We start from the raw sequence: 57,671 nt of genomic DNA on the forward strand, positions 1-57,671 counted from the left end.
CCGCGCCGTTTTCCAGGCTCTGGGTAAAGACATCAATCCGGTTGTGATAACGGTGAGCAGAAACGCCGATATCGCTCAGGGTGAACAGCGTCGCCGCGTTACTGTAGCTGTATTTTCCGGCCTGATTCATCACCGCGATATAGACCCCGGCCTCCTGCAGCGGTTTGATATCGCGCAGCGGCAGCAGCAGTTTTTCACGGGTGTTTCGCTGCGGGTTCAGGTCAAAACGACCGGTGTAGACCAGGGTGGCCATTTTCAACAGCTCATCAGATTCCCAGTTGCTCATCGCATTGCGGTACTCCCACTGGCTGACGAAGGCCGCAAGCGATTCCGGTTTAATGCGGAAGAAATTGACGTCGACGTTATCAACATTAAGCGCCATAACCGGCAGCCCTTCCACCACCTTGCCCGGCAGCAGCGAGCCACGGCTGGCAAAACCGACGCTTGGCTGAATATCACGGGTATCGATAGTTTTTTCGATACTCTGACCGAGCGTGGCTTTATTGAGAGCCTGCAGTTCGGGGTCAACGGTGAGCACCAGATTACGCTTTGGCTCAAGGTGGCGCAGGCGCAGCTCTTTCAGATTCGGCGCCAGTTCCCAGGCACCATCGACCTTGCCGCTTTTCTTATCCACCAGATGGACGGTACGCGAGAAATCCTGATCCGGCTGCAGCGGAATAGAGAAGGTCAGCACCAGGGTTGCGGCACCATCGAGCTGCACTTCGGAAGCATCAAGCAGGGTCAGCGCCTTCCCTTCGCTCTGCGTCGCCAGTTTAGCCAGCGTCGCGCCGTCAGGTTTGGCGGAAGTTTTGGCGTCAGTTGCAGCGGCCGGGACGGTGGACGCCGATGTGTCGGGTTTATCGCACCCGGTGAGCGAAAATGCGGCAATCAGCGCCAGCGAGAGCGCTGCCAAACGTAACGGTTTCATCCTTTAACCTCTGGCCAGTGGGTCGTTTGTTTTCGTCAACTCAGTATTATGCGCTTAACGCACTTTTACCAGTAGCTGACAATTTCCTAATTTTTCTCGGGTTATTCCTCAGGTTTATGTAACCTGGCTAACAATTCACGGGAAGTGCGCTTGTCGCCTCCGGTAAAAACGCCGACAATCTGGGGAGTGATATTTGCGGGAGGCAACCATGAGTACGTCATTCTTTGTCGCAGCCGACTGGCTCGCCGAGCATATTAACGACCCCGATGTGCAGATCCTCGACGCCCGAATGGCGCCGGCCGGGCAGGAGCACCTGCGCGACATGGCCGCCGAATATCGGGCCGGCCATCTTCCTGGCGCGGTGTATTTCGATATTGAAGCCCTTTCTGACCACAATAGTCCGTTGCCGCACATGATGCCGCGCCCGGAGGCGTTTGCCGTGGCAATGCGCGAGCTGGGTGTTAGCAGTGATAAACATCTGGTGGTGTATGACGAAGGCAATCTCTTTTCTGCGCCCCGCGCCTGGTGGATGCTGCGCACGTTTGGCGTAGAGCGCGTTTCCATTCTCGCAGGTGGTCTCGCCGGATGGACGCGCGACGACCTGCTGCTTCAGCAAGGTAATGTCGTGCCACCGGAAGGTGAATTTGACGCCACAATGACCGAAGGTGCCGTCAAACGCCTGACCGACGTCCTGCTCGCCAGCCACGAAGGCTCCGCGCAGATTGTCGATGCGCGCCCGGCTCCTCGCTTCAATGCACAGGCCGATGAACCGCGTCCTGGCCTGCGTCGCGGCCATATTCCCGGCGCCCGCAACGTGCCGTGGGGCGATTTAGTCATCAACGGTGAGCTGAAAACCACCGACGAACTGGAAGCGATTTTTGCGGGCCAGGATATCGATTTGAGTCAGCCGATTATTGCCAGCTGTGGGTCCGGCGTCACCGCCGCGGTCGTGGTACTGGCGCTCGCCACGCTCGACGCCAAAGACGTTACGCTGTATGACGGGGCCTGGAGCGAATGGGGTGCTCGTAGTGATTTACCGGTTGAGCCGGCGAAGTAATCCCCAACAAAAAGGCGGCTAAAAAGCCGCCTTTTTCAATCAGATAATACGATTGGTTTTAAAATCGCGCAGGAAACCGCCCCAGCGTCGTTCATAGAACGGCGTGATGTGCTCAGTAAGGAAGTGGCTGACGCCCTTCTCACCCTTCACCACCTGACAAATATCAATCGGCTCGTCGCCCGGTAAGGTATCCGTCGCCACGCTTCCGGCGGCGTGAATGATCTCTTCGATATCCCCGTCCGCTTCAATCCCAATCAGCAGGTTCGGCTGCTCGTCGCTGCGCTCTTTAATGGAGCACAGGAACGCACGCTTCACTGATTTGTGGGTTTTAAACAGCGTGGTCAGCGAGTCAATCATCTGCGCTGGCGGCTCGGCTACTTCAGACAATAGTAGCGAAGAACCACCTTCCAGCACTTCCTGAGTGCTGAGCGGATTGCCCTCTTCGCCAATCAGCAGGCTGATTTCACGCGGGGTAAACTCTTTGCCGGTTGCCAGTTTAGCGTTGAGGAACAGCGTTTCGCCGAGCGTCATTTCGAACAGGGTACGCACCGGCATCACGACAAATGCCTGCTCCTCTTCCACCGCCTGCTGCAGCGCTTCCAGCGAAGAGAAAAACGGGATAACCGTCGTACCGTCTTCTTTTTCCCAGTGCTGCAGATCCAGCGCACTGTCTTCGACAATTTGCTCACCTTCCGCTGCGGTTCCCGGCACCCACACCGTGGACTCGAGCAGCGTACGGAAAAATGCCGGACGATGCGCCGCTTCAGTGGCGGCTTTCTCCAGCAGGGTTTCTAATTCGTTTTTGGTTTCGGACATAAGACCACAAATTCAGTAGTGACTCTATGGCGGGGAAACGAAGCGCCCCCGCCAATATTTTTGCCGGATGGCGCTACGCTTATCCGGCCTACGCGGTCAGCAGGTTCGCGATAGTGCGCACACCAAGGCCCGTTGCCCCGGCTGCCCACTGCTCTACGGCTGCTTTGCGATAGGTTGCGGAGCAGTCGATGTGCAGCCAGCCTTCGTGATAATTTTCCACAAAATGCGACAGGAAACCGGCTGCGGTGCTGGCACCCGCCGGGAAGGCTGCGCTGGCGGTGTTGTTCAGCTCTGCAAAGTTAGACGGCAGCTGGTTACGGTGGAATTCCGCCAGCGGCAGACGCCAGAACGGCTCGTTCTCCGCCGCCGCGCTCGCCATCAGGCGATTCACCAGCTTGTCATCGAAGCTGAACAACGCATGGTAGTCGTTACCCAGCGCGGTTTTTGCCGCACCGGTCAGCGTTGCGGCGTCGATCAACAGCTCCGGCTTCTGCGCAGAAGCGTCAATCAGGCCATCAGCCAGCACCAGACGGCCTTCGGCGTCGGTGTTCATCACTTCTACATTTTTACCGTTGCGGTAATGAATGACATCGCCAAGCTTAAAGGCGTTGCCGCTTACCATGTTATCCGCACAGCACAGGTACAGCTTCACGCGCTTGTTAAGGCCACGGGTAATGGCAAATGCCAGTGCCCCGGTCACCAGCGCCGCGCCGCCCATATCAGACTTCATCGAGTCCATGAACGCGCTCTGCTTCAGGCTATAACCGCCGGAATCAAAGGTAATGCCTTTGCCCACGAGGCAGGCGAATACCGGTGCGTTCTCATCGCCGGTCGGGTTGTAGTCGAGCGCCAGCAGTACCGGAGCACGCTCAGAGCCACGGCCCACGGTGTGGATCCCCATGTAGTTCTGCTCGCGCAGATCTTCACCCTTGGTGATACGGTAGCGAACGTTGTCGCAACCAACGCTGCACAGCAGATCAACTGCACGCTGCGCCAGCTGGGACGGGCCCACGTCTTCCGCAGACGCGTTGATGATGTCACGCACCCAGTCGATAATCTGCAGGCGGCTTTCCAGCTCTTTCTGCTGGCTTTCGCTGAGGTTGGCCCACTCGATTTGACGGCTGCCTTTCGGCCCTTTGTAGCCTGCCCAGAAGGCCCAGCTACGATCGATATCCCAGCCCTCACCCGCAAGTGCGACATGCTTAATACCCATGCCGTCAACTTTACGCGCCGCGCGCTGGATAAGACCTAAATCATCTTTGCCGTTCAGGTGTAGGGTAATGCCATCATTGTTGATGCTGTAGCTGGCTTTCTCACCCCAACGTGCATCAGCGGGTTGAGTCGTCAACGTAATCTTCATCGCAGTAGTCATTATTTTTATCCTTATTAGCAAACGGGCCGCCAGAAGGCAGCCCGCAATATGAATCATTCTGCTTCATCTAACCAGACTAACAGAATCGCCTCCAGAATTTTTTCATTGGATGCGTTCGGTTCATCATCAAAATCTTCCAGGTCGCAGATCCACTGATGCATATCCGTGAAGCGAACGGTCTTCGGATCGAGATCCGGATATGCGTCGTACAACGCCTCGCCGATTTCGCGGCTGTCGGTCCATTTCAGTCCCATAGATCAATGCTCGCGTGCGTGGTTGATAGTGTAGCGTGGGAATTCCACGACCAGATCTTCATCGGTCACCAGCGCCTGGCAGCTTAAGCGACTGTCCGGCTCCAGACCCCATGCTTTATCCAGCATGTCGTCTTCGTCTTCCGAGCTTTCCGCCAGGGAGTCAAAACCTTCACGCACAACGCAGTGGCAGGTGGTGCAGGCACAAGATTTTTCGCAGGCGTGTTCCACTTCGATACCGTTACGCAGGGCAACGTCGAGAATGGTTTCACCGGTATTCGCTTCCAGGACAGCGCCATCCGGACAGAGGTCCGCATGAGGCAAAATTACAATCTTTGGCATATTAAACCTCGTCCACGGAATGGCCTTTCAGCGCGGTACGAACAGATTTGTCCATCCGGCGAGCAGCAAATTCCTGGGTTTGCTTGTCTACGTTTTTAATGGCTTGTTCAATAGCATCGGCGTCATCGTCCTGGGCAACCACGCTAAGGTGCGCGGCGGCTTCGTCGATAAGCTGACGCTCTGCGGCGCTTAACAGCGCGGCATCAGCGGCCAGAGCACCATTGAGGCTCTCCAGCACGCGGGCGGCTTCCACTTTCTGCTCGGCAAGCATACGCGCTTTCACGTCCTGCTCGGCGAAGCTCATGGAGTCCTGAATCATTGACGCAATTTCGGTGTCGGTAAGACCGTAAGACGGTTTCACCTGAATAGCAGCCTCCACGCCGGTGGATTTCTCCATCGCCGTGACGCTCAGCAGACCGTCGGCATCGACCTGGAAAGTAACGCGAATATGCGCCCCACCGGCCGGCAGGGCCGGGATCCCACGCAGCGCAAAGCGCGCCAGCGAGCGGCAATCCTGCACCAGCTCACGCTCACCCTGCATGACGTGGATAGCCATCGCGGTCTGACCGTCTTTGAAGGTGGTGAACTCCTGCGCGCGGGCCACCGGAATGGTGGTGTTACGCGGGATAACCTTCTCGACCAGGCCACCCATGGTTTCGAGACCCAGAGAGAGCGGGATAACGTCGAGCAGCAGCATTTCGCTGTCCGGCTTGTTACCCACCAGAATGTCGGCCTGAATCGCCGCGCCGATGGCCACGACTTTATCCGGATCGATGGCGGTCAGCGGAGTGCGACCAAAGAACTCGCCCACGCGCTCACGCACCAGCGGGACACGGGTGGAGCCGCCAACCATCACGACTTCCAGTACCTCTTCGGCTTCAACACCCGCATCTTTCAGCGCGCGGCGACAAGAAAGCAGCGTGCGCTTCACAAGCGTAGCGATGAGGTCATTAAACTGTTCGCGGGTAACGGTGCCTTCCCAGCCAGCAACGGCAACGCGAGTCTCTTCGGCGTCGCTCAGCGCAATTTTAGCGGACGTCGCGGCATCGAGGAACTGGCGCTCAATGCGCGCATCGCTGCGATCGCTGATACCCGCCTGCTCGCGCAGGAGTGAGGCCAGCAGGTGGTCGAAATCGTCGCCGCCGAGGGCGGAATCACCGCCGGTTGCCAGCACTTCGAACACACCGCGGCTTAAGCGAAGAATCGAAATATCAAAGGTGCCGCCACCGAGATCGTAAACCGCAATCACCCCTTCCTGACCGGAGTCGAGGCCGTAGGCAATCGCGGCCGCCGTCGGCTCGTTCAGCAGGCGCAGAACGTGCAGCCCGGCGAGACGGGCCGCGTCTTTGGTGCCCTGACGCTGTGCATCGTCAAAATAGGCTGGAACGGTAATGACCACGCCATCCAGCTCGCCTTCCAGCGTTTCGGTGGCACGTGCCGCCAGCGCTTTCAGGATATCGGCGGAAACGCGAATCGGGTTAACCACGCCGGAAGCTGTATCGATCATCGGCAGGCCGTTTTCACTTGCCTTAAGCTGATACGGCAGGTGCGGGTAACGCGCCTCAATATCGGCAAGCGAGCGACCCATCATGCGTTTGACGGAGCTTACGGTATTCGCCGGATCCTGTGCCGCGGTCTCGCGAGCCTTATAGCCCACGATATGACCATCCGCGTGGTACTGCACCACGGACGGCAGGAGATGGCGACCTTCACCGTCGGCGAGGGTTTCCGCCTGGCCGCTGCGTACGGTCGCGACCAGGGAGTTGGTGGTGCCTAAGTCAATGCCCGCCGCCAGACGACGCTGGTGCGGCGCGGCGCTCAGACCCGGCTCACTAATCTGTAATAAGGCCATAATTGCTTCCGAAATTAAAAATCGAGCAGCTTTTCTTCGAGTTGTTCAGCGCTGCTTTGCAGTTTATCGAGAAAACGAAGCTTACGCACAGTGTCCGCCGCTACGTCCCACGTCTCGTTATCCAATTGCTCCACCATCAGCTGATGGCGGTCGTTATACATGCCTTTGACTCGCTTCATGAAGGCGGTAAGACGGGCTTCGTCTTTTGCCTGTTCAATCTCGTCGAGCTCTTCGCGAAGCTCCAGCTGCTCCATCAGGAACGCGGTATCGCGAACGGTGTGCTGCTCGCTCGCTAAATCAAAACCGTGCAGCGAGAGCATATACTCCGCGCGGGCAAGCGGGTGGCGCAGCGTCTGCCAGGCCTGGTTGATGGTCGCCGACTGCTGAACGGCAGCCAGTTGCTCAGACTGCGGGCGGCTGGCGAATTTATCCGGATGGAACTGGCGCTGCAGATCCTGGAATCGCGTCGCGAGAAGTTGCGTGTCGAGCTGATAGCGGGTCGGCAACCCAAAGAGGGTGAAGTAATCCATAACAATCTCAGGGTTAACGTGGTAAAGCAAACCCCACACGAGGTGGGGTTATCGGGAGATGCACTTAAACGTGGAAACTTTCGCCGCAACCGCACTCATCTTTCACGTTCGGGTTAGTAAACTTAAACCCTTCGTTGAGGCCTTCTTTAACGAAGTCCAGCTGAGTGCCGTTGAGGAATTGCAGGCTTTTACCATCGACAACCACCTTCACGCCCTTGTCTTCGAACACGGTATCTTCAGCAGAAGGTTCGTCAACAAACTCCAGTACGTAAGCCATGCCTGAACAGCCCGAAGTACGTACGCCTAAGCGCAGGCCGAAGCCTTTACCACGGTTAGCCAGGAAGGAATTTACTCGTGCTGCAGCACTGTCGCTAAGGGTAATCGACATAAAAGACCTCAACTATTTATTATTTTGCTTCACGTTTGCTTTTGTAATCCGCAATCGCGGCTTTGATCGCATCTTCTGCCAGGATAGAGCAGTGAATTTTCACCGGCGGCAGTTCGAGTTCGTCTGCGATATCGGTGTTTTTAATCGCCTGCGCTTCGTCCAGGGATTTGCCCTTCACCCACTCGGTAACCAGCGAGCTGGAAGCAATCGCTGAACCGCAGCCGTAGGTTTTGAAACGCGCGTCTTCAATGATACCTTCATTGTTGACTTTAATCTGCAACTTCATCACGTCGCCACAAGCCGGTGCACCGACCATGCCGCTACCCACGCTCTCATCGCTGTTGTCGAAAGAACCGACGTTGCGCGGATTCTCGTAATGATCGATAACTTTTTCGCTGTAAGCCATGATTGAATTCTCCTTATATACCGATTAGTGATGTGACCATTCAATGGTGTTCAGATCCACGCCCTGCTTGAACATTTCCCACAGCGGAGAAAGGTCACGCAGACGGCCGATGGAGTTGCGAACCAGCTTGATGGTGTAGTCAATCTCTTCTTCGGTAGTGAAACGACCTAAAGAGAAACGGATAGAACTGTGCGCCAGCTCATCGGTCATACCCAGCGCGCGCAGCACGTAGGATGGCTCGAGGCTTGCAGAAGTACAGGCAGAACCAGAGGACACGGCCAGGTCTTTCAGGGCCATGATCAGCGACTCGCCTTCAACATAGTTGAAGCTGACGTTCAGGATGTTCGGAGCGCCCTGCTGCAGGTCGCCGTTGAGGTAAACCTCTTCCATATCCTTCACGCCGTTCCACAGACGGTCACGCAGAGTGCGCAGGCGAGCCATCTCGGTGTCCATCTCTTCTTTCGCAATGCGGTAGGCTTCGCCCATGCCCACGATCTGGTGAACAGGCAGAGTACCAGAACGCATGCCGCGCTCATGACCACCGCCGTGCATTTGCGCTTCGATACGGATACGCGGTTTACGACGAACGTACAGCGCGCCGATACCTTTCGGTCCGTAGATTTTGTGGCCAGAGAAGGACATCAGGTCAACTTTCAGCTGGCTCAGATCGATAGGCAGTTTGCCCACGCTCTGGGTCGCATCAACGTGGTAGATGATACCGCGCGCACGGCACATTTCGCCGATAGTCGCGATGTCCTGTACCACGCCGATTTCGTTGTTCACGTGCATGATGGAAACGAGGATGGTGTCGTCACGCATCGCCGCTTCGAGTTCTTTCAGGTCAATGATCCCGTTGCTTTGCGGCGCCAGGTAGGTCACTTCAAACCCTTCACGCTCGAGCTGACGGCAGGTGTCCAGCACGGCTTTGTGTTCGGTTTTGCAGGTGATGATGTGCTTGCCTTTTTTCTGATAGAAGTTGGCAGCACCTTTGATCGCCAGGTTGTCAGATTCGGTCGCACCGGAGGTGAAGACGATTTCACGCGGGTCGGCACCCACCAGTTCAGCAATCTGGTTACGGGCAATATCTACCGCCTCTTCGGCCTGCCAGCCAAAGCGGTGAGAACGAGAGGCCGGGTTACCAAAGGTTCCGTCCAGGGTCAGAAACTGCATCATTTTCTCGGCAACACGCGGGTCCACCGGCGTGGTTGCGGAGTAGTCGAGATAGATAGGTAATTTCATTGCTCTTAAACTCCGTACATCACTCAATGCAAGGAACCAGGCAACCGACCTGATGTACGGCCGTGTTAACGGGGCACGGATGCCCCGGCCTGGCTCTAAATCTTTATAATTTTTACCCGAAGGTCATTACGCACGCAGTTTGACGTTGATCGCGTCCTGGGTGCGGTTGCTGCGATGGGATTCGTGGCTATGCTGACGACCGGAAACATCAAGGATTTCCTGGTTATTGACCAGTTCACCCAACGTGATGTTGTTCAGGAAGCTGGTCAGGCGATCGCTCAGATCGCGCCACAGCGCGTGCGTCAGGCACTTATCGCCGCCCTGACAGCCGCCTTTACCCTGACAACGGGTAGCATCAACGGATTCGTCAACAGCGCTAATCACTTCGCCAACAGCAATGCTGCCCGCATCTTTACCTAACAGATAACCGCCGCCTGGACCACGTACGCTGGAAACCAGGCCATTTTTACGCAAACGGGAGAACAGCTGCTCCAGGTAGGAAAGCGAAATTCCCTGACGTTCTGAAATATCTGCCAACGGAACCGGGCCCGATTCGGAGTTGAGCGCAACGTCCAGCATCGCGGTCACGGCATAACGCCCTTTAGATGTCAGTCTCATGTCTTACTTAACCTCAAACTCGCCCCTGCCCGGGGTTTTTTATAGTAAAATGGGGGTATTGCATAGCAGGGCCAAGTCTGACATTCCTGACTAAATTGGTCAACTATTTACTTGACTAAATTAGTCAGGTATTTAGCGATCCGTGCGCTCTTTATTCATCTGTTCAATCGATGCCAGCATCCCGCGCAGGATGTTCAATTCCTGGCTTTCCGGACGCGCGCGGGTGAACAGACGGCGCAGTTTGTTCATCACCTGCCCCGGGTGACTTTCGCGAATAAAGCCGGTCGTCAGCAGGGTTTTCTCAAGGTGTCCGTAGAAACGTTCGAGATCGTCAACCAACGGATACGGCGTCTCTTCATGCTCAGCGCTTTCACCTTTCTCCTGCGTCGCCAGCCAGGCCATACGCACTTCATAGGAGATCACCTGCACCGCCATCGCCAGGTTCAGCGAGCTGTACTCCGGGTTCGCGGCAATCGCCACATGATAGTGGCACTTCTGCAGCTCATCGTTGGTTAAGCCCACGCGTTCACGACCGAACACCAGCGCCACCGGCGCATGTGCGCCTTCCGCGACACTTTTCAGCCCGCATTCACGCGGATCCAGCATCGGCCACGGCAGCGTGCGGGAACGCGCACTGGTACCGACCACCAGGCTACAGCCTGCCAGCGCTTCGTCAAGTGTATCGACGATTTGTGCGTTACCAATCACATCGCTGGCTCCGGCGGCCAGGGCGATAGCCTGAGAATCTGGTTTCACCAGCGGATTCACCAGCCACAGATTCGTTAAACCCATGGTTTTCATAGCGCGGGCGACAGAGCCCATGTTGCCGGTGTGAGAGGTTTCCACCAGCACGATTCGAATATTTTGCAGCATAGTTTTTCAGCGTCTGAAGATTATTCGCCGATATTACCATAAGTGTGAGACATATTCCGAACTCGCTGCTATACTCTGCGCCGTTTTAGTTTCCCCGTTCTTTAACATCCAGTGAGAGTGACCGATGCAACATCCAATGTTGACCATCGCCGTGCGCGCAGCGCGCAAGGCGGGTAATGTAATTGCCAAACACTACGAAATGCCGGACAGCGTAGAAACCAGCCAGAAAGGCAGCAATGATTTTGTGACCAACGTCGATAAAGCCGCAGAAGCGATTATTATCGAAACTATTCGCAAATCTTACCCGCAGCACACCATCATCACCGAAGAAAGCGGTGAGCATGAAGGCGAAGATCAGGATGTTCAATGGGTTATCGATCCACTGGATGGCACCACCAACTTCGTAAAACACCTGCCTCATTTCGCCGTATCTATCGCTGTACGCATAAAAGGCCGTACTGAAGTCGCGGTTGTTTACGATCCGATGCGTAACGAACTGTTCACCGCAACCCGCGGTCAGGGCGCTCAGCTGAACGGCTACCGTCTGCGTAACAGCACCGCTCGCGATCTGGACGGCACCATTCTGGCGACCGGTTTCCCGTTCAAAGCCAAACAGCACGCTACCGCGTATATGAATATCCTCGGCAAACTGTACACCGAATGCGCTGACTTCCGCCGCACCGGTTCTGCAGCTCTGGATCTGGCCTACGTTGCCGCCGGCCGCGTTGATGGTTACTTCGAGATTGGCCTGAAGCCGTGGGATTTCGCTGCAGGTGAACTGATTGCTCGTGAAGCTGGCGCGCTGGTGTGCGATTTCACCGGTGGTCACAACTACATGACGACCGGCAACGTGGTGGCTGGTAACCCGCGCATCGTGAAAGCCATGCTGGCTAACATGCGTGATGAGCTGAGCGAAGCCCTCAAGCGTTAATCTGTTGTGGTGCCGGATGCGACGCTGACGCGTCTTATCCGGCGCTTTTAAAACGGTCTTAATCCCCTTCCCACCGGCACCACACTCATCCACATCACGACCGCTGCCGCCAGTAAGATCGCGCCTCCGGCTAATGCCAGCGTTGCTAACCCCACCTGCCGCCACAATACCGGTGCACTGCTGCCGCTTAGCCTGACAGCCAGTTGGCGAAAACTGTGTACCAGCAATGCCAGGGATGAAATGGTGATTGAGGTTCCGGCCGCCATTGCCAGCGCCGAGGCCACCCCCCAGCTAAACACGCCAATCACTTTACTGAAGAGCAGCACCATAATTGCGCCCGAGCAGGGCCGCATCCCCATCGATAACACAATCATCAGCCTGGCGCGCCAGTCGTTGCCCTGGGCCGACTGCTCCGGCGAAGGAAGATGTTGATGCCCACAGCCGCAGTGTTCATGGTGCACATGCTGGATCGTAAAAGCTTTAAATACCGGCTTACGCAACAGCGCACGCAGTTTTTTCACTGCCCGCCAGCAGAGCATCAGCCCCAGAACACCCACCAGGGCATAGCTACCGCGCTCAAGCCAGAAGCTGCTGAGGTGCAGCTGCCGTGCTGGCAGCTGCAGCAGCGTCAGCACCACAACAACCAGCGCTACCGCCACCAACCCCTGCAGCAGTGAAGCCGCGAGCGTCAGCCCAATGCTTGATTTCAGCTTCGAGGGATGGGTCGCAAGCCAGGTGGTGATAACAATTTTCCCATGCCCCGGCCCGAGCGCATGCAGTACGCCATAGATAAAACTGAAAATGAGTAACGACCAGCCCGCCTTATGGGGGTTATCCGCCACCGCTTTCAGAAGCCCGCTCATTTTCAGATTTAGCTCACGCTGCCAGACAATGCTTTTCATCATCACCTGCGGCCACATCTGCCACAGCACGATACCTGCCGCCATCATCAGCACCAGCCCAAGCGCCAACGGTCAGAGGTGCCACCAGCGTTTTGTCCGCCCAGAGCCTGCAGAGATTACTGACATTTAAGCGTTACCTTTTGTGCAAAGTACTGACCCAGTTCCATATCTTCCGGCGGAGCGTCGGCTTTATCCAGGGACAAGGCATAGGTGGTCATTTTCTCGTTAGGCTCCGGCGTGGTGAGCGTCACCCGGCAAGCGTTTTGTTGCGCCGCTGGCAAACTAATATCGTGGTCGTTCTTCCACGTCATATCAACGTAGTAAGTGGGATCATAGGTTGAAAAAGTATAGGTTTGCCCCGCCAGCGGTTGCGGCTCTGCCAGCGGCAGCGTAAAGGTCAGCACCGCCTGATGCCCTTCCCGGGCAAGCCCATAGCCGTCGGGCCGGTTCTCGAACTTCACCTTCTTTCCGTTGTGCCAGACTTCAGTGAAGTAGTGCTGCCCCAGCACATTCGCCATCACCTCTGCCGCGAGCTTTTTCCAGACTTCATCCCCCGGTTTGGCATTCCCCGCATCATAGAGGAGATCCGCCGAGGTGATTTCATCCATCTTCCAGCGCATGGATAAGCCGGTAAACTGGCCGTTTTTCACCACCACTCCGGTCTGGATATCAATAAAACTGTGCGGGTGCGCCAGGGCCGGTAATGATAAAACCATGAAAAATGCGCTAACGACGCATTGTTTCACTCTGTTCATGTCTTCCTCACGTGAAAAATTCTGTGAACTACGCCAGCAATCCTTGCGCAAACACCGGCGGGTGCGCTTTCGCTATTCGATCCTTTCACTATTCTTATCAAAAACCCCTAACTGGAACCATACAGATGATGAATATGATTGAAACGCCATCTGTGCTTTCCAGTCCGCAGCGCCGCTGCCAGATGCTGTTGATGCTGTTGCTGTCAGGCAATGCACTCAGCCGGGGATCCATCAATCAGATTAATCAGGCTGATGATGAGGTCACTCTGGAGGATATTGCCGATACTGGCGAAGAGCTTCGCCGCTACCATCACCTCGCCATCACAACAACCGCTGACGGCGGCTACCGGATTGAAGGTACGCCTCTCGACCAGCGCCTGTGCCTGCTGCACTGGCTGCGTCGCGCGCAGCGCCTTTGCCCGGCATTTATAAGCCACCAGTTTACCCCGACGCTCAAAACAATGCTTAAACAGCAGGGGATCGCCCGTACGCTGTATGATGATACCAATCTTCATGCGCTGATTAACCGCTGCGCGCGGGGTTTGCAGCGCCAGTTTGAGTGTCGTGACGTGCAGTTTCTGCGCCTCTATTTACCGTATTGTCTACTGCAGCACCACCAGGGCCAGACGCCCGACTTTAGTATTGCCCAGCAGCTGTGGACTCAGGCGCGCGGTGAGTATCAGATGGCAGCAGAAATTCTGCGTCACTGGCGGCGACGTATCGCTCAGCCACCGCACCATAATGAGCACTACTTCCTGGCGCTGTTGTTTATGATGCTACGCACACCGGACCCGGTACACGACGGGCACCAACACGACAGACGTCTGCAGCAGGCAATCTTCCGCCTGATTGCTCGCTTTCAACTGCTGGCAGGTCGTCGCTTCAGCGATGAGCAAAGCCTGCGTGACCAGCTTTACATCCATCTTTCGCAGGCGCTGAATCGCTGCATGTTCAACATCGGCATTGATAACAGCCTGCCGGATGAAATTCTGCACCTCTACCCACGGCTGATGCGCACCACGTCACTTGCGTTACAGGATTTCGAAGCGGATTTCGGCATTCGTTTTCCGCCGGAGGAGTCGGCGCTGGTAGCGATAATTTTCGGCGCCGGGCTGATGCAGGAACGTGATTTGCAGGAAAAACAGGTGGTACTGCTGACGGGAGACAACCCGCAGCTGGAGAGCGAAATTGAGCAGCAACTGCGCGAATTAACCCTGCTGCCGCTCAACATCAAATATCAGTCAGCAGAAAGCTTCCAGAAACAAGGTGTGGCAAAAGGCATAGCGCTTATCGTCACCCCTTATGCCATCGCTCTGCCGCTGTTTTCACCACCGCTCATCCACGCAGGTGAACCCCTGAGTGAGCATCAGCAGCAGCATATCTGTAAGATGCTGGAGTCCTAAACGGTTGCAGCCCTGAACTCAGGCTCCACCGTCTCAACCCTCTTCATTTCCGCAAGAGGTGCTGTGCTCTCTCTCATAATGACTTCATGCGCAAAAATCTTTGAATAGGCCGAGCCAGGATCCCCTTCTATTTTATTTACCAGCAGTTGCACCATCGTTTGGCCAATCAGCGTGTTGGGTAAATTTACGGTACTTAACGCAGGGGAGCTGAACTTCGCCAGGGCCGTATTGCCGAAGCCAATAACGGAGATATCTGTTGGAACGGATATCCCCATTTTTTTCGCCTCACGAACAACACCCAGCGCCGCCGTATCGCTCTGGCAAAAAATCGCCGTCGGCCGTTCGGGTAAGCCCATCAACGCAGAGAAAGCATTTTTCCCTGCCTCATAGGTGAGGTCACTATTAATGACAAAGCGATGATCGCATTCGAGCTGATAGCGTTGTAGTGCGCGTGTGTAACCATGCAACAAATTACGCGTCGTTTGCCCCTGATCCTCACCTAAGATACAGGCAATCTGCGTATGCCCCAGGTGAAAGAAATACTCCACAACTTCAAAAGCAACCGCAAGGCTATCAACATGAAGTGATGGAACACGACAACTTAGTGAAAACTCATTTGCCATGACCATAGGGATAAGCTTCAACTCATCTACTTCATCAATTTTGCAAGGAGTAGTAAGACCTAAGAGCAACAGACCATCCACCTGTGTGGCTCGAGTTAAGTTAACGATATCTTCTACCGAACATTGTGGTTGCCCCACATTATTGATTAGCACTTTAAAACCATGTTGCGCGGCGTTTATCTCTATTCCATCAATGGTTTCTTTGATTAAATGTAAAGAGAGACTTCCAATAACAACCAGTATTATTTTAGGCTGTTCCGGATTTATAATCCTTTTAACTTTATGGGTTGTGTACCCAATAACGGTTATTGCTTTTTCAATTCTCTGCAGCGTCTTTACTGCAACTTTTTCAGGGTGATTTAAGGCACGCGACACAGTCGCCACGGAGACACAGGCCTCAATAGCGATGTCCTTCATCGTTTTAGTACTTCCCTTCATTACAACCTTCTTTGAATTGATACTCACTCTGCCATTATCACCTTACCAACATACGGTAAATGTCGGTGTTTTTGGGCATAATCCAGGCCATATCCCACGATAAATTCATCTGGAATACTCAAGCCAATGTATTTCACCTCAACATTGATTACTCGCCGTGATGGTTTATTAAACAACGCACAAATTTCTAACGACCTTGGTCTTTTTTGCATCAAGTAGTCGCAGACCTGACTCAGGGTGATCCCCGTGTCTATAATATCTTCTACGATGAGTACGTGTTTATTCTGAATCTCTTCACTTAAATCTCTGATAATGTCGATTTTATGCGAGGAAGACATACCATCCCCATAACTCGAAACCGTCAAGAAATCGATGCTGTGCCCTACGCCAATTTGGCGAGAAAGATCTGCCATAAAGATGAATGAGCCCCGCAACAATCCCAAAACCACTAAATTGTTGTCCTCGCCGCTATAATCCTTTTCAATCTGACGACCCAGTTCGATGACGCGGTTACGGATCATGGATTCCGGGATTAATTTTTCCACCGTATATTTCATATTTTTGAGACAACCTACCGACAAGTTAATGTAAACATTTAAATCATTACAACTTCGCTTATTTCTGTGCATTACTTTGCACTGAGTCACAAAATTGATTCAGGTAATAGCTTATCTTGTTCCACTATACTTGTCAGAGTCACATCAATTCCTCAATTGTATAAAATAAAACAAATCGTTCTGCTAAAAATGAGGTTTCATCCCACCATTACGACCATTGACTAAAAATAAACATGTTAATCACTATCTAAAAATACATATATTTTTAATGAAATATGAGCTTTCGTCATACGGATGATGTAGTCACTAATCAGAGATAGTCTTACCCACTCACAATGAATGGACGGAGGTCTAATCTCTTAGTGTTATTGACTAAGAATTATTCTCACCTTACACCTTAAAAGCAGTTGATAATTTCACTTACCAACCTGGCTATCCTTCTTAATTACATTACTTTCATAACCCAACACAATGATTATTTGCAAACATACTGCCACTTTAAAAAACAATCAGTTACTGAGACTTTATTTATTAATTAAAAAAAGAACCAATTCAAACATGCAAAGAACGTTATTCTTGAATAGTCATTTATTGTGTTATTTTGAACATAATTATATCTGGAATAACCAAAAAAAATGGTTAGACTTCCCCAGCGTAGTAAAGCACACACTATATACACATCTTCTAATATACCCCATGAAACACATATTAAATTTACAACTTTACAAGGAAGGGACTCCTTCCTCATAACCCCCTGATAGCGTGTTTGCCAGGATGAACTACGGCACATAGTTCCTTCATACCAATGATTGTTGGTGGGCACCTATTTTGACAGAGTAATTACGCAAGTTGTGGAAGCGTAAGGAAATAAGGATTGTATTATGCCCGAGAAAAATGAAGCCATAACTATTATTGGCGAGGCAATTAAGGATTGTGGGTCATCATGTCTGATTTACCGAAAGAAAAGACAGCGTTTTGATGTTGAGAGCCATCAGCAGATATTTTACCTGATTCAGGGAAGTGTCAATGTTTACAGAAAGTCTGATGACGTCTTAACCAACACAGTCACTGGCCCAGCAATTCTTGGATTGCTGCAGATGAAGATGAAAGAAAAAACTCACTATTTCAGATGCGATACGGATTGCGAAATGTGGAGTTTATCAATACATGACACCAATGCTATATTTAATGAAAAAGATCTATGGGGCTATGCCTTTGATTTGCTGACTCATTCAATATACCAATGGTATCGCCGATCCAACATGATCGAACAAAAAGATGTATATAGTATCGTTGTTCAGCACTTGAAATATATTTGGGAAATGAGCACTGAGTCGAGGACCCAGACATCAATTTACTCGTTCATTCTGCGTCGAAGCCATATCTCCCGTAGTTCAATTCATAAGGCTATTTGCGTTTTAAAAGAGGAAGGCGTTGTCAAAGTAAACCGTGGGAAATTACTGGAACTTTCAATCAAATGATTTTTCACAAACGATGGAAAATGATTAGCGCAGAGGATGCTATGCACGGATAAGAGCCATGCATAGCATCGGGATGACTAGACTGCCGCCACTTTCGGGCGGACAAACAGTGCCGGAACGGCCACCAGCGCCATCACCAGGAACACGCCCTGATGTAAATGCTGGTAGAGGAACCCGGCGAAAACCGTCATCACGGCAATACTCCCCCCCATCGCCACCGCGGAGTACACCGCCTGCAGGCGAATGACTTCCCGGCTCTGGCGCGCCGATATGTAGCGCATCGCCGCCAGATGGCAGACGGTGAAAGTACCGCAGTGGAGGATTTGCACCACAATCAGCCACGGCAGTTCGGTGGTCCAGCCCATGAGTCCCCAGCGCACAATGCCGCAAACGGCGGAGAGCAGCAGCAGGTCGCTGGCGCTGAAGCGACGGAACACTTTCTTGCTAAGCGCGAAGATAACCACTTCCGCCACCACGCCCAGCGACCACAAATAACCCACCGCCGAGGCCGAGTAGCCCGCCTCCTGCCAGTAAATCGCGCTGAAGCCATAGTAGGCCGCGTGTGCGCCCTGCAGTAAACATACACAAGCGAGGAAACGCCCATTCTGGGTTATCAGCAACCGCCAGTCGGGGCCGGCCCCCTCTTCGTGATGATGACTTTCACCCTGCGGCGCCACCGACGGACGCAGCAGCATGCCGAGCAGCATCGATACCAGACCAATGCTGAGCAGCGCCAGAATCGCCCGGTAATCGAACATGCTCACCAGTTTTCCGGTCAGCGCTGAACCAATCACGAAGGCGACGGATCCCCATAGCCGTACCCGGCCATAGTCCATGGTGATTTGCTTTTGCCAGGTATTTGCCAGCGCATCGGTGAGTGGTACCAGCGGTGAGAAGAAGAGGTTGAAACCGACCATCACCACCATCAGCCACGCGACCTGGGTTCCCGCCCAGAAAGCGAGGGCAAACAGCAGCGTCAACAGAGCAAGAACCCGCAGGGCGGTAATCAGACGTGAAGGGGAGCTGACCCGAGGGGCAATCAGCAGGCTTCCCAGAAAACGGGCGACCAGTCCGGCACCAAGCAGCACGCCGATAGTCTCCGGGGTCAAACCAGTTCCGGCAAGCCAGACGCTCCAGAACGGTAGAAAAACGCCATAGCAAAAAAAGTAGGTGAAGTAACTAAGCGCCAGCCAGCGCGTGGAGTGCAAGACCATGATTCCCTCCCAGATGGTGGCGATAGTCTGGCGATAAACACTGGCGGGCGCAAGATGCTGATTAACACTGGATTAACACGATTATGCTGCTGAAGTAGCCATTATCGTCATCGCAAAGCGGGCCGACTCGCCCTTTTGCAGCATCAACAAACCCGGCTGACCCGGCTGACGGTGGGCGTTAACCGGGTGGCTCTGCGGCTCGAGGCACAGGAAGGGTTGACCCGACATTCTGAACAGCATCAGCCACGGAGTTTGCGCGAGAAGCGTGATACACATCACATCATCCAGCAGGCGAGCCTGTCCGTTCCAGCCGGAATAACAGACGTTAAGCCATTCATCACATCCCGCCTGTGGCTGGCTGAAATCGGCCGCAGGCGGCAGTATCGGCTGCCATTCGCGAGGAAGATGATCCTCCCCTTCCGGCCAGTAACCGCTGGCGCTGAACTGCGCCCGGGTGCCCGATGAAAACGGAAACCACGGATGAAAACCTAACCCATAGAGCATCGGGCGTTCACCCCGGTGAGTGAGGTGCAGTTCGGCCTGCAAGGCGTTTTCAGTCAGCGTGTAGCGAAGCCTGGCCTGATAATCAAAGCCACAGTCGTGCTGGCTTTCAAGCTGCAGCTCACAGCCACCGGCGCTCTGGGCCACCACCTGCCAACGCTTTAACCAGCCATCACCATGCAGGAAAAACTGTGCGTCAGCCGGGTTTTGCGGCAAAATGACTTCCCGCCCCTGTAGCCAGAAACGGTTCTCGGCCACCCGGTTTGCCAACGGCAGCATGGGGAACAGCGCACCCGGCTCGGCGGCCTCGTACAATACCGGACGCTGGAAGGTACGGGAGAACAGGCTCAGTACCCTGCCCCCCTGCGGATCAACGCGCATCTGCAGATGCGCGTTTTCTAGTGTAATAATCTCGCTCATCAGCGCAGTGATTCCCGGTTCACGCCAGAGGTGGGTTTCTGATGCAGCCTGGCCAGGCGGGCTTCCAGCGCCTCGAGGGTGACGCCTTTGGTCTCAGGAACATGACGCAGGATGTACAGATAACCCATCGCGCAGATAACGCCGTACAGCAGGAAGCTCCCGGCCGCCCCAAGACTCGCGTTCAGCAGCGGGAAGCTGTATGTCAGCAGGAAACAGGCCACCCACAGCGCCAGCGTACCGAGCGACATCGCCAGACCCCGCACGCGGGTCGGGAAAATCTCTGACAGCAGCACCCAGGTTACCGGCGCCAGCGTCAGGGCGTAAATGGCAATCGCCGCCAGTACCAGAACCAGCACCGGCCAGCCCATCACGCCCATCGCATACGCACCCGCTATCAGCACATAAATGAGGGTAAGGCCAGACGCGCCCAGCAGCATCAGCTTGCGGCGGCCGATCTTATCCACCAGCGGCAGCGCGGCAATGGTGAAGACCAGATTGATGATCCCGGTTGCCACAATCGACTTAAGCGTGCCGTTAATGTCAAACCCGGCAGAGGCGAAAATCTCCTGCGCATAGTTGAAAATAACGTTGATCCCGCACCACTGCTGGAACACCGCCAGCACCATACCGATGATAACAATCGGCTTAATCTGCGGCTGCAACAGCGTGGAATACGCAACCTTGTGATTATCCTGCTGCAGCGTCTGTCCTATCTCCTGCAACGTCTGCGCGGCATAGGCTTTTGAACCAATACGCTCCAGCATAGCTCTGGCTCGTTCTGGTTTCCCGGCCTTCATCAGCCAGCGCGGTGATTCCGGCACAAAAAACATCAGCACCAGGAATGCCAGCGCCGGAACCAGCTCGGCACCGAACATCCAGCGCCAGCCTACCTGGCCGTTCCAGGTTTCCACCAGCATCTGCTGAGTTGCGCCACCCGGCACCGGATCGGCAATCATCAGATTCACCAGCTGCGCCGCCAGTACACCAATCACGATGGTCAACTGGTTAACGGCGACAAAACGTCCGCGCTTTTCCGCCGGGCTGACTTCTGCGATGTACAACGGGCTGAGGGCTGAGGCAAGACCGATCCCAACGCCGCCGACGATGCGGTAGATAATGAACATGTCGAAATTGCTGGCAAGGGCGGTGCCAAGCGCCGAGGCGCTGAATAAAATTGCCGAGAAAATAAGCGGCAGGCGACGTCCCAGTTTATCGGCGCACCAGCCGGAAATCAGCGCGCCGAACACGCATCCGGCCAGCGCCGAGCTCATCGCCCAACCTGACTGCGCCGGGTCGGTAATCGAGAACCAGGCTTCATAAAACGGTTTTGCCCCACCAATCACGACCCAGTCGTAACCAAACAGTAATCCACCGCAGGCGGCGACCAGACAAATCGTCCAGACGTAGCCCATATTGAGTTGTGTCTGCGCATTGTTCATAGATGTTCCTCTTATTTTATAGGGAAACGCAGGTAACAGAGGGTGGTGGGCGAGAACCGGCCTCGCCCACGTGATGAGTTATGCGAAAATTCCGCAGATCAGCGCATGGCGAAGCAAATGCACTTTGTCATGAGCCGGGTTAATCGCCAACAGGCGCGTCATGACGTCCTCGCAGGCGGTGATATTTCCTTCGCCAAGGTAGCCAAGCGCCTCGATAAACAGGCAGTGCTGACGGTGGCGATGAGAAGGCGGCGTATCCAGCACCACCAGATCCGGCAGAGAGACCGCGAAGAAGTCAGCATCCGGAATGGCATCCTGATGCGCGCTCACCCATTCACCAAAGCCACGGAACAGACGTTCGGACTGCGCATGGTGGCCCAATGCCCGCAGCGCCATCCCCTGCCAGAAGAGATAATCCGCCGGCTGGTCGTTGTAATAGCGACCGGCGTCGAGGCTTCCGTCACCCAGGGACGCCTGACGGAAGTGATGCTGCGCAAGCTCCTGTTCTCCGGCCTGCAGAGCGCAATAGCCGAGCAGATACCAGATATCGTTGTCGGTTTGCCCCGGCAAACGCCCTTCGCCCAGGTTATGCGGGTAACGCAGCGCCGCGGTCAGCAGCGACTGCGCGGTGCCCCACTCCCCGACCGCTATCGCTTCCAGCGCCCGGTGCTGCTGGTTCAGCAGATACTGGCCCGTCACCTTCCCCTCGCCCCCTTCCCAGGGGTGGAACTCGCGCGCCTGCAACACCTGTGCCGCCGCCGCATAGTTGCCGCTGCCGTTCCACAGGCTCAGCAGTTCGGCGGTCAGATCGTCGCGCTTGAGCGCCACCGACTGCTTACTTTCCAGACGAGCCAGGCGAGTTTCCTTCGGCTCACCGAGCTGTTTGTTAAGGAAATCGAGTTCAAACAAGAAGCGGGCGTTATCCGGCTCAAGTTCTACCGCGCGCTGCATCGCCGCCTGCGCCTGACGAGCATCCTGATTTTTGTTCCAGGCATAAATGCCGAGCAGACGATGAGCAGGTGCGAAGTCCGGACGCTGCTCAAGCGTTGCCCGCCAGCAGGTCACCGCAGCGTCATAGCGTCGTTTGCTGTACCAGAAACAGCCGAGCAGATAGCGGGCGAAAGGTGCATCGTCCAGCGCCTGCAGCATCTGTACTTCATCAAGTGAGTTCGGGAAACGCACCCGGCTGCCGTGGCGGACTTCCGCTTCAGCGATGAGCTGCTGACGCACGCTGACTTCGTCCGTCAGCGACGCCTGCCAGAGAAGCGGCAGCGTCTCCGGGCTTTCGAGCGCGGCAAGCATTTCGCGAGCGGCAGCATACTGACCAAGAGAGCTCAGCCAGCCCGCCAGCAGACAGGCGTTAGCCCCGCGCTGCCCGGTAACGTTACGCAGCGCCGCAAGCGCCGATGCTTCACCGCTGATGGCCCAGCGGGCATAATAGAGCGTGTAGTTCAGAGGATATTGCTCAAGCGCACCGGCGATATACGTAAGCGCAGCGTCCTTGCTCTGCTGCTGCGCCAGAGCCAGCGCCTTCAGCCCCATCGCCAGCGTGTTGCTGCCGTTAAACTGCAGGCTCTGCTCAACATGCACCAGCGCCTCCTCCCAGTGGTTCGTCTTCGCTGCAAGACGCGCCAGCGACCACCAGGCCGCATCGCGGCAGTTCCCGCTCCAGCTGGCTTTGAAATAATGTTCACGAGCCGTCGCATCGTCACCCTGGCGCTCCAGCGCCGCCGCCAGCAGCATACTGGCCTCGCCATCGCGTGGGTTTTTATTCAGACGATGCGCCCGCGCCAGCGCTGCTCGTGCGCATTGTTCCGCCAGCAGCCAGTCGGCGCTGTTCAGCGCCAGGGTGCCGAGCGCCACGTTATTGCGATAATCCTGCGGGTCCAGCTCCAGCGCTCGACGATAGTAATCTGCGGCAAAGCGGCTGGCGTGGTTGTATTGCTCCAGATGCTGACCAATGAAATAGAGCTCATCAAGGTTACTGATGTTTTCGGGCATCGCCGGGGCGCTGGCGGGATCCGGCAGCGGTGTTTCTTCTGCGATATGTTCCTGATAGTCAAGCAGCGTGTCGCCGTTTGCCGCGCGAACGCTGAGCGTCAGCCGCTGCGGCCAGCGGTCATCGAGGGTTTCCTGCCAGCTTTCACCCGGCTTAAGCGACAGCGCCGTTTCCCACAGCGGTGAATCATCGGCGCTGAGTTCGACCACAACGTCATTCAGCGGCGCAATGGCATAAACCCCGAGACGGAGCTGTCCCCCCTCACGCTCAAGTTTGATTGCCAGAGTGGTACTGGCGTTCTGCAACGTGCCCAGTTCGCTGTACGGCAGGAAGTTCTGCACAAAGACTTTCTCTTCATACGGGGCAAGCCAGGTGAAATCAGGCTGATTATCGGTGAAAACGCCGGTCATGAGCTCAATGTACGGGCCGTTCTCATCGGTCAGATTACGATCCCACGCCTGACCGAAGTCGCCGTAGCCCCATGACCACTGCTTTTTACCCGGAGAGATGTGGTGATCGGCGACGTGCAGCAGACCGCCGCGTTCGCCGTGGTGATAAGCACCCACGAAGTCGTAGTCGGATTTCTCCGCCATGTAGGAAGTCGGTACAGGGACGTTTTTGTAGCGGGAGATATCCACCCCGGCCGAGTAGTCCACCTTGTAGTAGGTGCCGGTCGCAATCGGAAACGCCGAGACGTCGCGCTTGCCGTGGTCAAAGACCGCGGTAACGTCCGGTGGGAACACGCTCTGATGGTCGTCGCCCCCTTTCACCGCCGGGTTCGCCCACCACAGGAAGTGGCGCGGCGTGGCGTTGCCGTTGAACACTTTGCCGGTGATTTCAATCAGCGCTTTATCCGGGTAGAGCGTGAAGCCGGTCATTACCTGCAGGCCGCGCATCGGTTCGGCCTCGCCCATCCACACCGTCTGCGCGCCGCCTTCACGGCTTTGGATAGTGAAATCGACCGGCATAAAGGTGGTCGGTCGATGGTGCTGTGGCCAGTTGAATTCGATACCGCCGGAGATCCATGGCCCCAGCAAACCGACCAGTGCCGGTTTCACAACTTCGTTGTAATAGACAAAATCGCGCTGCTGCACCTTATCGAAGGCGCGATGAATGCGTCCGCCAAGCTCTGGTAACAGCATGACGCGAATAAAATCGTTCTCCATCCACACGGCCCGGTATTCGCGCATTTCGCGCTGGCCGGTCAGCGTATCGATAACGCCGTAGGGATAGACCGCGCCGGAAGAACCCTGATAAACGCGTTTTTCCAGAAACATCGGGTTGGTGTCTTCCGCCCCGGTTGTCCACGTGGGGAGTGAAAGCGTCTCCTGCCACACTTTTACTGAACCGTACATGCTGCTCTCCACTAAATAAAGTAAAGTGAAATGAATTGATACGGCGAGTGTAGTGGGCAACATTGCGCAGGAAACAGGCGATGCTCACGCATTACAGTTAAGGGAGTTAAGTGTATGTTGCGACCTGGTTTAAATAACGCCCGTGTACGGCAGGTAAACAAAGCGATTTTCCTGACCCACCTGTGGCGGGAAAAACAGCTCAGCAAGTCACAGCTGGCGCAGCTTACCGGGCTGTCTATTCCGGCGGTGAGCAACATTCTGCAGGAGCTGATGGATGAGGGGCGCATCAGCCACTCGACGGAAAATCTCAGCGCCCGTGGCCTCAACAGCGGCAGCTTCCAGATCCCACTCACCGGTCCGTGGACCCTGTGTATGAACATTACGCCCACCAGCATTGAGAGCCAGCTCGCCGATGCGCGCCTGCTGCCGGTAGGAGAGCCGGGCCGTCAGTCGTTTAATGCCGAGTCGCCGCGGGAGCTTCTGGACAACATCGCCCAGCACTGGCGTCACTACCGCCAGCGCTATCCGGAGCAGCGCATCAACCTCGCGCTTGGGGTTCATGGCCAGGTGGATCCGGTCACCGGCGTTTCGCAAACCATGCCGCAGGGGCGCTGGAAAACACCGGTGGAAATGAAGTATCTGCTGGAGGAGCGCCTCGGCGTTCAGGTTCGTCTGGACAACGACTGCGTGATGCTGGCGCTGGCGGAGAAGTGGCAAAACCCGGCCGGGCTGCGGGATTTTTGCGTTATCAACGTCGATTACGGGATTGGTTCATCGTTCGTCATTCACGACCAGGTGTGGCGCGGGAGCCTCTATGGCAGCGGCCAGATTGGCCACACCATCGTCGACCCGGACGGCAGCGCCTGCGACTGCGGCCGCTACGGTTGTCTGGAGACGGTCGCCTCGCTTAGTGCGTTGAAAAAGCAGGCGCGCGTATGGCTGAAAACGCAGCCCAACCCGGCTCTCAACCCGGATGCGCTGACCACCAGCGCGCTGCTTGAAGCCTGGCGCGGCGGCGACGTGCGGATTCAGGCATGGGTAGAGAATGCCGCCAATGCTGTCGGGCTCAGCCTGTATAACTTCCTTAATATTCTGAATATTAACCAGATCTGGTTGTATGGCCGCAGCTGTTCGTTTGGTGAGGAGTGGCTCCACACCATCATCCGGCAAATCGGCTTTAATCCCTTCGATCGGGATGACAGTCCTGGCAGCAAAGCCACGCGCATCAGCTTTGGCAAACTGAGCCGTGCGCAGCAGATCCTGGGTATCGGCTATCTGTACGTCGAGTCACAACTTAATGATGAGGCGTAATACTGACACTTCCCTTGTCTCGATTCAGTTCACAAATTAGAAACATTTTATCTCATGAACTGCCGTCAGACGGCAGTTCATGACTGCGACCTAAGCTAAATTTGATAACAAATTGTTAATTAAATGTTTAAATAACCGTTTAATGCAACATTAGTACCCATGATAAGAATAAGATTATCGCCAAATTTAACCAATATTTAACCATATATTTCCCATAAGATCACAACTTTGGGCATGCATCACATTCCTGAAAATCAGGATTCATTTCCACTTCCCTTCGTTGATAACCTCGCGTCCGTGACATGCCTCTGTCTCCCCAAAAGGTACAACTATGAAATTCAAACTCGCATTACTCAGTGCCACTCTGGTTTCTGCTTGCATGTTGTCCGGTCCATCCTTTGCGGCGGAAAAATATGAAATCGCGGTGGTGGCGAAAGTCACCGGTATTCCGTGGTTTAACCGTATGGAAACAGGTGTTAACGAAGCAGCGAAAAAGCTCGATGTTAACGCTTATCAGACAGGTCCTTCGACGCCTGACCCGGCGCAGCAGGTCAAGGTTATTGAAGACCTTATCGCCAAGAACGTTAACGCCATTATCGTGGTGCCGAACGATGCCAAAGTGCTTGAGCCGGTGCTGAAAAAAGCCCGCGATAAAGGCATTGTCGTGCTGACTCACGAATCTCCGGACCAGCAGATTGGTCAGTGGGATATCGAGACCATCGACAGCGAGAAATACGCGCAGGCTAACGTCGATGAGCTGGCGAAAGACATGGGGGGCAAAGGGGGTTACGCCATTTACGTTGGGTCGTTAACCGTGCCGCTGCACAACGCGTGGGCCGATTCTGCAATTAAGTACCAGAAAGAGAAGTATCCGGAGATGTTTGAAGTGACTTCACGTCTGCCGGTGGCGGAGAGCATTGATAAGTCCTACTCCACCACGCTTGATCTGATGAAGACCTATCCGCAGATGAAAGGCATCATCGGCTTCGGTTCGCTCGGCCCTATCGGTGCCGGTCAGGCCGTACAGAAGAAACGGGCGAAGGATAAGGTCGCGGTTGTCGGCATTGCCATGCCTGGACAGGCGGCGCCTTACCTCGTTCGTGGCGACATCAAGAAAGCACTGCTGTGGGATCCAAAAGATGCAGGTTTCGCGCTGGTTACCGTGGCAGACCAGCTGCTGCAGGGTAAACCCGTCACTAAGGATCTGAGTATCGAAGGTTTAGGGAAAGCCGACGTCGACATGGAGAAGAAAGTGATCCGCTTTAACAAGATCCTCGAAGTCACCAAAGATAACGCACAATCACTCGGTTTCTGAGGCTTACTGCCCACACCAGGGAACCACAACGCCGGCCGTCCGGCCGGCAATCACTATCAGGACTCACATTAGCGCCCCCTCGGGGCGCTTGCAGGGGTATTGTCCATGACAGACACCACCGCATTTATCACTCTTGAGAATATCAGCAAGCAATTCCCGGGCGTGCTGGCGCTGGATAACGTCAGCCTGACGCTGAAAAAAGGTGAAGTTCACTGTCTGGCAGGGCAGAACGGCTGCGGTAAGAGTACGATCATTAAAGTTATTTCCGGAGTGTATCATCCGGAGAAAGGGGCGCAGATCCAGCTTGACGGTAAACTGTTTCACCACCTGACACCGTCGCTGTCCGCCCATTACGGTATTCAGGTTATCTATCAGGATCTCTCGCTGTTCCCCAATTTTAGCGTCGCGGAAAACATCGCCGTGAACCGGTATCTGCCGGGCGGTGATATCTGGGTACGCCCTGGTGCCATGAAAAAACAGGCACTGGCGGCGATGCAACGCATTGGCGTGAACATCGATCCAGATAAAAAAGTAGAAAAACTGTCGATTGCCGACCGCCAACTGGTCGCGATTTGTCGGGCGATTGCCGCCGACGCGCGTCTGGTCATAATGGATGAACCCACCGCTTCCCTCACCCGCCAGGAGGTAAACGGCCTGCTGCGGGTGGTCAACGAACTTAAAGCCGCCGGTATTTGCGTGGTGTTTGTCAGCCATCGTCTGGATGAGGTGATGGAAGTCGCAGACCGCATTAGCGTAATGCGCGACGGAAAACTGGTTGGCACCTGGCCGGCTCAGGATCTCGACAGCCACGAACTGGCTTTCCTGATGACCGGACAGCGCTTCCACTACAGCCCGCTGCCGGAAAAACCGCTGGTTGATCAGCAGCCATTGCTGGAGCTGCGCGGTCTTAGCCGGAAAGGTAAATACCGTAATATCAATCTTCAGCTGAGACGCGGTGAGATTGTTTCCATCGTTGGCCTGCTGGGTGCCGGACGCACCGAGCTGTGCCTGAGCCTGTTTGGTATGACCCACCCGGAAAGCGGAGAGATGCGTATCGACGGCCTGCCGGTGACGCTTCGCAATAACCACGATGCTATCAAACACGGCATTGGCTACGTCTCGGAAGACCGGCTGACCCAGGGCCTTATCATGGAGCAGTCTATCTACGACAACACCATCGTGACGGTGTTCGACAAGCTCCATACCCGCAGCGGCCTGCTCGATCACCAGAAAGCGCAGACTCTTGTCGCTGATTTGATTCGCGAGCTGAATATTAAAGTCTCCGACCCACAGTTACCGGTAAAAACACTTTCCGGCGGTAACGCCCAGCGTATTGCTATCGCCAAATGGGTTGCCACAAAACCGCAGATCCTGATCCTCGACTCCCCTACCGTTGGCGTCGATATCGCCAACAAAGAGGGGATCTATCAGATTGCCCGCAGCCTTGCCGAACAGGGTATGGCGGTGCTGATGATTTGCGATGAGATCCCGGAGGCCTATTACAACAGCCACCGCGTGCTGGTCATGCGCCGTGGTGAGCTGGTGGCGGAATTTAATCCTCATCGCTGCCGTGAAGAGGATATTGCTGAGGTGGTCAATGAATAACGCACGTTTTTCACGCCTTTTGGGGCATCACGAATTCTGGCTCGGCCTGCTGGTGGTTGCGCTTGCCGTGGGCCTGAGTGCGGGCACCGACGAGTTTTTATCACTCGGTAACCTGACGGATGTTGCCACCAGCTATGCCATTCTTGGCATTCTCGCCTGTGGGCTGTTTGTGGTGCTGATTTCAGGTGGAATCGATATCTCCTTCCCGGCAATGACCGCTATCGCCCAGTACGTAATGGCAACCTGGGTGATTGCCCACGGGGGTAATTTTGCGCTGGCGCTGCTGATTGCCGTGGGCGTCGGGCTGCTGCTGGGGCTGGTGAACGGTTTTCTGGTGTACTGGCTGCGCGTCCCGGCGATCATCATTACTATCGCCACGCTTAACGTCTATTACGGCATGCTGGTGTACGTGACCAAGGGCACCTGGCTGTACGGTTTCCCGGACTGGTTTATGACCGGCATCAACTGGTTCTCCTTCACCGCAGCGGATGGTTATGACTACGGTCTGACGCTGCCCCTGCTGTGCCTTGCGGGCACCATTATCTTCACTGCCGTACTGATGAACCGCACCCGTCTCGGACGGCAGATTTACGCCATGGGCGGCAACCGCGACGCCGCCTCACGTTTAGGGCTGAACCTGCTAAAGCTGCATTTTTGTGTGTATGGCTATATGGGGATCCTCGCCGGGATTGCCGCTGTAGTACAGGCGCAGATAACCCAGTCGGTGGCCCCTAACTCACTGCTTGGCTATGAGCTGACGGTGCTGGCGGCGGTGGTGCTGGGTGGAACCAGTATGAGCGGCGGGCGTGGTACGCTCATCGGCACGCTGCTTGGCGTTATCCTGCTGGCCTTCCTGCAAAATGGTCTGACGCTGCTCGGCGTCTCGTCTTACTGGCACACGGTTTTCAGTGGCGCCATTATCCTGGTCAGCATCAGCGCCACGGCCTGGAATGAAAAACGCAAACTTGCAAGGGAGCTCTGAGATGAAAACGTTCGCCAGATTATTACCCGGTGATGCCATCATCCGCCTGCAGTGCGTGATCATTATTGTCGTTGCCGTCGCCTTTTCACTGCTGCTGGGTGGCCGCTTCTTCAGCGTTGCCAATTTCCAGTCCATCAGCTCGCAGCTGCCGATTCTGGGCATGCTGGCGCTGGGGATGGGGGTGACCATGCTGACCGGCGGGATCAACCTGTCGATCATCGCCGGAGCCAACGCCTGTTCGCTGGCGATGGCAGCGGTCATTGTCATACAGCCGGATAACCCACTGTTTATCGTCCTCGCGCTGCTCGCTGGCCTGCTGGTGGCGGTCGCTATCGGCACCCTGAACGGCGCGCTGATTGCCTGGGTGGGCGTCTCGCCGATTCTTGCCACGCTCGGTACCATGACGCTGATTTCCGGGCTTAACATTCTGCTCTCTAACGGCACCGTCATCTCCGGCTTCCCGGCGGTTATTCAGTTCTTCGGCAGTGCAATGGTGCTGGGTATTCCCGTCGCGCTACTGCTGTTCTTACTGGTCGCGGTGCTGTTGTGGGTACTGCTGGAGCACACCACACTTGGGCGCAGCCTGTATCTGGTAGGCTCGAACGAACAGGCCACCCGCTACAGCGGCGTCAACACCGTCCGCGTGCAGATTGCTGTGTATATCATTTCGGCGCTGATGGGCTGGGTGGCGGCCATTCTGATGATGGCAAAATTCAACTCTGCTAAAGCGGGTTACGGCGAATCTTACCTGCTGGTCACCATCCTTGCCTCCGTGCTGGGCGGCATCAATCCAGACGGCGGATTTGGCCGGGTGATTGGTCTGGTGCTGGCCTTGATTGTGCTGCAAATGCTGGAAAGCGGCTTTAATTTGCTGGGGATCAGCAGCTATCTGACCATGGCGCTGTGGGGCGCTGTGCTGATCCTCTTTATCGCATTACAGAATCGTAAAGCCTGATTTCAGGAGAAGAATTATGGCGAGTTATTTCATTGGTGTGGATGTAGGTACCGGAAGCGCCCGCGCAGGGGTCTTTGACCTGAACGGCAGAATGGTGGGCCAGGCGAGCCGTAGCATCGAGATTTACCGTCCGCAGGCAGATTTCGTTGAGCAATCCTCGGATAACATCTGGCAGGCCGTGTGTAACGCCGTGCGCGACGCGGTGAATCAGGCAGATATCAACCCTATCCAGGTCAAAGGCCTGGGCTTCGACGCCACCTGTTCACTGGTAGTGCTCGATAAAGAGGGCAAGCCGCTGACCATCAGCCCATCCGGGCGCAGCGAGCAGAACATTATTGTGTGGATGGATCACCGCGCCATCGCCCAGGCCGACCGCATCAACGCCCTGCACCACCGCGTGCTGGATTACGTAGGCGGCATTATTTCACCGGAGATGCAGACGCCGAAGCTGCTGTGGCTGAAACAGCACATGCCGAACACCTGGGCCAACGCCGGATACTACTTCGATCTGCCGGATTTCCTCACCTGGCGCGCCACCAACGACGACACACGTTCGCTGTGCTCCACCGTCTGTAAGTGGACCTACATGGGCCATGAAGATAAGTGGGACGCGAGCTACTTCCGCCAGATTGGGCTGGAAGATTTGCTCGAGCACGACGCAGAAAAAATTGGCCGCTATGTAAAAACCATGGGCGAGCCGCTCGGTCACGGTCTGACCCAGCGTGCGGCCAGCGAAATGGGGCTGATACCCGGCACCGCAGTCAGCGTGTCCATTATTGATGCCCACGCCGGGACGCTCGGCACGCTGGGCGCCTGCGGCGTATCGGGAGAGGTGGCTGATTTCGACCGCCGTATCGCGCTGATTGGCGGCACCTCGACGGGGCATATGGCCATTTCCAAAGAACCGCGCTTTATTGGTGGCGTCTGGGGGCCTTATTACTCCGCCGTGCTGCCAGACTACTGGCTGAACGAAGGCGGTCAGTCCGCCACCGGGGCGCTCATCGACCATATTATTCAGTCGCACCCGTGCTACGAAACGCTGCTGGCGCAGGCCAACGCGCAGGGGCAGACCATCTATGAGGTGCTGAATGCGCTGCTGCGTAAAATGGCGGGCGAACCGGAGAATATTGCATTCCTGACCCGCGATATTCACATTCTGCCCTACTTCCACGGCAACCGTTCGCCGCGTGCAAACCCGACCCTGACCGGCACCATGACCGGCCTGAAACTGTCGCGCACGCCGGAAGATATGGCGCTGCACTATCTGGCAACTATCCAGGCTATCGCCCTCGGGACCCGCCATATTATTGAAACCATGAATCAGAGCGGCTATGCCATCGATACCGTTATGGCGAGCGGCGGAGGGACCAAGAATCCGATCTTCGTTCAGGAGCACGCCAACGCCACCGGCTGCGCCATGCTGCTGCCGGAAGAGAGCGAGGCCATGCTGCTCGGCGGTGCGATGATGGGAACGGTGGCAGCCGGGGTGTTTGATTCCTTCCCGGAAGCCATGTCGGCGATGAGTCGCATTGGCAAAACGGTGACCCCGCAGACGAACCGCATCAAGCAGTACTATGACCGTAAGTATCAGGTGTTCCATGAGATGTATCAGGATCACATGAAGTACCGTCAGCTAATGCAGGAGGGAGCATGACCAGCGCATGGCAACAGGCCAGCGGAACATGGCAGCTCTACAGCGAGGCGCTGGCGAGCCTTGGCCAGCATTTGAGTGAGCCACTCTGGCAATCGCTGATGGCGGAACTGCGCGGCTGTAAAGGCAAAATTGTGGTCACCGGCGTTGGCACTTCTGGCATTGCCGCCCGCAAGATTGCTCATATGCTCGCCTGCGTCGAGCGCCCGGCGATTTATCTCAGCGCCACCGATGCCGCTCATGGGGATCTGGGTTTTCTGCAGGCCGACGATCTGGTCATTATGCTGTCGCGTGGCGGTAACTCCGACGAGCTCACCCGACTGTTGCCGGGGCTGGTAAGCCGCCATGTGCCGGTTATCAGTGTGACGGAAAACCCGGCATCGGCGATAGCCCAGGCTTCCAGACTGGTGATTTCAACGGGTGTTCAGCGCGAGGCCGATCCGCTCGACATGCTGGCGACCACCTCAATCCTGCTGGTACTGGCGATTTTCGACGCCGCCTGCGTGTGCCTGATGAACGAGAGCGGCTATTCGAAAGAGAGCCTGTTGGCGGTACACCCTGGTGGCGACGTGGGCTTAACGCTGCGTCAGACACCTTAGTGCTTCATCCTTACCCTTCCCTCTCCTGGCGGGAGAGGGATAACTCTTCACACAGCATGGCGAAGCGGGAAAATGTGTATTAGGTTTAAATTACACACGTTTACAGGATGGACCTGCTATGAACTCGCTTCGTTACTTCGAATTTGGTCAGTCACGCCATCTGTTACTGCTGATAGCGCGTATTGCCATCGTGCTGCTGTTTATTATTTTCGGTTACCCTAAGCTCACCGGGTTTGACGGTACGGTACAGTACATGGCGGCCTCTGGCGCCCCGATGCCGATGCTTGCAGCGATTATCGCCATCATCATGGAAGTGCCGGCAGCCATTCTTATTGTCCTGGGCTTCTTTACCCGCCCGCTGGCGGTGATTTTCGTATTCTACACCATCGGCACCGCGATCATTGGTCACCACTACTGGGATATGAGCGGTGATGCGGTGCTACCAAACATGATTAATTTCTACAAGAACATCAGCATTGCCGGGGCGTTTATTCTGCTCGCGATAACCGGCCCTGGTGCCATATCGATTGATAGACGTTAATATTAAAAAAGGCCGCTTTCGCGGCCTTTTTTTATGGCAGAGCCAGAATTATGCGTACACCGGGAAACGGGCGCAGATATCCAGAACTTTACCTTTGATACGCTCGATGGTGGCTTCATCATTGATGTTGTCCAGCACGTCACACATCCAGCCAGCCAGCTCTTTCGCTTCCGCTTCTTTGAAACCGCGACGAGTGATTGCCGGAGAACCGATACGGATACCAGAGGTCACAAACGGGCTCTTCGGATCGTTAGGCACGCTGTTTTTGTTCACGGTAATGTTGGCACGGCCCAGGGCAGCGTCAGCTTCTTTACCGGTCAGGTTCTTATCAACCAGATCCAGCAGGAACAGGTGGTTTTCAGTACCGCCAGACACCACTTTGTAGCCACGGTTCAGGAACACTTCCACCATCGCTTTGGCGTTTTTAGCAACCTGCTGCTGGTAAACTTTGAACTCTGGCTCCATCGCTTCTTTCAGCGCTACCGCTTTCGCCGCGATAACGTGCATCAGAGGACCGCCCTGCGCGCTTGGGAACACAGCAGAGTTCAGTTTTTTATACAGATCTTCGTCGCCGCCCTTCGCCAGGATCAGGCCACCGCGTGGACCCGCCAGGGTTTTGTGGGTCGTGGTGGTCACAACGTGAGCGTGCGGAACCGGGTTCGGATAAACGCCTGCGGCAATCAGACCCGCAACGTGCGCCATATCGACGAACAGATACGCACCGATGCTGTCAGCGATTTCACGCATTTTTGCCCAATCAACTACGCCGGAGTAAGCAGAGAAGCCACCGATAATCATCTTCGGTTTGTGGGTCTGAGCCTGCCTGGCCATGTCTTCGTAGTCAATTTTACCGGACTCATCGATGCCGTAAGGAATGATGTTGTACAGCTTACCGGAGAAGTTGACCGGAGAACCGTGAGTCAGGTGACCACCCTGCGCCAGGTTCATACCCAGAACGGTGTCGCCCGGCTGCAGCAGCGCGGTGTAGACCGCGAAGTTAGCCTGAGAACCGGAGTGCGGCTGCACGTTAGCGTAGTCTGCGCCAAACAGTTCTTTCGCACGGTCGATAGCCAGCTGCTCAACGATATCTACATACTCGCAACCACCGTAGTAACGTTTGCCCGGATAGCCTTCAGCATATTTGTTGGTCAGCTGAGAACCCTGAGCCTGCATGACGCGCGGGCTGGTGTAGTTTTCGGAGGCGATCAGTTCGATGTGCTCTTCCTGACGTACTTTTTCCTGCTCCATAGCCTGCCACAGTTCGGCATCATAATCGGCAATGTTCATTTCACGCTTTAACATCCGCATCTCCTGACTCAGCTAACGATAGAATTTCAACCCTGGAAAGGGGTCCAGTTTGGACAACGGCCCACAGTATAACTGATTAGTTCTGCGATAACAGGTCTTGACAAAGGATTTTACGCAAACGATTACGCACTGATAGAACAAGGGCCTGACGAATAAAGCACTTCTCATTTTCAAGGGAATTCTTTTCAGGTTTGTGATGTGTATTTTTCATGTTGTAACCAATGAAGCGCAAAGTTACAAAGAACCATTTACAACACAGGGTTATTTTTTATAAGATGCATTTAAAATACACCATTAAGAATACACACAAGGAAGCAGACATGCTCGACGCTCAAACCATCGCTACCGTGAAAGCCACCATTCCTTTACTGGTTGAAACCGGACCAAAACTCACCGCCCACTTTTATGACCGCATGTTCAGCCATAACCCGGAGCTGAAAGAGATCTTCAATATGAGCAATCAGCGTAACGGCGACCAGCGTGAAGCGCTGTTCAACGCCATTGCCGCCTACGCCAGTAATATTGAAAATCTGCCTGCTTTGCTGCCCGCGGTAGAGAAGATTGCCCAGAAGCACACCAGCTTCCAGATTAAGCCAGAGCAGTACAACATTGTCGGCGGTCATCTGCTGGCCACTCTCGACGAGATGTTCAGCCCGGGTCAGGAAGTGCTGGATGCCTGGGGTAAAGCCTATGGCGTACTGGCGGGCGTGTTCATCAACCGCGAAGCAGAAATCTATCAACAAAACGCCGATAAACAGGGCGGCTGGGAAGGGACTCGCGCGTTTCGTATCGTCAACAAAACGCCGCGCAGCGCGCTTATCACCAGCTTTGAGTTCGAACCGGTCGACGGCGAGCCAGTGGCAGATTACCAGCCGGGCCAATATCTGGGCGTGTGGCTGAAGCCGGAAGGTTTTCCGCATCAGGAAATCCGTCAGTATTCACTGACCCGTAAACCGGACGGCAAGGGCTATCGCATTGCGGTGAAACGCGAAGACGGTGGGCAGGTTTCAACCTGGCTGCACAACGAAGCCAACGTCGGTGATGTCGTGCATCTGGCCGCTCCGGCAGGTGATTTCTTTATGAGCGTTAAGCCTGGTACCCCGGTGACGCTTATCTCTGCTGGCGTTGGTCAGACCCCAATGCTGGCGATGCTCGACACCCTGGCGCAAAATGGTCATCAGGCGCAGGTTAACTGGTTCCACGCGGCTGAAAATGGTGAAGTCCATGCCTTTGCCGATGAAGTGGCCGCACACGGCAGCAAACTGGCAAACTTTAACGCACATACCTGGTATCGCGCTCCGCAGGCGGGCGATCGCTATGACAGCGAAGGGATGATGGCGCTAAGCCCGCTGGAAGGTCAGTTCTCCGATCCGCAGACCCAGTTCTTCCTCTGCGGCCCAGTCGGTTTTATGCAGTTCGCCGCGAAGCAGCTGGTTGAACTGGGCGTGAAAAACGAGAACATTCACTACGAATGCTTCGGCCCGCATAAAGTACTGTAATGCAAAAAGCCCCTCTACCGAGGGGCTTTTTATTTCGCCGGGCGGCAGTGGTGCCTTACCCGAGCCTACAAATCTGTTGCACTGTTAGATAGCCGCGTCGTCTTCTTCGCCGGTGCGGATACGGATAACGCGCGCCACGTCAAAGACAAAGATCTTACCATCGCCAATTTTGCCGGTCTGCGCCGTGCGAATAATGGTGTCCACGCAGGTATCGACGATATCGTCAGTCACCACAATTTCAATTTTGACCTTCGGCAAAAAGTCGACCATGTACTCAGCGCCGCGATACAGTTCGGTGTGGCCTTTCTGACGACCAAAGCCTTTCACTTCCGTCACGGTCATCCCGGTGATGCCAACTTCCGCCAGCGCTTCACGTACATCATCGAGCTTGAAGGGTTTAATAATCGCATCAATCTTTTTCATGGTGTTCCTGTTGTTATACGCGTAACCGATTGCTCACGGTATCATAACCGCAGCCAGGTTGCGGGGCTATTCTTTAAAATCGTTGGCATCGAGTTCGTGGCGGGACAGCAGTTTGTAGAACTCCGTCCGGTTGCGACCTGCCATACGTGCCGCGTGGGTAACGTTGCCTTTCGTGATTTGCAGCAATTTGCGCAGATAGTTCAGCTCAAACTGATTACGCGCTTCAACAAAGGTGGGCAGCGCGGTGTTTTCGCCTTCCAGCGCCTGCCCCACCAGCGCATCGCTGATGACCGGTGAGGAAGTCAGCGCTACGCACTGCTCAATCACGTTGACTAACTGGCGCACGTTACCCGGCCAGCTTGCGGCCATCAGGCGCTTCATCGCATCGGTGGAAAATGCCCGCACAAAGGGTTTGTGTCTGTCTGCAGACTGGCGCAGCAGATGATTCGCCAGCAGCGGAATATCTTCGGTTCTCTGTGCAAGGGTTGGGATCTTCAGGTTCACCACGTTGAGGCGGTAAAACAGATCTTCACGAAATTCCCCCCGCGCCATCGCCTTCGGCAGATCGCGGTGCGTTGCCGAGATAACCCGCACGTCGATGTCGATGTCGCGGTTGCTGCCAAGCGGTCTGACCTTACGCTCCTGCAGAACACGCAGCAGCTTCACCTGCAGCGGGATCGGCATGTCACCAATTTCATCGAGGAACAGCGTACCGCCTTCCGCAGCCTGAAACAGCCCTTCACGATTGCTTACCGCGCCGGTAAACGCCCCGCGGGCGTGACCAAACAGTTCAGACTCCAGCAGCTGCTCCGGCAGCGCGCCACAGTTGATAGCAATAAACGGTTTTTTGCCGCGCGGGCTGGCGTTGTGAATAGCCTGGGCGAAGATCTCTTTCCCGGTACCGCTCTGACCGTTAATCAGCACGCTGACATCTAACTGCGCCACCATTCGCGCCTGCTCCAGCAGGCGGTGCATCAGCGGGCTACGGGTGACAATAGCTTCATGCCACGCCTCATCGGCCGCCGGAGCAGACTGTTCCAGCGCCTCGTCGATGGCTTTATACAGCGCGTCGCGATCCACCGGTTTGGTCAGGAAGCTGAATACCCCCTGCTGGGTGGCGCTGACCGCCTCCGGGATTGAACCATGCGCGGTGAGGATAATCACCGGCATCCCGGGCTGAACCTTCTGGATCTCGGCGAACAGCTGCAGGCCATCCATCTCATCCATTCGCAGGTCGCTAATAACCAGGTCGATTTTCTCCCGGCCAAGCGCGCGCAATCCCTGCTGGCCGCTTTCGGCCGTGACCACGCTGTAACCTTCGCTGGTGAGGCGCATCCCCAGAAGCTTCAGTAGCCCAGGATCGTCATCAACCAGCAGCAGGCGAGCAGGTGTACGACTCATTATGGTTTATCCTCATCGGGTTGCGCTGCGTCATCTTTTGCCGCAGGCGTGGTATCTCCGGTATGGGAGGCATCAGGATTAAAACTACCCGCCGGTTTGCGGGTGGAGAGCTGGCGTTCGATATCCGTCAGATTTTCAAGCTTGCGGGTGGTGAGGTCAAGCTGGGTGCGCAGATGCTGTTGCTGCTGGCGCAGCGTATCCAGCTCACCGTCGCTCGACTGCTGCAATTTGGCATAGCGGGAGCGTTCGTCAGAGAGCTGCAGCTGCAGGGCCTGACCGTCGCGCCAGAGCTGATACAGCGGGCGTACCTGCGAAGGGATCTGCCCGTTCAACGCGTCGACCTGGGTAACCAGTCCGCGGCGCTCAACCGGGGTTATTTTGGCATTGCCCAGCAGGATGCCGCGCTTGAACGCCTCCTGCCAGTTGCTCTTATCGAGCATACGCGCTTCGGTACGCGACTGCTCCGGCGTCAGCCGGTCGGCACAGTCCATGCCGCGCAGCCAGTAGAGCGGGTTTTTATCGGTCACTTCACCACTCAGGGACCAGATATCCGCGCAGTCCGTTGACAGAAAATCAGCCAGCTGCTGCTGCGGCAGCTTCTCTTCCAGCGCATCTGACGCATGATGATTTATGCCAGAGACACAGCCCGCCAGCAGCAGGCCCGATACGCCAGGCAACCACAAGCGGCGCAAACGCACCGCGTTAAAAACAGACGCTAAGAATTGAGACATGTTCACCAGACTGTAATTCATTCGATTATTTATTCCGGCCCGCGAACCGGGAGTTCGATGCGAAAACAGACATCGCCGGTCACGCCATTCACCAGCGTCAGTGTACCGTGCATACGCTTCACGCAGTCTCTGGCGATGCTTAGCCCCAGCCCACTGCCCTTGACGGCACCCTTACGTTGATGACTTCCCTGATAAAATGGCTCAAAAATCATGGCGCGTTCGGCGTCGGGTATCGGGGTTCCGGTGTTCACCACTTCGATACGTACCCGATCGTCTATCGCGCGACTATGGATGTAAATGTTACCGGATTCAGCCCCGTAGTGCACCGCATTGGAGTAGAGATTATCCAGCACGCTCATCAGCAGCATCGGTTCGGCATGACAGACTGGTGCATCCAGCGCCACGTCGGTATGCATCATTTTAGCCCGCGCCGGTAAACTATGGGCGGAGATGACCATTTCCACCAGCGGCGCGATTTCCACCGACTCCAGCTCAACCGTGCTATCGGCCAGCTTGCGGTTATAGTCGAGCAGTTGCTCGATGAGTTTCTGCAGATTACGACTGCTGTCATCCAGAATATCGACCACCTCTTTTTGCTCGGTGGTCAGCGGGCCAACCACCTGATCGGCCAGCAGTTCGGTGCCTTCACGCATACTGGCAAGCGGCGTTTTCAGCTCGTGCGACAGGTGGCGTAAAAACTGATGCCGCTGCGACTCAAGCCAGGCAAGGCGTTCACTCAGCCAGACGATCCGCTGCCCGACCGAACGCAGCTCGCGCGGCCCTTTGAAGCTTACCGTGTTGCCAAGCGAGCGCCCTTCTCCGAGGCGATTGATCATTCGCTCAATGCCCTTGACCGGGCCGATGATCATGCGGGTAAACAGCAGCACCATCGCAAGGCTCACCAGAAACAGTACCAGCGCCTGCCAGCCAAAGAACTGTCCGCGTTCGGCGATTTCCCGCTGTAGCTGTTGCCCACGCGAGAACACGACCGTACGCGTGGCCTGCACCATGTCGGTGTTAGCGCTGGCGAAGGCCTCCAGCCGTGCCGCCGAAGCGTCGTCGGGGCCGCTGTTCTTACACTGAATTTGTTCCAGTGCGTCAAGATCCTGACGCAGGGACTGATAGAGCTTATCGTCAGGCAGTACGCCCGCGTGCGCTTCCAGCATCTCGGCATAGCGACGACGCTGGCTCTGATACACCTTCGCAAGGGTCGCGTCGTCCAGCACGCAGTACTGCCGGTAGCTACGCTCCATTTCCAGCGCCACGTTAGTCATCGCCTCACTACGTCGCGCATCAATCAGCGTGGTGCGGTTCGTCTGCGCCGCCTGCGCGCTCAGGGCATTCAGGCTCTGCCACGCTTGCCAGGCTAAGACCAGCAACGGTAGCAGGATCAGGATAAATGACAGCATAACCAGCTGACGCAGCGAACGGGGGAAAAGTGACCAGCGTTTCAATGAGATTGTCTCAACGTAGAAGCATGCTGGAAGGTTAACTGAGGATGTACTGCAGATACAACAAAGCCGGGTAAAAACCCGGCTTTGTCATGAAATAAGGCGGTGCCTAACTCGACGTTTCGCCCGGAGGTTGATATAGCGCAGCTGATATCAGATGTTGGACGGCAGGCACCTTTTTGTGCGTCATTCGAAGTTTATGTAGCACGTCCCGAAGGGGCTGACATAAGAAGGTGAATGAGCCACTGCGCAGGATTATGCACTATACGTGCCACATTACAAAACAATTTATTAACATCATGATATATATGTATTTTATATCAAATTCAGCAAATCAATGAAGAGATTGATTTTTAATCAATGCGTCGCCAATTAACGACACTTATAGACGTATAATAATAATGCAAATAAAAACAACAAGTTATATGTCTCAAAATAGAGACACCTACTTTCTGCCGATGTCGCAATTTCCCGACAGTGGTTTCGCTTAAGCATCACAAATAAAAAAGCCCCTGACCAGGTCAGAGGCTTTTGTCTTCCAGGAGGCTATTAGCCCAGCTGTTTACGTGCGTTGCGGAAGATACGCATCCACGGGCTGTCTTCGCCCCAGTTTTCCGGGTGCCATGAATTTGCCACGGTACGGAATACGCGTTCCGGGTGCGGCATCATCACGGTGACGCGACCCGTTTCGCTGGTGACCGCGGTGATACCATTCGGGGAACCGTTCGGGTTCGCCGGATAGGTTTCTGTCACGTTACCGAAGTTATCGACATAGCGCAGCGCCACCAGCCCTTTGCTTTCGAGCGCGGCGAGATGTGCGCCATCGCGCACTTCTACACGCCCTTCACCGTGAGAAACGGCAATCGGCATCTGTGAACCAGCCATCCCCTGCAGCAGCAGAGACGGGCTGTTGGTAACTTCCACCAGGCTGAAGCGTGCTTCAAAGCGGTCGGAGTGGTTACGCACGAAGCGCGGCCACAGCGAACTGCCCGGGATCAGTTCACGCAGGTTAGACATCATCTGACAACCGTTACACACGCCTAACGCCAGCGTCTGCGGACGATGGAAGAAGGTTTCAAACTCGTCGCGCACCTGGCTGTTGAAGAGGATGGATTTCGCCCAGCCCTCGCCTGCGCCCAGCACGTCGCCGTATGAGAAGCCACCGCAGGCCACCAGCGCATGGAAATCACTAAGACCGGTGCGCCCGGCCAGCAGGTCGCTCATGTGAACGTCGATGGCATCGAACCCAGCGCGGTGGAACGCCGCCGCCATTTCAACGTGTGAGTTCACGCCCTGCTCACGCAGAACCGCGACTTTCGGACGTGCGCCGCGGGCAATATACGGTGCCGCAACGTCTTCATTGATGTCGAAGCTGAGCTTAACGTTCAGACCCGGATCGTTGTCATGGCGTTTGGCTTCATGCTCCTGATCCGCACACTCCGGGTTATCACGCAGACGCTGCATCTGCCAGGTGGTTTCAGCCCACCACATACGCAGCGTGGTACGGCTTTCGCTGAACACCGGCTGACCGTTGGCAGTAAGGGTGAAGCGATCGCCCGCCACCGCTTTACCGAGGTAATGAACGTTGTTCTGCAGACCATGGGATGCCAGCAGCGTTTCTACCGCTTCGCGATCCGCTGCCCGCACCTGAATCACCGCCCCCAGCTCTTCATTGAACAGCGCCGCCAGACGATCTTCACCAAGCGGGGCAATGTCGGCCTCAACGCCGCAGTGACCGGTGAAGGCCATCTCGGCAAGCGTCACCAGCAGACCACCGTCAGAGCGGTCGTGGTAGGCCAGCAGCTTACGCCCGGCCACCAGCGCCTGCATGGCATCGAAGAAACCTTTGAGCTGCGCCACGTCGCGCACGTCGGCAGGCTTATCGCCCAGTTGGCGGTACACCTGCGCCAGCGCTGTTGCGCCCAGCGCGTTGCGACCGTTGCCAAGATCGATAAGCAGTAAGGCGTTGTCTTCAGTGGCAAGCTGCGGCGTAACGGTACGACGTACGTCTTCAACGCGGGCAAATGCGGTGATGACCAGCGACAATGGTGACGTCATCTCGCGCTCTTCAGTGCCTTCCTGCCAGCGGGTTTTCATCGACATCGAGTCTTTACCCACCGGAATGGTCAGCCCCAGCGCCGGGCAAAGCTCTTCGCCCACCGCTTTAACCGCTTCATACAGACCTGCATCTTCGCCCGGGTGACCCGCGGCGGCCATCCAGTTGGCAGAGAGCTTAATACGTTTGATATCGCCAATCTGCGTCGCCGCAATGTTGGTCAGTGCTTCCCCCACCGCCAGACGGGCAGAGGCGGCAAAGTCGAGCAGCGCCACCGGGGCTCGTTCGCCCATCGCCATCGCTTCGCCGTAGTAGCTGTCGAGGCTTGCGGTAGTCACCGCGCAGTTGGCTACCGGTACCTGCCATGGCCCAACCATCTGATCGCGCGCCACCATGCCGGTAACGGTACGGTCGCCGATGGTGACGAGGAAGGTCTTCTCGGCCACCGCCGGGAGATGCAGTACGCGATTAACTGCGTCAGCCACGGTGATGCCTTTTCTGTCAATCTGCTCGCCTTTTGCAGCAAGCGTGGTGACATCGCGGGTCATCTTCGGCGTTTTGCCGAGCAGCACGTCGAGCGGCATATCGATAGGCTGGTTATCGAAGTGGCTGTCGTTCAGCGTCAGGTGCAGTTCTTCCGTCGCTTCACCGATCACCGCGTACGGCGCGCGTTCGCGTTTGCACAGTGCATCAAACAGCGGGAGCTGGTCGGCCGCGACCGCCATCACGTAGCGTTCCTGGGATTCGTTACACCAGATTTCCAACGGGCTCATACCCGGCTCATCGCTCAGGATGTCGCGCAGCTCAAAGCGGCCACCGCGCCCCCCGTCGCTCACCAGCTCCGGCATCGCGTTAGACAAACCGCCCGCACCGACATCGTGAATGAACAGGATCGGGTTGGCGTCGCCCATCTGCCAGCAGCGGTCGATAACTTCCTGGCAACGGCGCTCCATTTCCGGGTTGTCGCGCTGCACGGAAGCAAAATCGAGATCGGCGTCGGACTGACCGGAAGCCATAGAAGACGCTGCACCGCCGCCAAGGCCGATGTTCATCGCCGGACCACCGAGGACAATAAGCTTCGCGCCCGGCGGGATGTCGCCTTTCTTCACGTGCTCAGCGCGGATGTTGCCGATGCCGCCCGCCAGCATGATAGGTTTGTGGTAGCCGCGCAGCTCTTCGCCGTTATGGCTGGTCACCTTCTCTTCATAGGTACGGAAATAACCGTTCAGCGCCGGACGACCGAATTCGTTGTTGAACGCCGCGCCGCCCAATGGACCTTCGGTCATGATATCGAGCGCGGTAACGATCCTCTCCGGCTTACCAAAATCTTCTTCCCACGGCTGTTCAAAGCCCGGGATACGCAGGTTAGACACCGAGAAGCCCACCAGGCCCGCTTTTGGCTTGGCACCGCGTCCGGTCGCGCCTTCATCGCGGATTTCACCGCCGGAGCCCGTCGCCGCACCCGGCCACGGCGAAATAGCCGTCGGGTGGTTATGCGTCTCCACCTTCATCAGAATGTGCGTTGGCTCCTGATGGAAGTCGTAGCGCCCGGCTTCGTGGTCGGCAAAGAATCGGCCCACATCAGAACCTTCCATCACCGCGGCGTTATCTTTATAAGCGGAGAGCACGTGCTCCGGGGTTTTCTCAAAGGTGTTCTTAATCATTTTGAACAGCGACTTTGGCTGCTCTTCGCCGTCGATAATCCAGTCGGCGTTAAAAATCTTGTGGCGACAGTGCTCAGAGTTGGCCTGCGCAAACATATACAGTTCGATATCGTTCGGGTTGCGGCCCAGCTTAACGAAGGCGTCCTGCAGGTAATCAATTTCGTCTTCCGCCAGCGCCAGCCCCAGGCGCACGTTGGCATCCACCAGCGCCTGACGCCCCTGACCCAGCAGATCGACGCTGGCAACCGGAGCCGGCTGATGATGAGCAAACAGGCTCTGTGCCGCTTCCAGAGAGGTAAAGGTGCTCTCCATCATCCGGTCGTGTAGTTCTGCGACCACCGCATCCCACTGTTCCGTGCTGAGCGTCGAGGCTTCAATGTACCAGGCAACACCGCGCTCCAGACGAGCAATTTGCTCCAGTCCGCAGTTATGGGCGATGTCGGTTGCTTTGGAAGACCAGGGGGAGATAGTGCCAGGGCGAGGGGTAACGAGCAGCAGCTTTCCTGAAGGAGTATGGCTGCTAAGCTTCGGGCCATACTGAAGCAGACGCTCCAGTCGGGAGAACTCGTCACCGGAGAGCGGAGCGCTAAGCTCGGCAAAATGGACATATTCAGCATATATATTGCTTACCGGCAGATTGGCGGCCTGGAAGCGCGTCAGCAGTTTGTTGATACGAAATGCAGACAGTGCAGGCGAACCACGCAGAATTTCCATCATTAAGTCTCTCGTCTTCTGGGTTTCAGTGTACGCAAGGGGAAAACGGGCGCCATTATAGAGGATCCTGGGCGGCTACGTAACCGTTTGCGTCGAAATAAAATCAGGCTGTCATTTTGACAATTGGTGTGACTAATCCCCGGAATAAGTTGCCAACTGTCTTATTGTTAAGCAAAATGCCGTCCACATGACTCTCACTCCCAGGCCATCACTATGGTAACTGCTGACTGACGACACTTCAGCGCAGAGAATTAACTAATTGAAAAAATTAAAGATTAATTATCTGCTTATCGGCATTGTTACACTGCTGCTGGCAGCGGCCTTATGGCCTTCTATCCCCTGGTTCGGCAAAGCCGACAACCGTATCGCCGCTATCCAGTCGCGGGGGGAGCTGCGCGTCAGTACCATCGTCTCTCCCCTCACCTGGACCAACATCAACGACAAAGACTCCGGCCTCGATTACGAGCTGGCCCGACAGTTTGCGGATTACCTCGGCGTGAAGCTGAAAGTGACCGTACGGCAAAACATCAGCCAGTTGTTTGACGATCTCGACCACGACCGGGCCGATATGCTGGCCGCGGGGCTGGTGTATAACGTTGAGCGCCTGAAAAACTACCAGGCCGGTCCGACGTATTACTCCGTTTCCCAGCAGTTGGTCTATAAGGTGGGGAACTACCGCCCGCGCTCGCTTGAGAACGTGACCGCGCAGCAGTTGACCATTGCCCCCGGCCACGTGGCGATCAATGATTTGCAGGCGTTGAAAGAGAAAAAGTACCCACGCCTGTCGTGGACCGTGGATGACAAACGCGGCAGCGTCGCGTTAATGGACGACGTGATAGAAGGTAAACTCGACTACACCATTGCCGACTCCGTTGCCATCAGCCTGTACCAGCGAGTGCATCCGGAACTTGCCGTCGCACTCGACGTCACCGACGAACAGCCGGTCACCTGGTTTACGCTTCGCAGCGAAGACAATACGCTTCCGGCCGCCATGCTCGACTTCTTTAATAACATTAATGAAGACGGTACCTTAGCCCGCCTTGAAGAGAAATACCTCGGTCACGGAGACGGGTTTGACTACGTCGATACCCGCACCTTCCTGCGGGCGGTAGACAGCACCCTCCCCGACCTGCGACCGATGTTTGAGAAGTACGCGCAGGAGATTGACTGGCGCCTGCTGGCGGCGATTTCTTATCAGGAATCACACTGGGATCCGTTAGCAACCTCTCCAACCGGGGTTCGCGGCCTGATGATGCTGACCAAAAATACCGCACAGAGCCTGGGGCTGACCGATCGTACCGACGCCGAGCAAAGTATCAGCGGCGGGATGCGTTATCTGCAGGACATGATGACCAAAGTGCCGGACACCGTACCGCCGGATGAGCGGATCTGGTTTGCGCTGGCGGCCTACAATATGGGTTACGCACATATGCTGGATGCCCGGGCGCTGACGGCGAAACAAAAAGGGAACCCGGACAGCTGGGCGGAAGTGAAGCAGCGCCTGCCGCTGCTCAGCCTGAAACCGTACTACAGCAGGTTAACCTATGGCTACGCTCGTGGACACGAGGCTTACGCTTACGTTGAGAATATCCGTAAATACCAGATAAGCCTGGTCGGCTATCTGATCGAGAAAGAGAAGAAAGCGGAGCAGGCCATGCGGATCGCGCAAGATTATCCTGCGGTATCGGTAGAGGAGCTGAATCAGAGAAGCGCCGGGGTGCTGCCTTTCCTGTCGCTATTCCCGGACGAACATTCGGGGCAGATCCAGGTGAAAGTGCCCAATATGATCGTGGACGTGCCGCGTCACTGATCCCCCGCGGCGGGATCTGCTGCCTTCTTCAGCGCTTTTTTCTCCGCCCGACGCTGGCGGAAGAAATCACTCAGCATTGCCGCACAGCTTTCACTCAGAATACCTTCAACAATCTCTACCCGATGATTCATTCCCGGGTGATGCAGGACATCCATCAGCGAACCGGCCGCGCCGGTTTTAGCATCTCGGGCGCCGAATACCAGGGTGCCGATGCGGCTGTGTACCATCGCCCCGGCACACATTACGCATGGCTCAAGAGTCACATACAGGGTGGTATCGGTGAGACGGTAGTTTTGCAGCACTAAGCCGCCCTGGCGCAGCGCCATGATTTCGGCATGGGCCGTCGGGTCGTGACGACCGATCGGGCGGTTCCAGCCTTCGCCAATCACCTGGTTGTTGTGCACCAGCACCGCGCCTACCGGAACCTCACCCTCTTCCCAGGCTCGCTTTGCCAGCCCCAGCGCGTGGCGCATCCAGTATTCATGGTTCAGTTCATTGTCGGACACGTCTCAGGCACTCCAGAAATTTTGGCGGGGCGCATTATACACAATCTTCCCTGAATAATTCGGCTTGAAGTATCACGGGTGATGTTATTCCAGCTGTTGCAGCTCACCACGAGGCGTGATCCGCCAGCGGTGCTGACAGAAAAAGAGTAGCGGATTATCCTGATTGCTGTCGCTGTAGCCGCTGTAAAGCTGCAGCGGAGCGCCGATTTTACGCTCCAGCTGTGCGACCTTCTCGTGGCCAAGGCAACGCATAGTCAGCACCCAGCCACCGCATTTGCGCTCAATCTGGCTGGCGATGAGATTCACGCGCGGCAGCCATGGGGTATCAAAATAGACCTGCTCCACCAACGGCTGCGGCGAACCGGTAATTAACCAGACGTCGGCATCGGACTCGGTCAGATAATTGGTCAGCCGGGCATGCACCTGCGGGAAGGCGACGACGTGCTGGCGGAACCAGTGAACGAACTGCGCTTCTTTCTTCTTCAGGCTCGCCTCGCTATGGCCGAAGGTGCTGGCCCACAGCAGCAGACTCATTGGCCAGCGCGCAGCGCGACCCTGGCATAAAAGCCCCAGCAGAATGACCGGCAACAGCGGGATTACCAGCAGCAGGTTAACAGGCTGCCGACGAAGCAGATAGCGCATAAAGCTGCCGAACATATCCTGCTGATGCAGGGTTCCATCAAGATCGAAAAACACAACGCGACGCATAGGACGGCTCAAACTCCATTGCTAAATCAGTTTGCCAGAATTGAAACACATCCTGGCATAGTTAACCTCACATTTGCGCAAACGTAACACAATGTCATTATTCTTGTTTATCCCTTATAATCGAATAAAAAATTCTGACAGGCACGATCTGTGGAGCGTCAATGAATTGTTTAATCCGCATCCGGCAGCGCTATCCGAGCCTGGCGCAAAGCGATAAAAAGCTGGCGAATTTTATCCTCACCCAGCCTGACCACGCGCGTCACCTCAGCTCTCAGCAGCTGGCCGCCGAGGCTGGCGTCAGCCAGTCCAGCGTCGTCAAGTTCGCCCAAAAATTAGGCTTTAAAGGCTTTCCGGCGCTGAAGCTGGCACTGAGCGAAGCGCTTGCCAGCAACCCGAATCCGCACTCGGTGCCGGTGCATAACCAGATTCGCGGCGACGATCCGCTGCGCCTGGTGGGTGAAAAGCTTATCAACGATAACGTGGCGGCAATGCATGCCTCACTCGACGTGAATACCGAAGATAAGCTGCTGGAAAGCGTCGCGCTTCTGCGCAATGCCCGCCGTATTATTGTGACCGGCATCGGCGCATCGGGTCTTGTTGCACGCAACTTTAGCTGGAAGTTGATGAAAATTGGCCTCAACGCGGTGGCAGAGCAGGATATGCACGCCCTGTTGGCGGTGGTTCAGGCAATGGATCCTGACTCTCTGCTGGTGGCTATTTCCTACTCCGGCGAACGTCGCGAGATCAACCTTGCCGCCGATGAAGCGCTACAGGTAGGTGGAAAGATTCTGGCGATCACCGGCTTTTCTCCTAACGCCCTGCAGCAACGCGCCAGCCACTGTCTGTACACCATTGCCGAAGAGCAGGCGACGCGCAGCGCCGCTATCTCCTCCACCAGCGCCCAGATGATGCTGACCGATCTGCTGTTTATGGCGCTGGTTCAGCAGGATCTTGAACATGCGCCGGGACGCATTCGCCATAGCGAAGCACTGGTGAAAAAACTGGTCTGAACAGAGAATGGGCGTATAATGCCCGCCCTGTTTGTGTTGTTTCTGAGAAATTCCTGATGGCGCTGTTAATCACCAAAAAATGCATCAATTGCGATATGTGCGAGCCCGAATGCCCGAATGAGGCAATTTCGATGGGCGAGAGCATTTATGAGATTAACAGCGATCGCTGCACGGAGTGCATTGGGCATTACGAAACACCCACCTGCCAGAAAGTGTGCCCGATCCCCAATACCATTCTGAAAGATCCGGCACACGTTGAAAGCGAAGAGCAGCTATGGGACAAGTTTGTCGTGCTGCACCACGCCGATAAAATCTAATTTTCGATAATCACCGTCGCACAGGCGTAGTGACGTTCATCCGCCAGGGTAACATGCAGGCTGGCGACACCTAAACGTTCTGCCAGCAGCTTTGCCTCTCCCCACAGACGCAGCTTCGGTTTACCCAACTCGTCGTTGTAAACTTCAAACTGATTGAACGCCAGCCCGTTGCGAATGCCGGTACCGAAGGCTTTCGCCGCCGCCTCTTTCACCGCAAAGCGCTTTGCCAGAAAACGCACCGGCTGCTGATGCGTTTCCCAGATTTGCCACTCATTGTCGTTCAGTACGCGTCTGGCGAGGCGATCGCCACTTCGGGCGATCACCGCTTCAATACGGGCAATTTCAACGATGTCGGTGCCGAGGCCCAGAATCGCCATTATTGACGGGCTTCCAGCATCAGGCGCTTCATTTCAGCCACAGCGTCTTTCAGGCCGCTCATCACCGCGCGACCAATGATGGCGTGACCGATATTCAGTTCGTGCATTTCCGGCAGCGCCGCTACGGCTTTCACGTTGTGGTAGGTCAGGCCATGTCCGGCGTTAACCTTCAGGCCCAGGCTTGCGGCATAGCGAGCGGCACGAGCGATGCGAGCCAGCTCCTGCGCCTGTTCGGCGTCGGTTTTGGCATCGGCGTAGCAGCCGGTGTGAATTTCAATGTACGGTGCGCCAACGTCCGCAGCGGCTTTAATCTGTGCCTCATCGGCATCGATAAACAGTGACACAAGGATCCCGGCGTCGGCCAGGCGCTTGCAGGCATCACGCATTTTATCGAGCTGACCGGCAACGTCGAGGCCGCCTTCCGTGGTCACTTCCTGACGCTTCTCCGGAACCAGGCAGCAGAAATGCGGTTTGGTTTCGCAGGCGATCGCCAGCATCTCTTCCGTGACCGCCATCTCCAGGTTCATACGCGTGTCGAGGGTCTGGCGCAGAATGCGGACGTCGCGATCGGTGATGTGACGACGGTCTTCACGCAGGTGCACGGTGATACCGTCTGCACCTGCCTGCTCGGCAATAAATGCAGCCTGCACCGGGTCTGGATACGCAGTGCCGCGCGCGTTGCGCAGGGTGGCAATATGATCGATGTTGACGCCTAACAGTAATTCAGCCATGACAATCCTCGAATTTTTCATTTTGGTTTTGGTGCATCCTGTTCCTTCACCCGCAGCGCTGGAGTGAACTGCCGAAACAGCTCCCGGCTTTTCAGCGGTTTGCCGCCAAGCCAGGGTTTTAGCGCCATGCGCGTAAAGCGTTTCGCCGCGCGCAGGGTGTCGGTATCCGGAAACTCGCGGCTGGCGAGTGCCTTTAAATGGTGCCCGGTAAACGTGCTGTTATCAATGACCACACTGGCAATAAAGCCTTTTTCTTCACGATAGCGGTAGGTCATGGTGTCTTCCACCGGCTCACCGCTGCCCGCACAGTGCAGAAAATCAACGCCGTAGCCAAGGTGCCCAAGCAGCGCCAGCTCAAAGCGACGCAGCGCCGGCTCCGGCGAACCGCTGACACCCGCCAGGGCCTGGATACAGTACAGGTAATCGAAGAAGAGTTCAGAGAAGCGCGTCTCTTGTTCGAGCACGCGAGAAATGAGTTCGTTGACGTATAAGCCGCTGTAGAGGGCAATGCCGGTCAGCGGTAGTGCCAGAGAAACGGCTTCGGCACTGCGCAGGGTTTTGACTTCACCGCGCCCGCCAAAGCGAACGAGTAACGGCGTGAAGGGCTGTAAGGCGCCCTTCAGATTTGAACGTTTTGAACGTGCGCCTTTTGCAACAAGGCGCACGCGACCCGACTCTTCCGTGAAGACGTCCAGCATCAGGCTGGTTTCGCTCCAGGGACGACTATGCAGGACAAAAGCGCGCTGCCAGCCTTCCATCGGGGTTTACTTAGAGGTCGTCTACGTAACCGAGACTGCGCAGCGCGCGTTCGTCGTCGGCCCAGCCAGATTTCACTTTCACCCACAGTTCGAGGTGAACCGGCGCTTCGAACATCTCCTGCATATCCTTACGGGCTTCAATACCGATGGTCTTTATCTTGGTACCTTTGTTACCAATAACCATCTTCTTCTGCCCTTCGCGCTCAACGAGGATCAGGCCGTTGATGTCATAGCCACCGCGTTCGTTGGTCTGGAAACGTTCAATTTCAACGGTAACAGAATACGGCAGTTCAGCACCGAGGAAGCGCATCAGCTTCTCACGGATAATCTCAGAGGCCATGAAGCGCTGAGAACGATCGGTGATGTAGTCTTCCGGGAAGTGGTGAATCGCCTGCGGCAGATGCTTACGCACGATGTTGGCGATGGTATCCACGTTCAGTCCGCTTTCTGCTGAAATCGGTACGATATCGAGGAAGTTCATCTGGCTGCCGAGGAACTGCAGGTGCGGCAACAGGTCCGCTTTTTCCTGCACGTTATCCACTTTGTTCACCGCGAGGATAACCGGCGCTTTGCCTTCACGCAGCTTGTTCAGCACCATTTCGTCGTCTGGTGTCCAGCGGGTACCTTCCACTACGAAGATAATCAACTCAACGTCGCCGATAGAGCTGCTGGCCGCTTTGTTCATCAGGCGGTTGATAGCACGCTTCTCTTCCATGTGCAGACCCGGGGTATCAACGTAGATGGCCTGATAAGCCCCTTCCGTGTGGATCCCCACGATGCGGTGACGCGTGGTCTGCGCTTTACGGGAAGTAATGGAAATCTTCTGCCCAAGCAGTTTGTTCAGTAAGGTGGATTTACCAACGTTAGGGCGACCTACGATGGCAATAAATCCGCAATATGTGTTTTCGTTTTCGTCGCTCATTCCAGCTCCAGTTTTTTCAGCGCCTGTTCGGCGGCAGCCTGCTCCGCCTTGCGACGGCTGGAACCGGTACCTACGACGGGTTCACTCAGGCCACTGACCTGGCAGTGGATAGTAAATTCCTGATCGTGTGCTTCGCCACGAACCTGCACCACCAGATACGACGGCAGCGGAAGATGGCGACCCTGCAAATATTCCTGCAAACGGGTTTTCGGATCTTTTTGTTTATCGCCCGGGCTAATTTCGTCCAGACGCGTCTGGTACCAGGAGAGGATCAGTTGCTCGACGGTCTGAATATCGCTGTCAAGGAACACGCCACCAATTAAGGCTTCTACGGTATCCGCCAGAATCGATTCACGACGGAAGCCGCCGCTCTTCAGTTCGCCAGGCCCTAAGCGCAGGCACTCGCCCAGTTCAAACTCGCGGGCAATTTCTGCCAGCGTGTTGCCGCGAACCAGCGTTGCGCGCATCCGGCTCATATCGCCTTCGTCGACGCGCGGGAAGCGGTGGTACAGCGCGTTAGCAATGACATAACTTAAAATGGAGTCACCGAGAAATTCCAGGCGCTCGTTATGTTTACTGCTGGCACTGCGATGGGTTAATGCCTGTTGCAATAACTCCTGATGATGAAAAGTGTAGCCCAGCTTCCGTTGAAGCCGATTAATTACGATGGGGTTCATGCGATACCAATAAATGAATGCGTCAAAAATGCAGCACACGAAACCGACCTGAAAATAAAGAACCAACGCGGTTTCGTGTGCCGTGGCTCCCGGAGGGGAGACAACCTAAAGTTTCGGGGGAATATTCTATACGTAACCGTGGGGGATGTCGTTAGTTCGGAGGGATATATATCTTAAATAATTCACGTTGCCGCCTTTTTGACGGCAACGTGAACGTTAAGCGATGGATTAATGGATACCGCCAATGCGATTCAGACGAACGCCAGTCGGCCATTCACCCTCTTGCTTGTCGAAACTCATCCAGATACCAACCGCTTTACCCACCAGATTAGCTTCCGGGACGAAGCCCCAGTAACGGCTGTCGGCGCTGTTATCGCGGTTATCACCCATCATGAAGTAGTGTCCCGGCGGAACAATCCAGGTTGCCAGAGGCTGTCCTGGCTGCTGGTAGTACATCCCCAGCTGGTCCTGCGCGATTGGTACCGTCAGAATGTTGTGAGTCACCTCACCCAGCGTCTCTTTACGCTGGTTCAGACGGATACCGTTCTCTTTGCTCTCGCCTTTTGGCAACTGCCAGAACCCGCTGGTTGCTTCTCCGCCGTTACGACGAGCGAAGGTCTGTACAAAATCGCTCGGCTCTACGTTGGAATACGTCACCGGCAGCGCGTTGCCACAGGCCTGGCCTGAGAGGCAGCCTGGCTGGATAGTCACTTCCTTCGCTACCGGATCGTAGCTCACTTTATCGCCCGGCAGACCGACTGCACGCTTGATATAGTCGAGACGCGGATCTTCCGGATATTTGAATACCACGATATCGCCGCGCTTCGGATGACCGGTTTCGATGAGCGTCTTCTGGTAGATAGGATCTTTAACGCCGTAAGCAAACTTCTCAACCAGAATGAAATCACCAATCAGCAGGGTTGGCATCATCGAACCTGACGGGATCTGGAAAGGCTCATAGATAAATGAGCGCACCACCAGTACGATCGCCAGCACCGGGAACACCGAAGCACCGGTTTCCAGCCAGCCCGGTTTCGGGCTCACTTTCTTCAGGGTTTTCTTGTCCAGCTGATCGCCGGTTGCCGCCTGCGCCGCGGCCTGACGTTCGCGGCGTTTCGGTGCGAAAATGAACTTATCCAGGCACCATAACAACCCCGTCACCAGGGTTGCGATCACCAGGATTACGGCAAACATGTTCGCCATGCCAACTCCTTATTGGTTATTTACCGTCTTTACCGACGTGCAGAATGGCGAGGAATGCTTCCTGTGGCAGTTCGACGTTACCGACCTGCTTCATTCGCTTCTTACCGTCTTTCTGTTTCTGCAGCAGCTTTTTCTTACGGCTCACGTCACCACCGTAGCACTTAGCCAGTACGTTTTTACGCAGCTGTTTCACGGTAGAACGAGCAATGATGTGGTTGCCGATGGCCGCCTGAATCGCGATATCGAACTGCTGACGTGGGATCAGTTCTTTCATCTTCTCAACCAGTTCACGACCGCGGTATGGCGCGTTGTCGTTGTGCGTGATCAGCGCCAGCGCATCCACACGCTCGCCGTTGATCAGTACATCGACGCGCACCATGTTGGACGCCTGGAAACGTTTGAAGTTGTAGTCCAGCGACGCATAACCGCGGGAGGTGGACTTCAGACGGTCGAAGAAGTCGAGCACCACTTCCGCCATCGGGATTTCGTAGGTCAGCGCCACCTGGTTACCGTGGTAAACCATGTTGGTCTGAACGCCACGCTTCTCGATACACAGGGTGATCACGTTGCCGAGAAATTCCTGCGGCAGCAGCATGTGACACTCAGCGATAGGCTCACGCAGCTCATCAATGTTATTCAGCGGCGGCAGCTTGGACGGACTGTCTACGTAGATAACTTCTTTGTTGGTGGTCTGCACTTCATACACTACGGTCGGTGCCGTGGTGATGAGATCCAGATCGTATTCACGCTCCAGACGTTCCTGGATAATCTCCATGTGCAGCAGGCCGAGGAAGCCACAGCGGAAGCCGAAGCCCAGCGCCGTCGAGCTTTCCGGCTCATAGAACAGAGAGGCGTCGTTCAGGCTGAGTTTACCCAGCGCATCACGGAAGGCTTCGTAGTCGTCAGAGCTTACCGGGAACAGACCCGCGTAGACCTGCGGTTTCACCTTTTTAAAGCCCGGCAGCGCTTTGTCAGCAGGATTACGTGCCGTGGTCAGGGTATCCCCCACCGGCGCGCCCAGGATGTCTTTAATCGCACAAACCAGCCAGCCTACTTCGCCGCACTTAAGCTCGGTACGATCGACCTGCTTCGGCGTAAAGATGCCGAGACGATCGGCGTTGTACACCTGACCGGTGCTCATCACCTTAATTTTGTCACCCTTACGCATGGTGCCGTTTTTAATACGCACCAGGGAGACAACGCCCAGGTAGTTGTCGAACCAGGAGTCAATGATCAGTGCCTGCAGCGGTGCATCCGGATCGCCTTCCGGTGCCGGGATATCGCGGACGAGACGCTCAAGAACGTCCTGTACGCCAACGCCGGTTTTCGCAGAGCAGCGCACCGCATCGTGAGCATCGATACCCACAATGTCTTCAATCTCTTCCGCTACGCGATCGGGATCGGCGGCTGGCAGGTCAATTTTGTTGAGAACCGGAACCACTTCCAGATCCATTTCCATCGCGGTATAGCAGTTGGCCAGGGTCTGGGCTTCTACGCCCTGTCCTGCGTCAACCACCAGCAGTGCGCCTTCGCACGCCGCAAGGGAGCGAGAAACTTCATAAGAGAAGTCCACGTGGCCCGGGGTGTCGATAAAGTTAAGCTGATAAGTCTCGCCGTCGGCGGCTTTAAAATCGAGTGTCACGCTTTGCGCTTTGATGGTGATGCCGCGCTCGCGCTCCAGGTCCATGGAGTCGAGAACCTGCGCTTCCATTTCGCGATCAGAAAGGCCACCGCAAATCTGAATGATGCGGTCAGACAGCGTCGACTTACCGTGGTCGATATGAGCAATGATCGAAAAGTTACGTATGTTCTTCATATATTAATTATTTATGCCTTACGAATACCTGGAGGCCGCTGTACTGTGCCTGACGTTTTGTCGTTCGAAAACGCCGCATTCTACACTACATCACCACAACCAGGAAATGCTCTTACAGTCAGGTTAGCGGGAACAACAGATGGTGTCAGAAGCGGGTAGTAAAAACTCATAAAGCCAGCGCAATCACTGGCCTGAATCTGCAGGTGAAGTATCTACACGGACGAGGTCTGGTGGCAATCCCACGCTTAAAATAATGGGCTGCCACGCCTCTCTGGCGGCAAGCTTAGGCGATAAACCTCGCGCCAGCAAGAAGCCACCAACGCCGCCGAGTACGGCGCCGGAAAGTGCGGCAAGGTCGCTCTGGAACAACATCTGGAAAATGCCAGCGACGAGGAACAACCCCACCAGCGGTGACATATACACCAGCAGCGCCGAGGTCAGCAGGCTGCCTTCGGCAATGCCCAGCTCCACTTTTTGCCCAACGACAAGCGGGGCTTCGCTCGGCACGGTAATCGTATGGCTGGTCTGCGGGCCGAGCTTATTCAATACCCGGCTGCCACAGCCTGCCCGCGATGCGCAGCTGCTGCAGGAGGCTTTCACGTCACAGCTTACCTGTGCGATCCCCCCCTGCCAGGAGACGACCGTAGCCCACTCTTTAATCATTGCGCAGCCTTGAATTTGATACTGTCGGCAATGCGTTTCGCCGTCGGCGGTGGAATTTCACCAACGATGGTGATCTCAGCATTATCACGCACGGACGTCGTCACCGTACGGCGACCCGTACGCAGCATTTGCTCACTGCTGGCAGGGGTAGCGCGACTGATATTCACGGAGAAGCTAAAGAGGCCATCAGAGTACAGGCGAGACTCAACCGGAATGTTCAGCGTCGGCAGCGTGCGGCGGCTACTGGAGACTTCACTAAAGCCCTGAGGCAACCAGGTTGTCGCCCAGTTGAAGTTGACTTTATCGCCTGCCGGTACCGAAAGCAGCGGCGGCAGGTTGGCCTTCGACAGGCTTTCCATCGTGTCGCTAACCGCAGCATTGACGTTAAACGCGATCACCCGGAACTGCTCGAGGGTTTCACCATCGCGGTCGAGAAGGTCGACGCGCATCGGCAGTTTGCTTTCGGAATCGAGCCAGACGATGTAGCTATAGCGGGTACCGTCTTTCGCCACAACGCGGATAACTTCACACAGCCGGTCGGCAATACGCGTTCGTCCGACGGAGATGAAGTCGTAGTAAGGCGCCAGACGTTTGAAATCGGTATAAACCAGCGACGGCAGCGAATCGACGATGTAATCGCCGTTCAGCGTGAAAGGCTCAAGCCCCGGCTCAAAGTAGCTGATTTCGTTCCCACGCTGCACTACTTCACGGCGGGGACCGTCCATCTGCAATAGCTGAGCAAGTGGCTGATTATTCAGACGAGCATGACGATAGCGCAGCGACTCAACGCCTTGCTTGCTGATGCTGACAAAAGACAGCTCGTAATTGAGTGACTGGCTGGCCTGGTTCATTTCCTGCAACAACGCCCCGGACGAGACATCTGCCGAGGCGTTGACGGAGAAGAACAGGCTACCAACCACAAGGGACATGGCACACCAAAGTTGCTTCATTACTGCGATTGCGTTCCTAGAGTTTGATATCCTGGCACCTGAACAGCCGCTTGCTGGGTTTGTGCCTGTTCAAACTGAAGCTGTTCGGAGTGCAAACGACGCTGCAATTCGTAGTCCTGCAGCATTGCATTAATGCGGCGACGCTGCTCCTGTACCTGCTGTTGCTGGCCAGTGCTGGCCGTCGTCGCTTCAGAAGGTACGCCCAGGCTGACCGGGCTGGCTTTGCCCATCATCGGTAATGTATTGAATACCGGTGCTTCAGGTTGCTGGGAAGATTCAGATTGGCCGTTATAGTGCTGCACACCGACGATGACTGCAAGCGATACG

At 55.6% G+C, this 57,671-nt stretch carries 54 protein-coding genes (2 of these 54 cut by a window edge); 16 read left to right on the forward strand and 38 right to left on the reverse strand.

Annotated features, from left to right (window positions below):
• Positions 1-928: the start of an alpha-2-macroglobulin family protein gene (locus tag GYRE_RS09770; protein WP_038254948.1), read on the reverse strand. Its footprint begins 4,016 nt before the window's first position; only the first 928 of its 4,944 coding nucleotides appear in the window; the start codon lies at positions 926-928; the stop codon falls past the left edge of the window.
• Positions 929-1,136: 208 nt separating this feature from the next.
• Here GYRE_RS09770 and sseA point away from each other — a divergent pair, with 208 nt between their 5' ends.
• The gene (sseA, locus tag GYRE_RS09775) at positions 1,137-1,985 is read left to right on the forward strand and encodes a 3-mercaptopyruvate sulfurtransferase (protein ID WP_006821168.1); all 849 of its coding nucleotides are present in this window, start codon (positions 1,137-1,139) and stop codon (positions 1,983-1,985) included.
• A 39-nt stretch (positions 1,986-2,024) separates the two neighbouring features.
• Here the strand turns inward: sseA and sseB are convergent, their stop codons facing one another.
• From sseB to trmJ, 11 genes are all read right to left on the reverse strand, one after another.
• Positions 2,025-2,801: an enhanced serine sensitivity protein SseB gene (gene sseB / locus GYRE_RS09780; RefSeq protein ID WP_006821169.1), complete on the reverse strand. Its 777-nt coding sequence runs from the start codon at positions 2,799-2,801 to the stop codon at positions 2,025-2,027.
• A gap of 88 nt (positions 2,802-2,889) precedes the next feature.
• A complete protein-coding gene (gene pepB, locus GYRE_RS09785; RefSeq protein ID WP_038254949.1) occupies positions 2,890-4,173 on the reverse strand; it encodes an aminopeptidase PepB in 1,284 nt (427 codons plus the stop codon).
• A gap of 53 nt (positions 4,174-4,226) precedes the next feature.
• Positions 4,227-4,427: a Fe-S cluster assembly protein IscX gene (gene iscX, locus GYRE_RS09790; RefSeq protein ID WP_006821171.1), complete on the reverse strand. Its 201-nt coding sequence runs from the start codon at positions 4,425-4,427 to the stop codon at positions 4,227-4,229.
• A gap of 3 nt (positions 4,428-4,430) precedes the next feature.
• Positions 4,431-4,766, reverse strand: coding sequence for an ISC system 2Fe-2S type ferredoxin (gene fdx / locus GYRE_RS09795; protein WP_006821172.1), 336 nt, complete (start codon positions 4,764-4,766; stop codon positions 4,431-4,433).
• A gap of 1 nt (position 4,767) precedes the next feature.
• Positions 4,768-6,618 (reverse strand): Fe-S protein assembly chaperone HscA, encoded by a 1,851-nt coding sequence (gene hscA / locus GYRE_RS09800; protein ID WP_006821173.1) that lies wholly within the window; start codon positions 6,616-6,618, stop codon positions 4,768-4,770.
• 14 nt (positions 6,619-6,632) lie between these two features.
• The gene (gene hscB, locus GYRE_RS09805) at positions 6,633-7,148 is read right to left on the reverse strand and encodes a co-chaperone HscB (protein WP_038254950.1); all 516 of its coding nucleotides are present in this window, start codon (positions 7,146-7,148) and stop codon (positions 6,633-6,635) included.
• A 64-nt stretch (positions 7,149-7,212) separates the two neighbouring features.
• Entirely contained in the window at positions 7,213-7,536 is a 324-nt protein-coding gene (iscA, locus tag GYRE_RS09810; RefSeq protein ID WP_038254951.1) for an iron-sulfur cluster assembly protein IscA, read from the reverse strand.
• Positions 7,537-7,555: 19 nt separating this feature from the next.
• Positions 7,556-7,942 (reverse strand): Fe-S cluster assembly scaffold IscU, encoded by a 387-nt coding sequence (gene iscU / locus GYRE_RS09815; RefSeq protein ID WP_005120408.1) that lies wholly within the window; start codon positions 7,940-7,942, stop codon positions 7,556-7,558.
• Between the two features lie 24 nt (positions 7,943-7,966).
• Positions 7,967-9,181, reverse strand: coding sequence for a cysteine desulfurase (iscS, locus tag GYRE_RS09820; RefSeq protein WP_006821176.1), 1,215 nt, complete (start codon positions 9,179-9,181; stop codon positions 7,967-7,969).
• 126 nt (positions 9,182-9,307) lie between these two features.
• Positions 9,308-9,799 (reverse strand): Fe-S cluster assembly transcriptional regulator IscR, encoded by a 492-nt coding sequence (iscR, locus tag GYRE_RS09825; RefSeq protein ID WP_006821177.1) that lies wholly within the window; start codon positions 9,797-9,799, stop codon positions 9,308-9,310.
• Positions 9,800-9,931: 132 nt separating this feature from the next.
• The gene (gene trmJ / locus GYRE_RS09830) at positions 9,932-10,672 is read right to left on the reverse strand and encodes a tRNA (cytosine(32)/uridine(32)-2'-O)-methyltransferase TrmJ (RefSeq protein ID WP_006821178.1); all 741 of its coding nucleotides are present in this window, start codon (positions 10,670-10,672) and stop codon (positions 9,932-9,934) included.
• Positions 10,673-10,796: 124 nt separating this feature from the next.
• Between trmJ and suhB the strand changes: the two genes are divergently transcribed.
• On the forward strand, positions 10,797-11,603 hold the full coding sequence (suhB, locus tag GYRE_RS09835) for an inositol-1-monophosphatase (RefSeq protein WP_087943292.1): 807 nt from the start codon (positions 10,797-10,799) through the stop codon (positions 11,601-11,603).
• Positions 11,604-11,650: 47 nt separating this feature from the next.
• Here suhB and GYRE_RS09840 read toward each other — a convergent pair whose 3' ends face one another.
• Positions 11,651-12,574, reverse strand: a complete 924-nt coding sequence (locus GYRE_RS09840; RefSeq protein WP_245939513.1) for a nickel/cobalt transporter — start codon at positions 12,572-12,574, stop codon at positions 11,651-11,653.
• Positions 12,575-12,621: 47 nt separating this feature from the next.
• Positions 12,622-13,260, reverse strand: a complete 639-nt coding sequence (locus tag GYRE_RS09845; RefSeq protein ID WP_038254953.1) for a DUF1007 family protein — start codon at positions 13,258-13,260, stop codon at positions 12,622-12,624.
• A 125-nt stretch (positions 13,261-13,385) separates the two neighbouring features.
• Here GYRE_RS09845 and csiE point away from each other — a divergent pair, with 125 nt between their 5' ends.
• On the forward strand, positions 13,386-14,663 hold the full coding sequence (gene csiE / locus GYRE_RS09850) for a stationary phase inducible protein CsiE (RefSeq protein WP_038254955.1): 1,278 nt from the start codon (positions 13,386-13,388) through the stop codon (positions 14,661-14,663).
• Here the strand turns inward: csiE and GYRE_RS09855 are convergent.
• Positions 14,660-15,724: a LacI family DNA-binding transcriptional regulator gene (locus GYRE_RS09855; RefSeq protein WP_051860943.1), complete on the reverse strand. Its 1,065-nt coding sequence runs from the start codon at positions 15,722-15,724 to the stop codon at positions 14,660-14,662. The two genes, csiE and GYRE_RS09855, sit on opposite strands and share 4 nt — an antisense overlap.
• A gap of 23 nt (positions 15,725-15,747) precedes the next feature.
• Positions 15,748-16,281: a hypoxanthine phosphoribosyltransferase gene (gene hpt / locus GYRE_RS09860; protein WP_006821185.1), complete on the reverse strand. Its 534-nt coding sequence runs from the start codon at positions 16,279-16,281 to the stop codon at positions 15,748-15,750.
• An 881-nt stretch (positions 16,282-17,162) separates the two neighbouring features.
• Here hpt and GYRE_RS09865 point away from each other — a divergent pair.
• Positions 17,163-17,762, forward strand: coding sequence for a helix-turn-helix domain-containing protein (locus GYRE_RS09865; RefSeq protein ID WP_038254956.1), 600 nt, complete (start codon positions 17,163-17,165; stop codon positions 17,760-17,762).
• Positions 17,763-17,839: 77 nt separating this feature from the next.
• Here the strand turns inward: GYRE_RS09865 and GYRE_RS09870 are convergent, their stop codons facing one another.
• The 4 genes from GYRE_RS09870 to GYRE_RS09885 form a co-directional block, all read right to left on the reverse strand.
• A complete protein-coding gene (locus GYRE_RS09870) occupies positions 17,840-18,976 on the reverse strand; it encodes a 3-phenylpropionate MFS transporter (protein ID WP_006821187.1) in 1,137 nt (378 codons plus the stop codon).
• 81 nt (positions 18,977-19,057) lie between these two features.
• On the reverse strand, positions 19,058-19,897 hold the full coding sequence (locus GYRE_RS09875) for an aldose 1-epimerase (RefSeq protein ID WP_038254958.1): 840 nt from the start codon (positions 19,895-19,897) through the stop codon (positions 19,058-19,060).
• Positions 19,897-21,336, reverse strand: a complete 1,440-nt coding sequence (locus GYRE_RS09880; RefSeq protein WP_006821189.1) for a sugar porter family MFS transporter — start codon at positions 21,334-21,336, stop codon at positions 19,897-19,899. The genes GYRE_RS09875 and GYRE_RS09880 overlap by 1 nt, the downstream gene beginning before the upstream one ends.
• A 78-nt stretch (positions 21,337-21,414) precedes the next feature.
• Positions 21,415-24,690, reverse strand: coding sequence for a DUF5107 domain-containing protein (locus GYRE_RS09885; RefSeq protein ID WP_038254959.1), 3,276 nt, complete (start codon positions 24,688-24,690; stop codon positions 21,415-21,417).
• A gap of 114 nt (positions 24,691-24,804) precedes the next feature.
• On the opposite strand from GYRE_RS09885, the gene GYRE_RS09890 reads away from it, so the two are divergent.
• The 8 genes from GYRE_RS09890 to GYRE_RS09925 all read left to right on the forward strand — a co-directional run bounded on the left by GYRE_RS09890 (position 24,805) and on the right by GYRE_RS09925 (position 33,649).
• Positions 24,805-26,001, forward strand: coding sequence for an ROK family transcriptional regulator (locus GYRE_RS09890; RefSeq protein WP_038254961.1), 1,197 nt, complete (start codon positions 24,805-24,807; stop codon positions 25,999-26,001).
• A 331-nt stretch (positions 26,002-26,332) separates the two neighbouring features.
• Complete coding sequence (locus GYRE_RS09895) at positions 26,333-27,316, forward strand: autoinducer 2 ABC transporter substrate-binding protein (protein WP_006821192.1); 984 nt, start codon at positions 26,333-26,335, stop codon at positions 27,314-27,316.
• 105 nt (positions 27,317-27,421) lie between these two features.
• Positions 27,422-28,921, forward strand: a complete 1,500-nt coding sequence (locus GYRE_RS09900; protein ID WP_006821193.1) for a sugar ABC transporter ATP-binding protein — start codon at positions 27,422-27,424, stop codon at positions 28,919-28,921.
• A complete protein-coding gene (locus GYRE_RS09905; protein WP_038254962.1) occupies positions 28,914-29,903 on the forward strand; it encodes an ABC transporter permease in 990 nt (329 codons plus the stop codon). Before GYRE_RS09900 ends, GYRE_RS09905 begins: the two co-directional genes overlap by 8 nt.
• A 1-nt stretch (position 29,904) precedes the next feature.
• On the forward strand, positions 29,905-30,858 hold the full coding sequence (locus GYRE_RS09910) for an ABC transporter permease (protein WP_038254965.1): 954 nt from the start codon (positions 29,905-29,907) through the stop codon (positions 30,856-30,858).
• 16 nt (positions 30,859-30,874) lie between these two features.
• The gene (locus GYRE_RS09915) at positions 30,875-32,512 is read left to right on the forward strand and encodes an FGGY-family carbohydrate kinase (RefSeq protein WP_038254968.1); all 1,638 of its coding nucleotides are present in this window, start codon (positions 30,875-30,877) and stop codon (positions 32,510-32,512) included.
• Positions 32,509-33,108 (forward strand): KpsF/GutQ family sugar-phosphate isomerase, encoded by a 600-nt coding sequence (locus GYRE_RS09920; RefSeq protein WP_006821197.1) that lies wholly within the window; start codon positions 32,509-32,511, stop codon positions 33,106-33,108. The genes GYRE_RS09915 and GYRE_RS09920 overlap by 4 nt, the downstream gene beginning before the upstream one ends.
• A gap of 118 nt (positions 33,109-33,226) precedes the next feature.
• Positions 33,227-33,649, forward strand: a complete 423-nt coding sequence (locus GYRE_RS09925; RefSeq protein ID WP_006821198.1) for a DoxX family protein — start codon at positions 33,227-33,229, stop codon at positions 33,647-33,649.
• A 48-nt stretch (positions 33,650-33,697) separates the two neighbouring features.
• Here GYRE_RS09925 and glyA read toward each other — a convergent pair whose 3' ends face one another.
• A complete protein-coding gene (gene glyA, locus GYRE_RS09930; protein ID WP_038254970.1) occupies positions 33,698-34,951 on the reverse strand; it encodes a serine hydroxymethyltransferase in 1,254 nt (417 codons plus the stop codon).
• A 326-nt stretch (positions 34,952-35,277) separates the two neighbouring features.
• On the opposite strand from glyA, the gene hmpA reads away from it, so the two are divergent.
• Complete coding sequence (hmpA, locus tag GYRE_RS09935; protein WP_038254972.1) at positions 35,278-36,456, forward strand: NO-inducible flavohemoprotein; 1,179 nt, start codon at positions 35,278-35,280, stop codon at positions 36,454-36,456.
• An 84-nt stretch (positions 36,457-36,540) separates the two neighbouring features.
• On the opposite strand, the gene glnB is transcribed toward hmpA, so the two are convergent.
• The 5 genes from glnB to purL all read right to left on the reverse strand — a co-directional run bounded on the left by glnB (position 36,541) and on the right by purL (position 44,899).
• Complete coding sequence (gene glnB / locus GYRE_RS09940) at positions 36,541-36,879, reverse strand: nitrogen regulatory protein P-II (RefSeq protein WP_002914032.1); 339 nt, start codon at positions 36,877-36,879, stop codon at positions 36,541-36,543.
• A 66-nt stretch (positions 36,880-36,945) separates the two neighbouring features.
• On the reverse strand, positions 36,946-38,280 hold the full coding sequence (glrR, locus tag GYRE_RS09945) for a two-component system response regulator GlrR (RefSeq protein ID WP_038254976.1): 1,335 nt from the start codon (positions 38,278-38,280) through the stop codon (positions 36,946-36,948).
• Complete coding sequence (gene qseG, locus GYRE_RS09950) at positions 38,280-39,011, reverse strand: two-component system QseEF-associated lipoprotein QseG (protein ID WP_072009060.1); 732 nt, start codon at positions 39,009-39,011, stop codon at positions 38,280-38,282. The genes glrR and qseG overlap by 1 nt, the downstream gene beginning before the upstream one ends.
• Positions 39,012-39,040: 29 nt before the next feature.
• Positions 39,041-40,465 carry a two component system sensor histidine kinase QseE/GlrK gene (gene qseE / locus GYRE_RS09955; RefSeq protein ID WP_038254979.1) on the reverse strand — a complete coding sequence of 475 codons (1,425 nt, stop codon included), beginning with the start codon at positions 40,463-40,465 and terminating at the stop codon, positions 39,041-39,043.
• Positions 40,466-41,011: 546 nt separating this feature from the next.
• Positions 41,012-44,899, reverse strand: a complete 3,888-nt coding sequence (gene purL / locus GYRE_RS09960; protein WP_038254981.1) for a phosphoribosylformylglycinamidine synthase — start codon at positions 44,897-44,899, stop codon at positions 41,012-41,014.
• Positions 44,900-45,155: 256 nt separating this feature from the next.
• Here purL and mltF point away from each other — a divergent pair, with 256 nt between their 5' ends.
• Positions 45,156-46,706, forward strand: coding sequence for a membrane-bound lytic murein transglycosylase MltF (mltF, locus tag GYRE_RS09965; protein ID WP_006821207.1), 1,551 nt, complete (start codon positions 45,156-45,158; stop codon positions 46,704-46,706).
• On the opposite strand, the gene tadA is transcribed toward mltF, so the two are convergent.
• On the reverse strand, positions 46,700-47,212 hold the full coding sequence (gene tadA, locus GYRE_RS09970; protein ID WP_038254982.1) for a tRNA adenosine(34) deaminase TadA: 513 nt from the start codon (positions 47,210-47,212) through the stop codon (positions 46,700-46,702). The genes mltF and tadA overlap by 7 nt on opposite strands.
• An 84-nt stretch (positions 47,213-47,296) precedes the next feature.
• The gene (gene yfhb, locus GYRE_RS09975) at positions 47,297-47,920 is read right to left on the reverse strand and encodes a phosphatidylglycerophosphatase C (RefSeq protein WP_006821209.1); all 624 of its coding nucleotides are present in this window, start codon (positions 47,918-47,920) and stop codon (positions 47,297-47,299) included.
• A 161-nt stretch (positions 47,921-48,081) separates the two neighbouring features.
• Between yfhb and GYRE_RS09980 the strand changes: the two genes are divergently transcribed.
• A complete protein-coding gene (locus tag GYRE_RS09980) occupies positions 48,082-48,930 on the forward strand; it encodes a MurR/RpiR family transcriptional regulator (RefSeq protein ID WP_006821210.1) in 849 nt (282 codons plus the stop codon).
• A gap of 56 nt (positions 48,931-48,986) precedes the next feature.
• Positions 48,987-49,247: a YfhL family 4Fe-4S dicluster ferredoxin gene (locus GYRE_RS09985; RefSeq protein ID WP_006821211.1), complete on the forward strand. Its 261-nt coding sequence runs from the start codon at positions 48,987-48,989 to the stop codon at positions 49,245-49,247.
• On the opposite strand, the gene acpS is transcribed toward GYRE_RS09985, so the two are convergent.
• The 10 genes from acpS to rseA form a co-directional block, all read right to left on the reverse strand.
• Entirely contained in the window at positions 49,244-49,624 is a 381-nt protein-coding gene (gene acpS, locus GYRE_RS09990; RefSeq protein ID WP_006821212.1) for a holo-ACP synthase, read from the reverse strand. The genes GYRE_RS09985 and acpS overlap by 4 nt on opposite strands.
• Positions 49,624-50,355, reverse strand: a complete 732-nt coding sequence (gene pdxJ / locus GYRE_RS09995; RefSeq protein WP_038255009.1) for a pyridoxine 5'-phosphate synthase — start codon at positions 50,353-50,355, stop codon at positions 49,624-49,626. Before pdxJ ends, acpS begins: the two co-directional genes overlap by 1 nt.
• Before the next feature lie 17 nt (positions 50,356-50,372).
• The gene (recO, locus tag GYRE_RS10000) at positions 50,373-51,113 is read right to left on the reverse strand and encodes a DNA repair protein RecO (protein WP_006821214.1); all 741 of its coding nucleotides are present in this window, start codon (positions 51,111-51,113) and stop codon (positions 50,373-50,375) included.
• A 10-nt stretch (positions 51,114-51,123) separates the two neighbouring features.
• A complete protein-coding gene (era, locus tag GYRE_RS10005) occupies positions 51,124-52,035 on the reverse strand; it encodes a GTPase Era (protein WP_006821215.1) in 912 nt (303 codons plus the stop codon).
• Entirely contained in the window at positions 52,032-52,712 is a 681-nt protein-coding gene (gene rnc / locus GYRE_RS10010; protein WP_038255011.1) for a ribonuclease III, read from the reverse strand. The genes era and rnc overlap by 4 nt, the downstream gene beginning before the upstream one ends.
• Positions 52,713-52,940: 228 nt before the next feature.
• On the reverse strand, positions 52,941-53,915 hold the full coding sequence (lepB, locus tag GYRE_RS10015) for a signal peptidase I (RefSeq protein ID WP_006821216.1): 975 nt from the start codon (positions 53,913-53,915) through the stop codon (positions 52,941-52,943).
• A 16-nt stretch (positions 53,916-53,931) separates the two neighbouring features.
• Positions 53,932-55,731, reverse strand: a complete 1,800-nt coding sequence (lepA, locus tag GYRE_RS10020; RefSeq protein WP_006821217.1) for a translation elongation factor 4 — start codon at positions 55,729-55,731, stop codon at positions 53,932-53,934.
• A 183-nt stretch (positions 55,732-55,914) separates the two neighbouring features.
• Positions 55,915-56,394 (reverse strand): SoxR-reducing system protein RseC, encoded by a 480-nt coding sequence (rseC, locus tag GYRE_RS10025; protein ID WP_006821218.1) that lies wholly within the window; start codon positions 56,392-56,394, stop codon positions 55,915-55,917.
• On the reverse strand, positions 56,391-57,344 hold the full coding sequence (gene rseB / locus GYRE_RS10030; RefSeq protein WP_006821219.1) for a sigma-E factor regulatory protein RseB: 954 nt from the start codon (positions 57,342-57,344) through the stop codon (positions 56,391-56,393). The genes rseC and rseB overlap by 4 nt, the downstream gene beginning before the upstream one ends.
• Positions 57,344-57,671, reverse strand: the 3' portion of a protein-coding gene (gene rseA / locus GYRE_RS10035; protein ID WP_006821220.1) for an anti-sigma-E factor RseA. Its footprint extends 326 nt past the window's final position; only the last 328 of its 654 coding nucleotides appear in the window; the start codon falls outside the window, past its right edge; it ends in the stop codon at positions 57,344-57,346. The genes rseB and rseA overlap by 1 nt, the downstream gene beginning before the upstream one ends.

Origin of the sequence: Yokenella regensburgei ATCC 49455, from assembly GCF_000735455.1 — a bacterium.
GTDB classification, from domain to species: domain Bacteria; phylum Pseudomonadota; class Gammaproteobacteria; order Enterobacterales; family Enterobacteriaceae; genus Yokenella; species Yokenella regensburgei.

Bases quoted from the DNA above. Each gene is read 5' to 3' on its own strand.
- sseA (WP_006821168.1), top strand. From the start codon at position 1,137: ATGAGTACGTCATTCTTTGTCGCAGCCGACTGGCTCGCCGAGCATATT.
- sseB (WP_006821169.1), bottom strand. From the start codon at position 2,801: ATGTCCGAAACCAAAAACGAATTAGAAACCCTGCTGGAGAAAGCCGCC.
- pepB (WP_038254949.1), bottom strand. From the start codon at position 4,173: ATGACTACTGCGATGAAGATTACGTTGACGACTCAACCCGCTGATGCA.
- iscX (WP_006821171.1), bottom strand. From the start codon at position 4,427: ATGGGACTGAAATGGACCGACAGCCGCGAAATCGGCGAGGCGTTGTAC.
- fdx (WP_006821172.1), bottom strand. From the start codon at position 4,766: ATGCCAAAGATTGTAATTTTGCCTCATGCGGACCTCTGTCCGGATGGC.
- hscA (WP_006821173.1), bottom strand. From the start codon at position 6,618: ATGGCCTTATTACAGATTAGTGAGCCGGGTCTGAGCGCCGCGCCGCAC.
- hscB (WP_038254950.1), bottom strand. From the start codon at position 7,148: ATGGATTACTTCACCCTCTTTGGGTTGCCGACCCGCTATCAGCTCGAC.
- iscA (WP_038254951.1), bottom strand. From the start codon at position 7,536: ATGTCGATTACCCTTAGCGACAGTGCTGCAGCACGAGTAAATTCCTTC.
- iscU (WP_005120408.1), bottom strand. From the start codon at position 7,942: ATGGCTTACAGCGAAAAAGTTATCGATCATTACGAGAATCCGCGCAAC.
- iscS (WP_006821176.1), bottom strand. From the start codon at position 9,181: ATGAAATTACCTATCTATCTCGACTACTCCGCAACCACGCCGGTGGAC.
- iscR (WP_006821177.1), bottom strand. From the start codon at position 9,799: ATGAGACTGACATCTAAAGGGCGTTATGCCGTGACCGCGATGCTGGAC.
- trmJ (WP_006821178.1), bottom strand. From the start codon at position 10,672: ATGCTGCAAAATATTCGAATCGTGCTGGTGGAAACCTCTCACACCGGC.
- suhB (WP_087943292.1), top strand. From the start codon at position 10,797: ATGCAACATCCAATGTTGACCATCGCCGTGCGCGCAGCGCGCAAGGCG.
- GYRE_RS09845 (WP_038254953.1), bottom strand. From the start codon at position 13,260: ATGAACAGAGTGAAACAATGCGTCGTTAGCGCATTTTTCATGGTTTTA.
- csiE (WP_038254955.1), top strand. From the start codon at position 13,386: ATGATGAATATGATTGAAACGCCATCTGTGCTTTCCAGTCCGCAGCGC.
- GYRE_RS09855 (WP_051860943.1), bottom strand. From the start codon at position 15,724: ATGAAGGGAAGTACTAAAACGATGAAGGACATCGCTATTGAGGCCTGT.
- hpt (WP_006821185.1), bottom strand. From the start codon at position 16,281: ATGAAATATACGGTGGAAAAATTAATCCCGGAATCCATGATCCGTAAC.
- GYRE_RS09865 (WP_038254956.1), top strand. From the start codon at position 17,163: ATGCCCGAGAAAAATGAAGCCATAACTATTATTGGCGAGGCAATTAAG.
- GYRE_RS09870 (WP_006821187.1), bottom strand. From the start codon at position 18,976: ATGGTCTTGCACTCCACGCGCTGGCTGGCGCTTAGTTACTTCACCTAC.
- GYRE_RS09875 (WP_038254958.1), bottom strand. From the start codon at position 19,897: ATGAGCGAGATTATTACACTAGAAAACGCGCATCTGCAGATGCGCGTT.
- GYRE_RS09880 (WP_006821189.1), bottom strand. From the start codon at position 21,336: ATGAACAATGCGCAGACACAACTCAATATGGGCTACGTCTGGACGATT.
- GYRE_RS09885 (WP_038254959.1), bottom strand. From the start codon at position 24,690: ATGTACGGTTCAGTAAAAGTGTGGCAGGAGACGCTTTCACTCCCCACG.
- GYRE_RS09890 (WP_038254961.1), top strand. From the start codon at position 24,805: ATGTTGCGACCTGGTTTAAATAACGCCCGTGTACGGCAGGTAAACAAA.
- GYRE_RS09895 (WP_006821192.1), top strand. From the start codon at position 26,333: ATGAAATTCAAACTCGCATTACTCAGTGCCACTCTGGTTTCTGCTTGC.
- GYRE_RS09900 (WP_006821193.1), top strand. From the start codon at position 27,422: ATGACAGACACCACCGCATTTATCACTCTTGAGAATATCAGCAAGCAA.
- GYRE_RS09905 (WP_038254962.1), top strand. From the start codon at position 28,914: ATGAATAACGCACGTTTTTCACGCCTTTTGGGGCATCACGAATTCTGG.
- GYRE_RS09910 (WP_038254965.1), top strand. From the start codon at position 29,905: ATGAAAACGTTCGCCAGATTATTACCCGGTGATGCCATCATCCGCCTG.
- GYRE_RS09915 (WP_038254968.1), top strand. From the start codon at position 30,875: ATGGCGAGTTATTTCATTGGTGTGGATGTAGGTACCGGAAGCGCCCGC.
- GYRE_RS09920 (WP_006821197.1), top strand. From the start codon at position 32,509: ATGACCAGCGCATGGCAACAGGCCAGCGGAACATGGCAGCTCTACAGC.
- GYRE_RS09925 (WP_006821198.1), top strand. From the start codon at position 33,227: ATGAACTCGCTTCGTTACTTCGAATTTGGTCAGTCACGCCATCTGTTA.
- glyA (WP_038254970.1), bottom strand. From the start codon at position 34,951: ATGTTAAAGCGTGAAATGAACATTGCCGATTATGATGCCGAACTGTGG.
- hmpA (WP_038254972.1), top strand. From the start codon at position 35,278: ATGCTCGACGCTCAAACCATCGCTACCGTGAAAGCCACCATTCCTTTA.
- glnB (WP_002914032.1), bottom strand. From the start codon at position 36,879: ATGAAAAAGATTGATGCGATTATTAAACCCTTCAAGCTCGATGATGTA.
- glrR (WP_038254976.1), bottom strand. From the start codon at position 38,280: ATGAGTCGTACACCTGCTCGCCTGCTGCTGGTTGATGACGATCCTGGG.
- qseG (WP_072009060.1), bottom strand. From the start codon at position 39,011: ATGTCTCAATTCTTAGCGTCTGTTTTTAACGCGGTGCGTTTGCGCCGC.
- purL (WP_038254981.1), bottom strand. From the start codon at position 44,899: ATGATGGAAATTCTGCGTGGTTCGCCTGCACTGTCTGCATTTCGTATC.
- yfhb (WP_006821209.1), bottom strand. From the start codon at position 47,920: ATGCGTCGCGTTGTGTTTTTCGATCTTGATGGAACCCTGCATCAGCAG.
- GYRE_RS09980 (WP_006821210.1), top strand. From the start codon at position 48,082: ATGAATTGTTTAATCCGCATCCGGCAGCGCTATCCGAGCCTGGCGCAA.
- GYRE_RS09985 (WP_006821211.1), top strand. From the start codon at position 48,987: ATGGCGCTGTTAATCACCAAAAAATGCATCAATTGCGATATGTGCGAG.
- acpS (WP_006821212.1), bottom strand. From the start codon at position 49,624: ATGGCGATTCTGGGCCTCGGCACCGACATCGTTGAAATTGCCCGTATT.
- pdxJ (WP_038255009.1), bottom strand. From the start codon at position 50,355: ATGGCTGAATTACTGTTAGGCGTCAACATCGATCATATTGCCACCCTG.
- recO (WP_006821214.1), bottom strand. From the start codon at position 51,113: ATGGAAGGCTGGCAGCGCGCTTTTGTCCTGCATAGTCGTCCCTGGAGC.
- era (WP_006821215.1), bottom strand. From the start codon at position 52,035: ATGAGCGACGAAAACGAAAACACATATTGCGGATTTATTGCCATCGTA.
- rnc (WP_038255011.1), bottom strand. From the start codon at position 52,712: ATGAACCCCATCGTAATTAATCGGCTTCAACGGAAGCTGGGCTACACT.
- lepB (WP_006821216.1), bottom strand. From the start codon at position 53,915: ATGGCGAACATGTTTGCCGTAATCCTGGTGATCGCAACCCTGGTGACG.
- lepA (WP_006821217.1), bottom strand. From the start codon at position 55,731: ATGAAGAACATACGTAACTTTTCGATCATTGCTCATATCGACCACGGT.
- rseC (WP_006821218.1), bottom strand. From the start codon at position 56,394: ATGATTAAAGAGTGGGCTACGGTCGTCTCCTGGCAGGGGGGGATCGCA.
- rseB (WP_006821219.1), bottom strand. From the start codon at position 57,344: ATGAAGCAACTTTGGTGTGCCATGTCCCTTGTGGTTGGTAGCCTGTTC.